Genomic DNA, 57,059 nt, shown 5'->3' with positions numbered 1-57,059 from the left:
GGGCGCGGAACGACGCTTCTGGCAGCGCGAAGGCGTGGTCAGCACCGTGGTTGGTTACGCCGGCGGCTTCACGCCGAATCCGACGTACGAAGAAGTCTGCTCGGGCCTGACCGGCCACGCCGAAGTGGTCTTGGTGGTGTATGACAAGGCCCAAGTCAGTTACGAAGAACTGCTGGCGATGTTCTGGGAACTGCACAACCCGACTCAGGGCATGCGTCAGGGCAACGACATCGGCACTCAGTACCGCTCAGTGATCTACGCCACCACCCCGGAGCAACTGGATGCGGCACTGAAAAGCAAAGACGTGTATCAGGCGGAACTGGCCAAGGCCGGTTTGGGTGAAATCAGCACCGAGATCGACCAGGCCCCGACCGTGTACTTTGCCGAGGCTTATCACCAGCAGTATCTGGCGAAAAACCCGGAAGGCTACTGCGGGATTGGCGGCACCGGTGTGTGCATGCCTGCGAGCCTGGCGGGCAACTAACCCCGCCTGATCGTTCCCACGCTCTGCGTGGGAATGCAGCCTGGGACGCTCCGCGTCCTGACAGCGGACGCAGAGCGTCCATTGAGGCATTCCCACGCGGAGCGTGGGAACGATCGCTCGGCGATCAGCTCTCGGCAATCAACCAATCCATCTGCCAGCCACCCTGGGTCTGCCCCAGCTTCTTCGACAACCACGGCAGCAACTCACGCAATTCTTCTTCCAGCCCCCACGGCGGATTGGCGATCGCCAGCCCGGAACCGTTCAGGCTGTTCGGCGTGTCCAGCGGATGCACCAGCAGCTCCACACGCAGCAACTTCGGTGCACCCGTGCCTGCCAGGTCCTGATAGAAACGCCGCAGTGCACGCTGATCCTTCACCGGATACCAGATCGCAGCCACAGTCTGGCGCATGCGGCCGATGGCTTCTTTCATCGACGCCGCGCAACGCTGCATCTCGTCCAGTTGCTCGAACGGCGGATCGATCAGCATCACCGCGCGCTTCTCCTGCACCGGCAACATCGCCCGCGCCACGTGCCAGCCCTCGCCCAAATGGACCTTCACCCGACGATCGCCAGCCATATTGTCCTTGAGCAGCACGCCATCTTCCGGGTGCTTCTCATTGAGCATCACCCGATCCTGCGGCCGCGTCAGGCGCCGCGCCAGCTCGGGCGAACCCGGGTAATAGCGCAACTGGCCATCCGGGTTCATCTCGTGCAGCACCTTCATGTAATCAGCGGTCAGCGCCGGCAGGTCCGGTTGATCCCACAACCGCGCGATGCCTTCCAGGTACTCCCCGGTACGGTTGGCCTGATCGCCCTGCAAGTCATACAGACCAATGCCGGCGTGCGTGTCGAGATAGGCAAACGGCTGCTCCTTGCGCGACATCAGGGCGATGAGGCGGGTCAAGGTCAGGTGTTTGAACACATCGGCGTGATTGCCGGCATGGAAGGCGTGACGATAATTCATGGCTGCTCCTGCGAGGGCCGCAAAGTTTACCTTTTACCGGGCGGCAAGTCAGGGGTTCGCAGCCGAGCGGCTTTCCTGCGAGCGGATCGTTCCCACACTCTGCGCGGGAATGCCTCTCGGGACGCTGCGCGTTCCAGACTTGGCGCAACAAGCGGCTCCACCGCAACGCTATGCACAACATAAAGAAACATCTTGTCGTGGGATAGGCGTCGTCTCACGCATGAAGAGAATGCGAACATCCAGAGCACTCAACCAGTAAAGAGGGAAATTTACATGGGACGAAAGGTGATCGGAATCGGTGCCCCTACATCAACTGGCGGCGCGGTCCTCGAAGGAAACACTGGAATAAACATTGATTACGCGGCAAGCACTTCCTCTATCGGTCATATGGCTAGCTGTCCTGTATGTCCTCCAGGAAGAGGGCCCATCGTCGCTGTCGGCCCGCGAACAATCATTCTGCCTGCTGGCCCCGTTGCGCTTGAAGGAGATTATGTAGCGTGTGGCTGTCCCCCAAAATCCAACACAGTGCTCTCTACACAATCTTCCGTATACGGCGGTGGCGAACATAGTGCGGCGATCTTCTCCCCCATACCCCCCTTGGCTTCGCAACCGAAGAGCATCCAGCGCATCACGTTCTCTTATGGAGAACACCATACGCCAGTCGATACAGTATCGCGCTTCTATACCGATCTGAATATTCACGTAAAAACTTCCGGATATTAGCTTGGGGAAACCGTCACTGTGACTATCAGCGGCGCCACAGAAAAAACACTGTCGGGCACCGTAGGCGCGAAAGGCATTGCAACCATTCCAAACGCTTTAAATGCCGAGGTCTTTCAAATGGAGGGAGAAGTCTAATGGCTCAGCTTAATATCAGCGCGGGCGGCGTCACCTCCAACATAGTCGTGAAAAGGCCAAGATTCAGCACCATATGGACTGCTTATGCAGAGGTTGGGCTCAAAAGCTCGATTGACGTGTATGCGCTTGTGGGAGGTAATGTCGAAGCTGCCAGAGCAGAAAAACCCGACGCTTACGCGAACGCTTGCGCTTTAAGAATAAGCAGAGGGTTTAACTACGGCGGATATAAAATTCCGAAAGGAACGATTATCCCAAGCAAATCTATCTATCGCTTGGCCGGTGCGGATCAACTTCCCTACATCATGAAAGTCGCAGATTTCCTGGTCTTCCTGAAACACAATTGGGGCGCCCCGGATCATGAATTGAAAATGGGCGAGGCAAACTTCATCAATGGCAAAAAGGGTGTAATCATCATGGAGATTACCGGCTGGAGCGATGCCACAGGCCATGCGACTTTATGGAACGGTAGCGAAACAGGTGATAACAGTGACTACCATCGCTCAGACAGCCACACTTACGACAAACCAGAGGTAAAACTGGAAAAAATCAACTTTTGGGAGTTAAAGGGATGAAATTCCGGCTGTTCGTCGCAATCAGTATCCTCGGCACATCTGCAACTGCGCTCTCAAGCGAAGCAGAGGTAAACGCAGCGAGAACTTCGCTGAAAAATTACGGACTCGCCAATTGCATTTCCAATCAATTCAAGAGCGATTCAGACATCAAGTCGGATCTCGGACTCGCGATCGGTGCTTACTCCGCGATGGGTAAAGGTCAGCACGCGATTTCGCAAAATGAGGATACGCTCGAGGTCATTCATGATCCCTACGCTGAAACCGAAAAATATGTGACAGAGGCGTATACGAAGGCATCCTCAACGAGCAAACAGTCAGGGAGAAATATAGTGTTTTATTCTTGTCTCGAAATTTACAACTCTCCAGCATTCGATGCGTTTATCAAATCGCAGGATCAGTACCTACAGAATTGAGCTTTTAAGAGTTTACTGATCCTTCCAAAGAGCGAGGCTGGAAGGATCTATGTCCAACGCTGTCGCTAAGGCATCGCGCTCAAGCGCTTGCCGATAACGTCCAGCACATCACAGCCATCGCGCAGTGGAATGGCGCATAGCAATGCAAAGTCGCTGAGGATGAAAGAGTCGCATTCGATCGAGCCGCGCATGCACATGTTTTCCAGGACCTGGACCACGGCGCGGATGCGGTGGTTGGCAGCGTCCATGAGGATATCGAGAGGCACATGGGTGTCGACGAACAGGCTGGGCATGTCGCTGCAATTGCCGGTGAGGGCCATGAAGCGGTTGTCGGGGTGAGGCGTGATTTTTTCGTAGGGTGGATCAGTATGCATATTGGTCATTTTCCGGGTCCCATGATTGATAAACGTGAGCCGCCATCACACCTTCCTACGGGTTAGGGTGGCAGCTGTGCGCAGGAGTAGGAACCGAGCAATCATGGACCTCGGCCACGCCGAAGCGTGCCCCACGCACAGCCGCCGCGAACGATCTTACGGACTTGAACCAAGTGCCGCAAAAAGCCAACGAACTGTAACGTCATGAATGCGGGGATCCTTCACCCTGCCACCGCTCTCGCGGCGACAACGAAAAGACTATCCCTGCAACTCACCACGCACCAGTTCATGAAAACCGCCGTGATTCGAAGGAAACGTCCGAAGCGTTTGCCCCGAAATTTCACTCTGCCTCTGCCAGCAAAAACTCCAGAAGCGCCGATCGTGACGAATCTTCCGACATCGATAATTTGAAAAACTGCCCGACCTTGCAGCGCAGGACCGCCTCGGGAAACGCCTCGAACACCGCCGGTTGCTCCTCGCTCAGCCATTGCAAAGCATTGGCGATGCGTACGCTTGCATCAGTCTGCGCCAACAACGATTGCGGCACGCTCCACCACGGAAAGACTCGCCCCGAAACCAGGGCGCGCCCCCCGATTTCAATGGCTTGGCCATTGATCAAGGCTCGTGAAACGACTGGCAGCCATTGCGCGGGAATGACCTCGTCAGACTGCAAAAGAGGCAGCAGAAACCGACCATCCCAAAAGCGGAAAAACACCGCTTTACCGTCCGGCATCAGCACTTGAGTCAGGCTGCAGAAATGTTCGAGCAGCACTTCCAGATCCGCCGAAGACACCGCCAACCATCCCCAATCCCGGGATTCTGTTTCCGCCACCCAACGTAAAAACTCACTGTCTGCAGCGACAATTCCCACATAGGGCATCACCGCGTCCCACTCGGCATAAATGGTCTCGGCCCAGACCGGTTTCGCCGTGCCCTGCCAGGCTTTGAAGGCATCGGCGTCGCTGGCACGGCTGAAAATGGCGAACAGTTGTTCCGACGCATGCAGCGGCTGCCGCGCCAGCCATTGTTCGGGCGTCAACTGTTCAGGCTGCACAGACACCGTCCTTGCACCGCTCACACTCTTCGCAGAAAGGCGCATCACCTTTGAGACTCATGATCTGTGCAGCGGTGAGAATCGCCGCCGGCGCAGCGGCCAGTTTCTCCGGCAATCCCGGCACCACCGGCGCAGCGCTGGTCGCCGCCATCGGCGCGCCGCCCACAACAATTGGCACGCTGCTGAAAATTCCGCCGGGACCAATGTTGATCCACTGTCCCCCGGCCTGAATCGTCGCGCTCGCGCCGCCATCAATGACCACTTGCTGGCCTGCGCTGATATGGATCTGCGCCGAGGCGCTGGTGGCCTGGCTGTTCACCCGAACCTGCTGATCGCCGAGCACGGACAAATGATCATCCTGCCTGACTTCGGTCTGGCGCTGGCCGTGGGTGATGCGTTGCTCGTCGGCCTTCAGTTCATGGCGGGCAGTCCCTGTGACCACCACACTGCGCTGATTATCGACCTGCAACTGCTGGTCGTTGAGCACATGCTGTGTCCAGTTGCGCTGGGCACGCAGGTAGATTTCCTCGGCACCTTTTTTGTCCTCGATGCGCAGTTCGTTATAACCGCCACCGCCTGGGCTGCTCTGGCTGCGGAAGATACTACGGGTCTTGTCTGCCGGCAGATCCAGCGGCACCGGGGTCGCCGCATTCGGCAGACAACCCATGACCAGCGGCTTGTCGGCATCGCCATCAATGAAGCCGACGAGCACTTCCATACCGACGCGCGGAATCAACACGCTGCCGTAGTGATCGTGAGCCCAACCGGTCGCGACGCGCAGCCAGCAACTGGAGTGCTCGTTGAGTTCGCCATCACGATCCCAGGCCAGTTGCACTTTGACCCGGCCGTATTCATCGCAATGGATTTCCAGGTCTTTCGGGCCGGTGACCACGGCAGGTTGGTAGCCCGACATGCGCGGTTTTTCCGGGCACAGCGCGGGACGAAAGACCACGTCCCACGGCGTGGCCACGAAAGTATTGCGGTAGCCCTGGAAGGATTCGCCATCGCTGGTCACCGACTCTTCCAGCACTTGCGGCTGGCGGCCGCGATGCTCGACACAGGTGAGCAACCACAGATCATTCCAGTCGCTGCGCGGATGCTCGGTGAGTTGCAGGAAATGGCCGCAGACCAATGAAGACTCGTCGCTGCTGCCCTCGGCCTGACGGTAATCGGCAACGTGCCGTTCCAGCGCGCGGCGCGTCAGGTGTCTGCCGGTTTCGCGATCGTTGAATTGGCCGGGGAAGTGGTAGTCCTCCAGCACCGGACGCTGCTCGCCGTCACTGCGACTTTCCAGCGACAGGCGTGGTTTTTCGAAGTTGTAGTCGCGCCGGGTGACGACGCTGGTGCGGGTTTCCACGCGCACATTGAAACGCTGAATCGCCGGCGCGCCCGCCGACATGCCGCTGCCCGGCAGATACAGCGTCGACTCGGACAGCTTGGGGAATACGGTCTGGTCGTCGCCGAACACCAGCAAATGGCCTTCGGGGCTGTGTTGAAAGTGGTAATGAATGCCGACTTCGGCACACAGGCGCTGGATGAAGGCCAGATCGCTTTCGGCGTATTGCACGCAGTATTCGCGCTCCGGGTATTCGCTGCCCAGGCGAAATTCAAAGGCATCGCGCAGGATCGAATGGTCCTTGAGGATCTGCGTGACTATCTGCGGCACGCTCTGATGCTGAAAAATCCGCTGGTTGATGCGATGCCCCAGATACGTCAGACGCGGGACAAGGCTGAGGTGATAGCGTGTCAGACGTTTCCCGGAATCGCCCTGCCCGACCTGATAGATCTGACCATGAATACCGCAACCCTGAGCATCGAAACTCAGAAACGCCTGACCATGCAGCAGGCTTTCCAGATCCAGATCCGGCCGCTCGCTGACCAGTTCCAGCTCGAAGCGAAAGGGTTGGCTGATGGCTTCCCTGCCCGTGAACTCAAGGACTTTGAGGTCATGCCGGGCGCCTTCGAGGGTCAACGTGAAACGCGGTTGATTGGCAGGCGCGAACATCCGATGTCTCTCTGCAGTGTGAGGGCGGGCGATTCTGCATGAGGGGCAAGGGGTGCTGAGCAGGTGACGGCAAATTCAGATTTGCCCTACGTGGTTTGCTGAAAGGACCTTTAGAAATTAGCACTTTGACTACAGACATTCCTTCAAGCCGGTCAGTGTCCCTGTGGGAGCTGGCTTGCCAGCGATGAGGTCGGCACATTCAACTTATCGCTGACTGACACACCGTCATCGCTGGCAAGCCAGCTCCCACAGGGTTCTCCAGTGTTGTTGAAGAATCACAGGAACAAAAAAACGGCCCGCTTCCTCTAGAAAGCGGGCCGTTTTCATGTGAGCCGAAGCTCAGTCCATCACTTGTTCAGATGGAAGTCTTTTTCCGCTGCCTCGAAACGCTCAACCATGCCGCGAGTCGGTTCACCCGCCTTGCTGACAAAGTAGATGGCCAGGCTGGCGAAGATGAAGCCAGGAATGATTTCGTACAGACCCAACAGTTCGAAGTGCTTCCAGACCACCACGGTGATCGCGCCGACCAGAATGCCGGCCAGTGCGCCGTTGCGGGTCATGTCTTTCCAGACCACCGAAATCAGCACCACCGGACCGAACGCAGCACCGAAACCGGCCCAGGCGTAGGATACCAGACCCAGTACGCGGTTTTCCGGGTTGGCAGCCATCGCGATAGCAATCAAGGCTACCAGCAGCACCATGGCACGACCGACCCAGACCAGCTCAAGCTGGGAGGCGGACTTGCGCAGGAAGGTCTTGTAGAAGTCTTCGGTCAGGGCGCTCGAGCACACCAGCAACTGGCAGCTCAGGGTGCTCATTACCGCAGCCAGAATGGCCGACAGCAGCACACCGGCAACCCATGGGTTGAAGAGGATTTTCGCCAGTTCAATGAACACGCGCTCCGGGTTCTCGGTGACCGGACCGGCTACTTCAGGGTGCGCCGAGAAGTAAGCGATACCGAAGAAGCCCACCGCTACGGTGCCGCCCAGGCAGAGGATCATCCAGGCCATGGAAATGCGACGCGCCTTGGCGATCGACTTCACCGAATCCGCCGCCATGAAACGCGCGAGGATGTGCGGCTGGCCGAAGTAGCCCAGACCCCAACCCATCAGCGAGATGATGCCGATGAAGGTGGTGCCTTTGAGCATGTCGAAGTTGCTCGGATCTTGCGCTTCGATGGCCAGGAACGTGGTGTCGACGCCGCCAGTGGCCAGCAGGACGATGATCGGCGTGAGGATCAGCGCGAAGATCATCAGGGTCGCTTGCACAGTGTCGGTCCAGCTCACCGCGAGGAAACCGCCGATGAAGGTGTAGGCAATCGTTGCCGCCGCACCGGCCCACAGCGCCGTTTCGTAGGTCATGCCGAACGTGCTTTCGAACAGGCGGGCACCGGCGACGATGCCGGAAGCGCAGTAGATGGTGAAGAACACCAGAATCACCACCGCCGAGATAATCCGCAGCAAGCCGCTTTTATCTTCGAAACGGCTGGAGAAGTAGTCCGGCAGAGTCAGGGCATCGCCGTTGTGCTCGGTCTGCACACGCAGACGGCCGGCGACAAACAGCCAGTTCAGGTAGGCACCGACGATCAGGCCGATGGCGATCCAGCTTTCGGACAGACCGGACATGTAGATGGCGCCCGGCAGGCCCATTAGCAACCAGCCGCTCATGTCGGAGGCACCGGCAGACAGCGCGGTGACGACGCTGCCGAGGCTGCGACCACCGAGAATATAGTCGGAAAGGTTGTTGGTGGAGCGATAGGCCATCAAGCCGATCAGCACCATTGCTGCGATGTAGATCACGAACGTGATCAGGGTTGGATTGCTTACGCTCATTGAGTTACGCCCTGGCTTTGTTTTTATGTAGCGGCGGTGGTGAACCGCTCGCAAACGACGACGTTTGGCAGACGATCCGGGATCCCGCGCATTTAAGACTGATGTTTCCCCAGGAAAGCCATCAGCCGATGCACCGGGTTATTCCCGGTTGCACCTTGGCGGCGAATGCTATGCAACAAAGCAAATAAGGTGCAACCAGTTTCGCGAGAATTAGTTGCACCCAGTCGGATTAATCGACGATCGCCCCGTTTTTGCTCCCTTTTGTGGCAGTCATGGCCCTTCGCTAGAAGCAAAAGCACCAAGCAGGAGCAGCACTTTCGTACCAGAAATTATTTCCTGACGAGCTGCGTATTATTCCGGCAAAAAAAGGGTTGCACCCGGTTGCACCTCACTCAGCGCACGGCTAATCTTGCGGCCAGCTGATGCCACGCAACTGTGGCAACCATGAGGACAAAAATATGGCTACCACCACCCTTGGGGTCAAACTCGATGACCCGACCCGCGAGTGCCTGAAGGCTGCCGCAACTTCGATTGATCGCACGCCGCACTGGCTGATCAAGCAGGCAATTTTCAATTACCTGGAAAAACTCGAGGGTGGTGCAACCCTGACCGAGTTGAACGGTTTGACCGCCAAAGACGCCGATGACGCAGGCGAAGTGCAGACCGATCACGCTCACCAATGCTTCCTCGAATTCGCTGAAAGCATCCTGCCGCAGTCGGTGCTACGCGCTTCGATCACCGCTGCTTACCGCCGCCCTGAGCCGGAAGTAGTGCCGATGCTGATCGAGCAGGCGCGCCTGCCGGCCCCGATGGCTGAGGCCACCAACAAGCTCGCGGCGACCATCGCAGAAAAACTGCGTAACCAGAAAAGTGCCGGCGGTCGTGCCGGTATTGTTCAGGGCCTGCTGCAGGAATTTTCCCTTTCGTCCCAGGAAGGCGTGGCGCTGATGTGCCTGGCCGAAGCGCTGCTGCGCATCCCGGACAAAGGCACCCGCGATGCGCTGATCCGCGACAAGATCAGCACCGGCAACTGGCATCCGCACCTGGGCAACAGCCCTTCGCTGTTCGTCAACGCTGCGACCTGGGGTCTGCTGCTGACTGGCAAACTGGTCTCCACCCACAACGAAGCCGGCCTGACCTCGTCGCTGAGCCGCATCATCGGCAAGAGCGGCGAGCCGATGATCCGCAAGGGCGTCGACATGGCCATGCGCCTGATGGGCGAGCAGTTCGTGACCGGCGAAACCATCGCCGAAGCACTGGCCAATGCGAGCAAGTTCGAAGCCAAGGGCTTCCGTTACTCCTACGATATGCTCGGTGAAGCGGCACTCACCGAAGTCGACGCGCAGAAATACCTGGCGTCGTACGAACAAGCGATCCACTCGATCGGCAAAGCATCCCACGGCCGTGGGATTTATGAAGGCCCGGGCATTTCCATCAAGCTCTCGGCACTGCACCCGCGTTACAGCCGTGCGCAGTACGAGCGGGTGATGGACGAGCTGTACCCGCGCCTGCTGTCGCTGACCCTGCTGGCCAAGCAATACGACATCGGCCTGAACATCGACGCCGAAGAAGCCGACCGCCTCGAGCTGTCGCTGGATCTGCTCGAACGTCTGTGCTTCGAGCCGCAACTGACCGGCTGGAACGGCATCGGTTTCGTCATCCAGGCTTACCAGAAGCGTTGCCCGTACGTGATCGACTACGTGATCGATCTGGCCCGCCGCAGCCGTCATCGCCTGATGATCCGTCTGGTAAAAGGCGCGTACTGGGACAGCGAAATCAAGCGCGCCCAGGTCGAAGGTCTGGAAGGCTATCCGGTCTACACCCGCAAGGTTTACACCGACGTTTCCTACATTGCGTGCGCACGCAAACTGCTGTCGGTACCGGAAGTCATCTACCCGCAGTTCGCCACGCACAACGCCCACACCCTGTCGGCCATTTACCACATCGCCGGTCAGAACTATTACCCGGGCCAGTACGAATTCCAGTGCCTGCACGGCATGGGCGAACCGCTGTACGAACAAGTTGTAGGCAAGGTTTCCGAGGGCAAGCTGAACCGTCCATGCCGCGTGTACGCACCGGTCGGCACCCACGAAACCCTGCTGGCGTACCTCGTGCGTCGTCTGCTGGAAAACGGTGCCAACACTTCGTTCGTCAACCGTATCGCCGACCAGTCGATTTCGATTCAGGAACTGGTGGCCGATCCGGTGGCGCAGATCGAGCAGATGGCCACCGTGGAAGGCGGTTTCGGCCTGCCGCACCCGCGCATTCCGCTGCCGCGTGACCTGTACGGTGCCGAGCGCGCCAACTCGAGCGGCATCGACATGGCCAACGAACATCGTCTGGCCTCGCTGTCCTGCGCCCTGCTCGCCACCGCGCACAACGACTGGAAAGCCGCGCCGATGCTCGGTTGCGCCTCCAGCAACGAAACGCCGGTCGCGGTGCTGAACCCGTCCGATCACCGCGATGTGGTCGGTCACGTTCAAGAAGCTACGGTCGAAGACGTCGACAACGCCATTCAATGCGCGCTGAACGCCGCGCCGATCTGGCAGGCCACGCCGCCGGCCGAACGTGCGGCGATCTTGGAACGTGCCGCTGACCTGATGGAAGGCGAGATCCAGCCACTGATGGGCCTGTTGGCTCGCGAAGCCGGCAAGACTTTCGCCAACGCCATCGCCGAAGTGCGCGAAGCCGTCGACTTCCTGCGTTATTACGCAGTGCAGGCGCGCAACGATTTCAGCAACGACGCCCACCGCCCACTCGGTCCGGTGGTGTGCATCAGCCCGTGGAACTTCCCGCTGGCAATCTTCAGCGGCCAGGTCGCTGCGGCATTGGCTGCCGGTAACCCGGTACTGGCCAAACCGGCTGAGCAGACTCCGCTGGTCGCCGCTCAAGCCGTGCGCCTGATGCTCGAAGCCGGCATTCCGGAAGGCGTGCTGCAACTGCTGCCGGGTCGCGGTGAAACCGTCGGCGCTGGCCTGGTCGGTGACGAGCGCGTCAAAGGCGTGATGTTCACCGGTTCCACCGAAGTCGCGCGCTTGCTGCAACGCAACATCGCTGGCCGTCTCGACAGCCAGGGCCGTCCGATTCCGCTGATCGCCGAAACCGGTGGCCAGAACGCGATGATCGTCGATTCCTCGGCACTGACTGAACAAGTCGTGATCGACGTGGTGTCGTCGGCCTTCGACAGCGCCGGCCAGCGTTGCTCGGCACTGCGCGTGCTGTGCCTGCAGGAAGATTCCGCCGATCGCGTCATCGAAATGCTCAAAGGTGCCATGGCCGAAAGCCGTCTCGGCAACCCCGAGCGTCTGTCCGTGGACATCGGCCCGGTGATCGACGCCGAAGCCAAGGCGGGCATCGACAAGCACATCCAGGGCATGCGCGATAAAGGTCGCAATGTTTACCAGGTGGCGATTGCCGACAGCGAAGAGATCAAGCGCGGCACCTTCGTCATGCCGACCCTGATCGAGCTGGAAAGCTTCGACGAACTGCAACGCGAAATCTTCGGCCCGGTACTGCACGTGGTGCGCTACAAGCGCAAAGAGCTGGATCAACTGATCGGCCAGATCAACGCCTCCGGTTACGGCCTGACGCTGGGCGTGCACACGCGCATCGACGAGACCATCGCCAAGGTGATCGACAACGTCAACGCCGGTAACGTCTACGTCAACCGCAACATCGTCGGTGCCGTGGTCGGCGTGCAGCCATTCGGCGGCGAAGGCCTGTCGGGTACTGGCCCGAAAGCCGGCGGCCCGCTGTATCTGTACCGTTTGCTGTCGACGCGTCCTAGCGACGCCATCGAGCAATCCTTCGCTCGCGGTGACGCCATCGTCGCCCCGGACGTGCGCTTGCGCGATGCCATGAGCCAATCGTTGAACGCGCTGAAAGCCTGGGCCGACAACAACAAGTTTGCCGATCTGAGCACCCTGTGCGGGCAATACGCAGCGCAATCGCAGAGCGGCATCACCCGCGTGCTGGCTGGCCCGACCGGCGAGAAAAACAGCTACGCGATCCTGCCGCGCGAACACGTGCTGTGCCTGGCAGAAGTTGAAGGTGATCTGCTGACGCAACTGGCGGCGGTGCTGGCAGTGGGCGGTTCGGCGGTGTGGCCGGAAACCGAGCTGAGCAAGGCCTTGCTCGCCCGTCTGCCGAAGGAAGTCCAGGCGCGGATCAAGCGCGTTGCCGACTGGAACAAGGACGAAGTGGTGTTCGATGCCGTGCTGCATCACGGCCACTCCGACCAGTTGCGCGGCGTCTGCCAGCAGATCGCCCAGCGTGGCGGTGCAATCGTTGGCGTTCAGGGCCTGTCCCAGGGCGAGACCAACATTGCCCTGGAGCGTCTGGTGATCGAACGGGCATTGAGCGTCAACACCGCTGCGGCGGGGGGTAATGCCAGCTTGATGACGATCGGTTAAACCCGATAAACCGGGCACCTGCATAGGTGCCCGGCATAGCAACAATCCCTGTGGGAGCTGGCTTGCCAGCGATAGCGATTTTTCAGTCAACCATCAATGTTGACTGAACTGCCGCCATCGCTGGCAAGCCAGCTCCCACAGTGTTTTGGGGTGTTTGTTAAGTCCGCGCGCGGCTTCAACATCACGCTTATCAATCATCCTGTTCAGTCTTTATCAGCACGCCTAGACTCGGCCCAACCCAATTTCCAGGTAAGCCGCCATGTCCGAGACGCTGCTCAGTTCCCGCAATCTGGCTTTCGAGCTGTACGAAGTCCTCGATGCCGAGGGTCTGACCCGGCGCGAGCGCTTTGCCGAGCACAATCGCGAGACCTTCGACGCCGCCATCGGCACCGCGCGCAATATCGCCGAAAAGTTTTTCGCCCCGCACAACCGTAAGGGTGATGAAAACGAGCCGCGCTATGAAGATGGCCAGGCCATTCTGATTCCCGAAGTGAAACCGGCGGTGGATGCCTTTCTCGAAGCCGGATTTCTTAACGCCGCACGCAGTTTTGAAGCGGGCGGCATGCAATTACCGACCCTGCTGTCGCAGGCCTGCTTCGCGCACTTTCAGTCCGCCAACGCAGCGTCGACCTCGTACCCGTTCCTGACCATGGGCGCGGCCAATCTGATCGAGAGCTTTGGCAGCGAAGAGCAGAAACAGCGCTTCCTGCAACCGATGATCGACGGACGTTTCTTCGGCACCATGGCCCTGACCGAACCCCATGCCGGTTCATCGCTGTCGGACATTCGTACCCGCGCCGAGCCTGCATCCGACGGCACCTATCGCCTGAAGGGCAACAAGATTTTCATTTCCGGCGGCGATCACCCGCTGTCGGAAAACATCGTGCACATGGTGCTTGCCAAGCTGCCGGACGCCCCACCGGGGGTCAAAGGTATTTCGCTGTTTATCGTGCCGAAGTTTCTGGTCAACGACGACGGCAGCCTCGGCCAGCGCAACGACGTGCTGCTCGCCGGCTTGTTCCACAAGATGGGCTGGCGCGGCACCACATCGACGGCGCTGAACTTCGGCGATAACGGCGAGTGCGTCGGCTATCTGGTGGGCAAACCGCACCATGGTTTGAGCTACATGTTCCAGATGATGAACGAAGCGCGAATCGGCGTCGGCATGGGCGCGGTGATGCTCGGCTATGCCGGTTACCTGTATTCGCTGGAATATGCGCGTGAGCGCCCGCAGGGCCGGGTGCCGGACAGCAAGGATCCGACCACTGCGCCGGTGGCGATCATTCAGCACGCGGACGTCAGACGCATGCTGCTGACGCAGAAATCCTACGTCGAAGGTGCGTTTGACCTCGGCCTGTACGCCGCGCGGTTGTTCGATGACACCACCACGCTGGAAACCGAAGCCGAACGCAAACAGGCTCATGAGCTGCTGGATCTGCTGACGCCGATCGTCAAATCCTGGCCTTCGGAGTTCTGCCTCAAAGCCAACGAACTGGCGATCCAGATTCTTGGCGGCCACGGCTACACCCGTGAGTACCCGGTGGAACAGTACTACCGCGACAACCGCTTGAATCCGATCCACGAAGGCACCCACGGCATCCAGTCGCTGGATTTGCTCGGGCGCAAACTGGCGCAGAACGGTGGCGCCGGTCTCAAGCAGTTGATTCGATTGATCGCCAACACGGCCGAACGTGCCACTGCATACGATTCGTTGACCACCCTGCGCGAACCGCTGGAAAAACTCGTTGCCCGCCTGCAAACCGTTACCATCGGCCTGCTCACCGATCTGGCCCAAGGCAAGGTCAACAGCAGCCTGGCGAACTCGGCGCTGTACCTGAAAGTGTTCGGCCACGCAGTGATCGGCTGGCGCTGGCTGGAGCAGGCGATCCGCGCCGAGGAAGGCCTGGCCAAAGGCAATTCGGCGGATGTCGACTTCTATAAGGGCAAGTTGCAGGCGGCACGGTATTTCCTGACATGGGAAGTGCCAGGTTGCCAGCATGAGCTGGACTTGCTGGAGGCGCGGGATGATACGTGTCTGGGGATGCGGGAGGAGTGGTTCTGATCTGCAAGTTGTTTTGCGACTGAAACCATTCGCGAGCAGGCTCGCTCCCACAGGACAGGTGGTGTTCACAGGATGCGTGAACACGCCGAATCCAATGTGGGAGCGAGCCTGCTCGCGAAGGCGTCAGCTCAGGCGATACAGCTTCAACTCAACTTGAACCCACCCATCTGCCGCGCCAGATCATCCGCCATCTTCTGCAACATCTGGCAGTCTTCGCGACAAGCCCTGACCTCCCCCGCCGTCGCGTGCGCCAGATCGGAAATCCCCTGCACGTTGCGGTTGATCTCTTCAGTCACCGCCGACTGCTCTTCGGTTGCCGTCGCCACCTGATGGTTCATATCGCTGATGCGCTCAACTTGGCCGGTGATTGCCGTCAGCGATGCACCGGTGCGCTGGCTTGACTCAACCCCGGTACCCGTCGCGGCCTGGCCGGTGCGCATCGATGACACGGCGTTTTCCGCGCCTTGCTTGAGGCTGCCGATCATCAGTTGAATTTCGTCGGTCGAGGCCTGGGTCCTGCGCGCGAGGGTGCGCACTTCATCGGCGACCACCGCGAAGCCACGGCCCATATCGCCGGCGCGGGCGGCTTCGATGGCGGCGTTGAGTGCGAGCAGATTGGTCTGTTCGGAAACGCCACGAATCACCGCCAGCACCGAATCGATCGACGCCACTTGCTGCGCCAGCTCACCCACTGCGCCCGCCGCTAAGCCGATCTCATCGGACATGCTTTCGATATGACGGATCGAGCCACCGACCACTTCCCGTGCCTGCAACGCCTCATCGCGCGCGGTTTGCGAGGCAAGCGCGGCGTTGCCAGCATTCTGCGCGATTTCCTGCACGGTCAGGCCCATTTCGTGGACGGCGGTGGCTACCATGTCGGTCATTTCCTGCTGCCGGCCCGAACGCTCGGCGGTGTTGTCCACCACCGTCGCCACTTGCCCTACGGCCGTGCGCAGGCGCTCGCTGGTGGTCAGCACTTCGCCGATCATCGCGCGCTGGCTGTCGAGGAAACGGTTGAAGCCGCGCGCGAGGTCACCCAGCTCATCGGCACGGCTGGAATCTAACCGGTGAGTCAAATCTCCACCACCGCTACCGATGGCCACCAGCGCCCGTGTTACTTGTCGAATCGGTCGCACCAGCCCCTGCGCCAGCCACACCACCAACGCCAGGCAAACCAACGCCACCACCAGACCGATGCCGCCACTCATCCACATCGCTTTCCGTGCTTCGGCGTAGATCTGCGACTGCGGCACTTCGGCCACCAGCGTCCAGCCGAGATCGCGCAGCGGCAGGCTGAAGGCGAGGAAGTCTTCACCGTCGCGCTGGAAGCTGCTGTTGACCGCATCCTTGTGCCCCATCAGCGCTTGTGCCGCATTGGCACCGATCTGCTCGGTCAAGGTGCGTTTGCCGCTGAACTGCGCCTCAGGATGGACCTGAATCAAACCGTCGGAGCGCACGAGATAGACCTTGCCGCGCTCGCCGAAACTGAAGTTGTGGATCAGCTCCGACAGCTCTTTCATGCTCAGCCCGAGCCCGGCGACACCGACAACTTTACCGGCCTGCTCGACCTTCAGATCGATGAACAGGGCCAGCTCGCCAGTGGCGCCGTCGTTGTCGATATTGAGGGTGCGCGGCTGAGTGCTGTCGAGAAAGGAATAGAACCAGGCGTCGGCCGGTTTCGCGCGACTGAGGGTGCGATCGAGGCCTTTTTCGGTGATGTAATGATTGGATTCGGTGCCGATGATCAACGCGGTAAAGGCTTTGTGTTCAGCGCGGATGCCTTCCAGATACTGCGCGAAGAGCGCAGTTTTGCTGCTGTCCTCGCCTGTCGCCAGCCAGTCACGCACCATGGTGTTGCTGGCGATGTCCTTGGCGGCGGTGAGCGGTTGCACGAGGATGCGTTCGATATCGTTGCGCGTCGCTTCAATGCTCGACGGCAGCGCTTGTTCGACCAGATAGCTCTGGGCGAGGCGGTTGACCACCAGGGTATAAATGCCAACCACAATCACGATGCTGATCAGCAGGGCCGCGCCCATGCCGAGAATCAACTGCCACTGAATACTGCGTCGCCACCACTGCATGGAGCACCCCCAAGGAATAAGTGGCCGAAACACTGCAACAGCCGTGCCGATTGTATACATCCCAACCGACAATCTATTCCTTGGTTGTGCGCAACTTCATCAACCCTGACTGATGGTCTTGGCAATCGTCTCGACCGTGGCGCTGACTTGCTCTTGATAACGCTCGAGTTCTTCTTTGTGCTGCTTCTTCATTTCGATCTGCTGCGAGCACAGATTCATTGCCGCCAGCACCAGCAAACGGTCACCGATCAGCGTCGGGTATTTGCGCTTGGTGTCTTCCAGCGCGGCCTTGAGCATCATCGCCGCGTCCAGCAGGGTCTGTTCTTCCCCGGCCGGTGCCTTGATCGAATAGTCCTCGCCGAGAATGGAGATGACTTTTACCCCTGCTGTGCCGTGGTTCATGCGCTGACAGGACCGGCGTTGACGCGATCAACCAGCGCCTGGATGCGCGCGGCGGTGGCGCCGTGTTTTTCTTCCTGCTCCATCAGGTTCAGTTGCAGGTTTTCGTTTTCATCCTTGGCCTGGGCCAGTTCCGTGGACAGGGTCTGGTTGGTCTGCAGCAAGGTCTGGTTCTGTTGCACCAGGTCGCTGACGAGCTGTTCCAATTGGCTGAGGGATGCTTCCAACATTTTGATCTTCCAAGCGTTTTTCAAAGGGCGCGTACGATAAAGAAAAGTCATCACGGATGCCAGGGTTAAACCGGCGCAAGGCCTTGATTTTCCTGGGTGGCGAAGCTTCTCGCGAGTTTAAAAGACTGTGATTGGTCGATCTGGTTCCTGCACTTCGTCGCTCAAGCCTGTCTGCGACAAATACGCACACCACCTCAAGACTTTAGTCGTATGACCGATAAGTCACCCATACAGCAGCTTCTGCCCGCATGGATGCGGCCCTTTTCGGTATCCGCCCATGTCCCTTCGCAATATGAATATCGCCCCACGGGCGTTCACCGGTTTCGCCCTGATCGGCGGCCTGATGTTGATCCTCGGCGTGTTTGCGCTGAACCAGATGAGTAAGATCCGCGCGGCCGGCGAAGACATCGCTACCGCCAGCGTGCCGTCGATCAAGGCTCTGGACGAATTCACCCAACTGACCCTGCGCCTGCGCGTGCTCTCTTACCGCCTGCTGATCAACCGCGAACCCGACGTGCAGCAGAAAACCATCGAACTGTTCGACATGCGCAACCGCCAGATCGCGGATGCGCAACGCGCGTATGAGCCACTGATCGAAGGCCCGCAGGAACGTGCGGCGTACGATCAATACGTGCAATTGCTGGCGCAGTACCGTCAGCTTGAAGAGCGCATGAAAACCCTGTCGCGCAACAATCAGATCGACGAGTTGCGGCAGATGCTCAACAGCGATTTGCTGAGCAATTCGGAAGCGGTGAACACCGCGCTGGCGCGCTTGCTGGAGATCAACACCCAGCAGATCGCCGAAACCGACCAGGGCGCGAAGGATCAGTATTCGCTGTCGTTCAATCTGGTGGTGACCCTGCTGGTGATCGCCAGCGGCCTGACCCTACTGTTCGCCTGGTTGCTGACCGTGAGCATTACCAAGCCGATTTCCAAGGCACTCGAGGCGGCGGAAACCATCGCCGAAGGCAACCTGACCCAGCCGATCCATGTCGATGGCGAAGATGAAGCCGGGCGCTTGCTGGCGGCGATGGCGAAGATGCAATCGAAGCTGCGCGACACCCTGCAGCGCATCTCCGGTTCGGCCACACAGCTTGCGTCTGCTGCGGAAGAGCTGAACAGCGTCACCGATGAAAGTGCTCGCGGCCTGACCCAGCAGAACAACGAAATCGAGCAGGCGGCTACTGCCGTGAACGAGATGACCAGCGCCGTCGAAGAAGTCGCGCGCAACGCGGTCAGCACTTCGGAAGCCTCGAAAAACGCCACCACTTCGGCGGGCGACGGTCGTGATCTGGTTCAGGAAACCGTCAGCGCCATCGAACGCATGAGCGCCGATGTGCAGAGCACCGCTTCGCTGATCGGCGACCTGGCCAATGAATCCCGCGACATCGGCAAGGTGCTCGACGTGATCCGTGGCCTCGCCGACCAGACCAACCTGCTGGCATTGAACGCAGCCATCGAAGCGGCCCGTGCCGGTGAGGCCGGTCGTGGTTTCGCCGTAGTGGCCGACGAAGTGCGCGCCCTGGCCCATCGCACCCAGCAGTCGACCAGCGAAATCGAACGCATGATCGGCAGCATCCAGAGCGGCACCGAACACGCCGTGGATTCGATGCGCAACAGCACCGAGCGCGCCGAGTCGACGCTGAACATCGCCCGTGGCGCCGGGATGTCGCTGGACACCATCAACAGCGCCATCGTCGAAATCAACGAGCGCAACCTGGTTATCGCCAGCGCTGCCGAAGAGCAGGCGCAGGTAGCGCGGGAAGTCGATCGCAATCTGGTCAACATCCGCGATCTGTCGGTGCAGTCGGCGACCGGCGCCAATCAGACCAGCGCGGCGAGCAATGAGCTGTCGCGGTTGGCGCTGGATCTGAACAACATGGTTGGGCGGTTCAGCCTGTAACACACCTCGCTGGAGCTTCCCCTGTGGCGAGGGGATTTATCCCCGTTGGGTGGCGAAGCCGCCCCAAAAGCAGCGTATGCGGTTCCCTCTAAGGATCCGCGTACAGCGGTTTTACGACGGCTGCGCCGCCGAACGGGGATGAATCCCCTCGCCACAGTCATCACTCGCCGCATCTGCAAGGCGATTCTGCACAAAAGCTTTTTGACAGCATCACATTTCAACAGGTTAGAATCGCTGGCACGCAGACTGCATGGTCAGTTTGTGCCTCGTCTTTACGCTTCTGGAGTACTGCCTTTGAATGCGACGACCATCAACAGCCTGTTCTTGATCGGCGCGTTGCTGGTAGGCGCAAGCATTCTTGTCAGTTCTCTTTCTTCACGTCTCGGCATTCCGATTCTGGTCATCATTCTCGCGGTCGGCATGGCTGCCGGGGTCGATGGTGGCGGGATCATCTTCGATAACTACCCGACGGCCTATCTGGTCGGCAACCTCGCCCTTGCAGTGATCCTGCTCGACGGCGGCTTGCGTACGCGGGTGTCGAGTTTCCGCGTGGCGTTATGGCCGGCGCTGTCGCTGGCCACGGTCGGGGTGTTGATCACCACCGGGCTGACCGGCATGGCCGCTGCGTGGCTGTTCGACCTCAATCTGATTCAGGGCCTGCTGATCGGCGCCATCGTCGGTTCGACCGACGCCGCTGCGGTGTTCTCGCTGCTCGGCGGTAAAGGCCTCAACGAACGGGTCAGCGCCAGTCTGGAAATCGAATCCGGCAGCAACGACCCGATGGCGGTGTTCCTCACCGTGACCCTGATCGACATGCTCGCCAGCGGCGAAACCGGCCTGCACTGGAGTCTGCTGACCCACCTGATCCGCGAGTTCGGCATCGGTGGTGTGATCGGTCTGGGCGGCGGCTGGGTGATGCTGCAACTGGTCAACCGCATCAATCTCGCGGCCGGGCTCTATCCGATTCTGATCATCGCTGGCGGTCTGGTGGTGTTCGCGCTGACCAACGCCTTGCACGGCAGTGGTTTCCTCGCCGTGTACCTGTGCGGCCTGGTGATCGGCAACCGCCCGGTGCGTAGCCGCCACGGCATTCTGCACATGCTCGACGGCATGGCCTGGCTGGCGCAGATCGGCATGTTCCTGGTGCTGGGCCTGCTGGTCACGCCCCACGATCTGCTGCCGATCGCCCTGCCCGCCCTCGGTCTGGCATTGTGGATGATCCTGTTCGCGCGGCCGCTGTCGGTGATGGTCGGTCTGCTGCCGTTCAAGGCCTTCCACGGTCGCGAAAAAGCCTTTATTTCCTGGGTCGGCCTGCGCGGCGCGGTGCCGATCATTCTCGCGGTGTTCCCGCTGATGGCCGGGCTGCCGCAAGCGCAGCTCTACTTCAATCTGGCGTTCTTCATCGTGTTGGTTTCGTTGCTGGTGCAGGGCACGAGCCTGCCGTGGGTGGCCAAATTGCTCAAGGTGACCGTTCCGCCAGAACCCGCGCCGATATCCCGAGCGGCACTGGAAGTGCACGTCACCAGCGAGTGGGAACTGTTCGTTTACAAGCTCGGCGCGGAGAAATGGTGCATCGGCTCGCCGCTGCGCGAGCTGAAAATGCCCGAAGGCACACGCATCGCGGCGCTGTTTCGTGGTCAGCAACTGCTCCATCCGTCGGGTAGTACGGTGCTGGAAGTCGATGATTTGCTGTGTGTTATTGGCCATGAACACAACTTGTCGGCCCTCGGCAAACTGTTCAGCCAGGCGCCGCAACGTGGCCTCGATTTGCGCTTCTTCGGCGACTTCGTACTCGAAGGAGACGCCCAGCTTAAAGCGGTTGCAGCGCTGTATGGCTTGCCGGCCGAAGGCATCGATCCGGACATGACCCTGGGCGCGTTCATTGCGCAAAAAGTGGGGGGTGCTCCCATCGTCGGCGACCAGGTGGAGTGGAACAACACCCACTGGACGGTGGCGGTCATGGACGGGAACAAGATCGGCAAAGTGGGCGTCAGATTCCCCGAAGGAAGTCGCCCGGGCCCCGGACTCTTCCTCTAAACTGCTTCCACTCTCACTTGCTTGACCGGTCTCTATGCCTACCCTGCGCTCCTTTTTCGCCGCGGCCCTGCTGGGCCTCAGTCTCGTTGTCGGCCCGCTGCATGCTGCCGAACCACCGTCCAGCGATGCCGTGCAGGCCAGCCTCGACAAGCTGGCCGACAGCAAACTGCCGGACGCCGACAAGAAGACCCTGCAGACCGTCCTGCAGAACACCCTCAATCAGCTGAACAACCAGCGTGATTACGAGCAGAAACTGATCGATCTCAAGCGTCAGCTGGCCAACGCGCCGAAGCAGACGATTGAAAACACCCGCGAACTCAGCCGCCTCAAGGCCACCGCGCCAGTGCCGGTCGCGCAGCGTTTTCCGAAGGAGTCGATCCAGCAACTGGAGCAGATCCTTACCGACCGCTCGACCCAGCAAAGCGATCTGCAAAAAGCCCTGGCCGAAGCCAACAGTCTGATCATCACCGCGCAGACTCGCCCCGAACGCGCGCAGGCGGAGATTTCCGCCAGCCAGACGCGCATCCAGCAGATCAACACCATCCTCAAATCCGGCAAGGACACGGGCAAAACGGTCACCGCCGAACAGCGCGACCAGTTGAACGCCGAACTGGCCGCACTCAATGCGCTGATTCCGCTGCGCCGCCAGGAACTGGCCGGCAACACCCAGTTGCAGGATCTCGGCAATGCTCAGCACGACTTGCTTTCGGAGAAATCCGACCGCCTCGACCGCGAGATCCAGGAACTGCAAACCCTGATCAACCAGAAGCGTCTGGCGCAGTCGCAGGAAACCGTTACCCAGCAATCGATCGAGGCGCAGAAGGCCGGCGGCAGCAGCCTGCTGGCGAGTGAGAGCGCAACCAACCTCAAGCTTTCCGACTATTTGCTCAAGAGCACCGACCGTCTCAACGAAGTCACGCAGCAGAACCTGCAGACCAAACAGCAACTCGACACCCTGACCCAGAGCGATTCGGCACTGGACGAGCAAATCAACGTGCTCAAGGGCAGCCTGCTGCTGTCGAAAATCCTCTACAAACAGAAGCAGGCGCTGCCGCACTTGAAGGTCGACCGCGACCTCGCCGATCAGATTGCCGATATTCGTCTGTATCAGTTCGATGTCAGCCAACAGCGGGAGCTACTGAGCAATCCGGCGACCTACGTCGACAATTTGCTGGCCACCCAGCCGCCGGAGCAGGTTACCCCGCAGTTGCGCAAGAGCCTGCTCGATCTGGCCAACACCCGCGCTGATCTGCTCGAGCGGCTGAACCGCGAGTTGAGCGCGATGCTCAACGAATCGATCACCCTCCAGCTCAACCAGAAGCAATTGCTGAGCACCGCGCAAAGCCTGCGCGCGACCCTCGACGAACAGATGTTCTGGATCCCCAGCAACAAGCCGCTGGACGTGGAATGGATGCGCGGTGTGCCCGAGCGCCTGGAGCGGCAGGTCAATACCTTGCCATGGGCATCGAGCCTGAGCGAACTGGCTGACGGCCTGACCCAGCGGCCATTGCTGTTCTTGCCTCTGGCGCTGCTGATCGGCGCCCTGTTGTGGCGCCGCAAGGCGCTGTACGGACGACTCAACAAGGTTCACCAGGACATCGGCCACTTCAAGCGCGACAGCCAGTGGCACACGCCGCAGGCGATTCTGATCAACATCCTGTTGGCGATGCCGGTGGCGCTGGGTCTGGCGCTGTGCGGTCTGGCCTTGCAGATCGACGCGCGCGGGCAGAACGCCAACATGGGCGCGGCGCTGTTGCAGATGGGCCAGGCCTGGCTGGTGTTCTACACCGCGTACCGGATCCTCGCGCCGGGTGGCGTGGCGGAATTGCACTTCCGCTGGGAAAAACCGCAGGTCGAGTTCCTTCAGGGCTGGGTACGTCGATTGGGCCTTGTGGTCATGGCGCTGGTGGCCGTGGTGGCCGTCGCCGAATTGCAACCAGCGGCGCTGGCCGATGACGTGCTCGGCATGCCGGTGGTGCTGACTTGCTATGCGTTGATGGCATGGCTGCTCAGTCGCCTGCTGATCAGCAGCCCGACGCACCAGAATGCCTCGCTGTTCCGCAAAGCCGTCGGGGTGATGTTCACCCTGCTGCCGATCGCCCTGTTTGTCGCGGTGTGCTTCGGCTACTACTACACCGCACTGAAACTCAGCGACCGCTTGATCAACACCCTGTACCTGCTGATGTTCTGGCTGGTGATCGAGGCCACTTTCGTACGGGGCCTGAGCGTTGCCGCGCGGCGCCTGGCTTACCAGCGCGCGCTGGCCAAACGGCAGGCGGCAAAAGAGGCCGGCGACGGCGAAGCGGTGATCGAAGAGCCGACGCTGGACATCGAAAAGGTCAACGAGCAGTCCCTGCGCCTGATCCGTCTGGCCCTGCTCGGCGGTTTCATCGCGGCGCTGTACTGGGTCTGGTCGGACCTGATTTCGGTGTTCTCGTATCTGGACAACATCACCCTCTACGAATACACCAGCGGCACTGGCGCCAACATGAGCATGGTGCCGATCAGCATCGGCGACATGCTCGGCGCGCTGATCATCATCGGCATCACCTTCGCGCTGGCGCGCAACTTGCCCGGTCTGCTCGAAGTGTTCGTGCTGTCCAAGCTCAACCTGGCGCAGGGCAGCGCTTATGCGACAACCACGCTGCTGTCCTACGTAATTGCCGGCGTCGGTTTCGTCACCACCCTGTCGACCCTCGGCGTCAGTTGGGACAAGTTGCAGTGGCTGGTGGCGGCGCTGTCGGTGGGCCTCGGTTTCGGTATGCAGGAGATCTTCGCCAACTTCATCTCCGGCATCATGATCCTCTTCGAACGCCCGGTGCGGATCGGCGACACCATCACCATCGGCAACCTCTCGGGCACGGTGAGCAAGATCCGCATCCGCGCCACAACCATCACCGACTTCGACCGCAAGGACATCATTGTCCCGAACAAGACGTTCATCACCGGGCAACTGATCAACTGGTCGCTGACCGACACCATCACCCGCGTCACGCTGAAACTGGGCGTCGATTACGGCTCGGATCTGGACCTGGTCAAGGAACTGCTGCTCAAAGCGGCCCGGGAGAACCCGCGTGTGCTCAAAGAACCGGAGCCACATGTGTACTTCCTCAACTTCGGCGAAAGCACCCTCGACCACGAACTGCGCATGCATGTGCGCGATCTCGGTGACCGCAACCCGGTGCTGGATGAGGTCAACCGCTTCATCAATCGCGAGTTCAAGAAGCAGCACATCAACATCTCGTTCCGGCAGATGGAGGTTTACCTGAAGAACCTGCACGGCCAGGAATACAAGATGGTGCCTGTGGAACCCGAGAACAAAACCATCGTGCCGATCGTCGACGGGCAGAAACCGTTGCCGGAACCGCCACCGAGCAAACTCGACTAACCGACATGGTCCCAGCAGAATGCTCGGACATTCTGCTGGAGCCGGCCCGTGAAAGCCCTCGACGAACTGACTTTCGACAACCGCTTTGCCCGCCTGGGCGACGCGTTCTCCGCGCACGTGCTGCCCGAACCGATCGACAATCCGCGTCTGGTGGTCGCCAGCCCGGCCGCTCTGGCCTTGCTCGATCTCGATGCGGCCAGCGCCGAAACCGAAGAATTCGCGCAGCTGTTCGGCGGCCACAAGCTGTGGGCCGACGCCGAGCCACGGGCGATGGTGTATTCCGGCCATCAGTTCGGCGGTTATACCCCGCAACTGGGTGACGGGCGCGGCCTGCTGCTGGGCGAGGTGTACAACAACGCTGGCGAGCATTGGGACTTGCACCTCAAAGGCGCCGGGCAGACGCCGTTTTCACGCATGGGCGATGGCCGCGCGGTGCTGCGCTCATCGATTCGCGAGTTTCTCGCCTCCGAAGCGCTGTACGCGCTGAACATCCCGTCTTCGCGGGCCGCCTGCGTGATTGGCTCCGACACGCCCGTCTGGCGGGAAAAGCAGGAACGCGCGGCGATGGTGCTGCGTCTGGCGCCGAGCCATATCCGCTTCGGCCATTTCGAATACTTCTACTACACCAAGCGCCCCGAGCAGCAGAAACAGCTCGGCGAGCACGTGCTGGCGATGCACTTCCCCGAATGCCTGGAGCAACCGGAACCGTATCTGGCGATGTTCCGCGAGATCGTCGAGCGCAACGCCGAACTGATCGCCAAGTGGCAGGCCTACGGCTTCTGCCACGGCGTGATGAACACCGACAACATGTCGATCCTCGGCATTACCTTCGACTTCGGCCCGTTCGCCTTCCTTGATGACTTCGACGCGCATTTCATCTGCAATCACTCCGATGATCAGGGTCGCTACTCGTTCAGCAATCAGGTGCCGGTGGGCCAGTGGAACCTCAGCGCGCTCGCCCAGGCGCTGACGCCGTTCATCAGCGTCGAGGCCCTGCGTGAAACCCTCGGCTTGTACCTGCCGCTGTTCCAGGCGCACTACCTCGACCTGATGCGCCGCCGCTTCGGCTTCACCACCGCCGAGGACGACGATCAGCAACTGCTGGAAAACCTGCTGCAACTGATGCAGAACAGCGGCGTCGACTACACGCTGTTCTTCCGCCGCCTCGGTGAAGAGTCAGCCGAACAGGCCATCGCCCGCCTGCGCGACGATTTTGTCGATATCAAAGGTTTCGATGCCTGGGGCGAACGCTACGTTGCCCGGGTCGGCCGCGACGGCAATGCCGATCAGGAACAACGCCGCGCACGGATGCATGCGGTCAATCCGCTGTACATCCTGCGCAATTACCTTGCGCAAAAAGCCATCGATGCGGCCGAGCAAGGCGATTATTCCGAGGTGCGCCGATTGCATGCGGTGTTGAGCAAACCGTTCGATGAGCAGCCGGGGATGGAACGTTACGCCGAGCGACCGCCGGAGTGGGGCAAGCATTTGGAGATCAGTTGTTCTTCGTAGGCGCTTCAGCTTAGCGGGTCGATTGCACTGATTACACGGTCGACGATGTCAGACATTGTCACGTCATCCAGTCGCTCGATGAATTTGGCCGTGCCGTCTCGTACCCGTTGTTCTATGTCAAAACTGCGAACCTGATTACACACCGCTACACCATTGGTTTCGTGGCCAGTAATGGCGACCGCCAAACCCATATTCCGGCTGAAATTCCCACCGCTAGTAACAGGCACCGTCATGCTCACGCCCAATGCGTTGATCTCTCTGGGCGTGATCACCACAAAGCGATGTCTGTTCATCATCTCCCGCCCCGCCACTGGGTTTGGATCAATCCAGTAAACGTCACCCCGCTGAGGGGGCTGTCGGCGCACCATCAACCCAGCTCCCGGCCGACAGAATCACCTTCAAGGGTCTCGCTAGTCTGGGCGTTAAGTTTCTGCAATTCTTCTGCGCCTTCGAGTAGCTCTGACAAACTATAACGCTTACGCGTAGCGGCTACGGCTGGACGAGCAATCAGTTCGCCATCGACCACATTCAGCTCTAGCTGTGCGCCAACCTCCAGATGCAACAACTTTAAAAGCGTGGGCGGAATCGTAATGACGGCAGCGCCGCCTTGGCGGCGTATCTTGGAAGTTACGGACATCATGTCGCTCCGATTTGATGCATAGGAATCATCGATTCCTGGATTAGTGCAACAAAAGTAGCACGCAGATAAAAACAAAGCGATCTCCTCACGACAAGCGTAAAACGCCGAATTGGTCTTCAGACTAGCCATCGATCCCGGAACTGTTTTGAGAAAAATGTGAGCAGTTGCGACATTGATAAGTTGGCAGATCGACTCCAAATCAGTTCTATAGACTGCCTATCAGAGAACCAATCATGACCACCCCACTCCTCATCCCCTGCCCCTCCTGCAACGGCGTCAACCGCATTCCAGCCGAGCGTCTCGCCGATCAACCCAAGTGCGGACGCTGCAAATCTGCGGTACTGCTGAGCAAGCCTTTCGAACTCAAGCAAGGCGATTACGCCAGTCAGATCAAGGGCGATCTGCCGTTACTGGTGGATGTCTGGGCGGACTGGTGCGGGCCGTGCAAGTCGTTTGCGCCGGTGTTCGAACAGGCTGCGGCGCAGCTGGCGGGCAAGTGCCGGCTGGCCAAGCTCGACAGCGAAGCGAACCAGCAGTTGTCGGCGCAGTTGGGGATTCGCTCGATTCCGAGTCTGATTCTGTTTAAAAACGGCAGGGAAGTGGCGCGGCAGAGCGGTGGGTTGCCATTGCCGCAGTTGATGGCGTGGCTGCGTAGCCAAGGCATCTGACCCAACACAGACCACCCTGTGGGAGCGAGCCTGCTCGCGAAGGCGGTCGATCATTCAGCGCCGATGTTGAATGTGCCGGCCTCTTCGCGGGCAGGCTCGCTCCCACAGGATTTGCGTGTGAGTCGGGGAATCAGTGGTCTTCCAGCAGATTGTGCAGTTCCACAAACTGCTGCGTCAGCTTGTGCCGTGGGTCGAGGTGGATCAGCGGCATGCTGGCCTGGTGCGACTCGCGCATGCGCACCGAACTGCTCAGGTACACCGGCAGTACCGGCAAGCCTTCGGCGATCAACTCATCGAGCATCTGCTGCGGCAGGCTGGCCCGCGCCTGAAACTGATTGACCACGATGCCTTCGACTTCCAACCCTTCGTTGTGGTCATCCTTCAACTCTTCGATCTCGGCGATCAGGCCGTACAGGGCCTGACGTGAAAAGCTGTCGCAGTCAAAGGGGATCAACACGCGATCCGCGGCAATCAGCGCCGATACCGCGTAGAAATTCAGTGCTGGCGGGGTATCCAGATAGATCCGGTCGTAGTCCTCGGACAATTCGTCCAGCAACTTGCGCAGCTTGTTGATCTTGTGTTTCGCCTCGAGCTTGGGCTGCAGGTCGGCCAACTCGGCGGTGGCGGTAATGATGTGCAGGTTGTCGAACGGCGTTTCATAGATGTCCGCCTGATTCTTTTTCGAGAACGGCCCGGAGGACAGGGTCTGTTTGAAGAAATCGGCGATGCCCATCGGAATGTCATCGCCGGTGAGCCCGGTCAGATACTGAGTGGAATTGGCCTGGGCATCGAGGTCGACCAACAACGTGCGATAACCCTCGCTGGCGCTGACCGCCGCCAGATTGCAGGCGATGCTGGATTTGCCCACGCCACCTTTCTGATTGAACACCACGCGCCGCATGACCAAACCTCCGTGTATCAAAGAATGACCGAGTGTAGTTGGCGGTGACCGCGCTTCGCTACCTTCACGGACATGGACTACGTCGTCCGGTGTAAAAATCGACGCCCAGGCATGGAAAAAACCGCCAGCCATCGCAGAGACACCTGACAGACACGCCGCGTCAAATCTGGATAATGGCCAAGTGATAGCCATGCAGCGAACCGCTCGGTACATTTTGTTGGGTAAAATGTAACCAACATTTGCTACACACCCGTCGCACCGGGATAATGCGCGCCACCCGGCGCCCTGCGCCAAGCCAAGCCTGCTGCGGCGCTGGCGACTCAACGCGTCAACGAAAGCCCGCAGGGGCGGGATGAATGTCCGTGATCAACTTCAACATCGCCCAATGGCGCGCGTGGGCCCCGGGGCTCGACAGCGTGGACGCTTGGCAGGCCTGGAGCCGACAACCGGTCGTGCTGCAGAGCAGTGATGCCGCGCCCGATGTGTCGTTTCTGCCGGCCATGCAACGCCGCCGCCTCAGCCGCCTGGCGCGGATGGCCTTCAGCGTTGGCTGGCCGCTGGCCGACGGCCGGGACAACCTGCCGCTGGTGTTCGTCTCGCGGCACGGCGAAACCCCACGCACGTTTGAAATCCTCCGCGATCTAGCCACCGAACAGCCATTGTCGCCGACCCAATTCAGCCTCTCGGTGCACAACGCGATCATCGGTCTGTGGTCGATCATGCGCGGTGAAACCAGCGAAATGACCGCTCTCGCCGCTGCTGGCGACGGCCTCGAACACGGCATGCTCGAAGCGGCCGCATTGCTTGATGAAGGCGCCCCGGCCGTGCTGCTGGTGATCACCGAAGAGCAACCGCCCGAGGCCTACTCGCAGTGGGTCGATGACGTGCCGTTCCCTTACGCGCTGGGTTTATTGCTCACGCCCGGTACCGACTGGCGGCTGACCCTGAACAGCAGCACCGAAACCCGGTCAAAGGCGCACTGGCCGCACGCACTCAACCTGCTGCGAACCCTGCTCGGCCAGCAACCTGACTGCCAACATGCGTGGAAAAATCGTGTATGGACCTGGCATCGCAACCCGTGACCGCCAAACACCGCGACGCCTACTACTGGCGCCTGCTGGCCACTGCTGCGAGCTTCGCCTTGTTCGGGCTCGGCGGGCTGTGTCTGCGCCTTCTGGTATTTCCGCTGCTCGGCTGCCTGCCCGGTGACGCGCGGGTCCATCGCCTGCGCGCGCGGCGTACGGTCAGTCGCTTGTTCTGGTTTTTCGTGCGTTTCATGGCCCGCACCGGCGTGCTCACTTACGACATCGAGGGTGCCGAACGCCTCGGTCGCCCGGGGCAGATGATCATCGCCAACCACCCGTCGCTGATCGATGTGGTGTTTCTCATCGGTCTGGTGCGCCACGCCAATTGCGTGGTGAAAAAAACCCTCTGGGAAAACCCGTTCACCCGTGGCCCGCTGCGCCGCACCGAGTACATCAGCAACGACGGCAGCATGGACATGCTCGACGCCGCCGCGCAGTCATTGCAGGACGGCCAGACCCTGATCATTTTCCCCGAAGGTACGCGCACCCAGCCGGGGCAGGCGCCGGCCTTTCATCGGGGGGCGGCGGCAATTGCCCTGCGCGGTGCGAAAATCGTTACCCCGGTGATCATCAAGGTCAGCCCGACCACCCTGACCAAAGCCGAGCCGTGGTATCGCATCCCCCATCGCCGCGTGCACTTCAGTTTTCGCGTGGGGGCCGATATAGACCCACAGACCTTCGCCGCGCAAGGCCCCGCACCGCAGGCCTCGCGCAAGCTCAACGATTATTTGCATGACTATTTCATTAAGGAGCTCGCCGCAGATGAGCGAACTGAACACCGCTAGCCTGGTGCGTGACATCAAACTGCTGATCATCGATGCCCTCGGCCTCGAAGACGTCAGCCCCGAGGACATCGGCGACGAGCAGACATTGTTCGGCGAAGGCCTCGGCCTGGATTCCGTGGACGCGCTGGAACTGGGCCTGGCGATCCAGAAAAAATACGGCATCAAGATCGACGCCGATGCCAAGGATACCCGCAACCATTTCACCAACGTGGCCAGCCTTGCGGCATTCGTCACGGCAAAACAGGCAGCTTGAGACCGGACCATGCAAACTCGTGACGATATCTTCAACACCCTGCGCGATGCCCTGGTCGAGCTGTTCGAGCTGGATCCGGCCCGCGTAAGCATGGACGCCAATCTGTATCAGGATCTGGAAATCGACAGCATCGATGCGGTCGACCTGATCGATCACATCAAACGCCAGACCGGCAAGAAAATCGCCGCCGAAGAGTTCAAATCGGTGCGCACCGTCGGTGACGTGGTCGAGGCGGTGTTCCGTCTGGTTCAACCGGCCGCATGAGCCGACTGATCGGCCTAGGCCTGCTGCTGGCCGGTCTGCTGTACCCCTTTGCGGTGTATTTCGGCATGGAGCATTTCGCCCCGTGGCAATTTGCACTGCTGCTGGGCAGCCTGTGGCTGGCGCGCGCCCTGACCGGCGAACGCAAGCCCGGCAGCCTGTGGATGGCATGCGTGGCGATGGTGTTCTGCCTGCTGCTGGCGGTGTTCGACAGCCCGCAGCTGCTGCGCTGGTATCCGGTGCTGATCAGCGCATTCATGCTGGTGCTGTTCGGCGCCAGCCTGAAATACGGCCCGCCAATGGTCGAGCGTCTGGCGCGCTTGCGCGAGCCGGAGCTGCCGCAGGTTGCCATTCGCTACACGCGCAAGGTCACGCTGGCCTGGAGCGTGTTTTTCTTCTGCAACGGTTTGTGCGCCGCCCTCCTCACCCTGTGGGCGCCGCTGGATTGGTGGATGTTGTACACCGGCCTGATCTCCTACGGATTGATCGGCCTGATGTTTGCCATTGAATGGCTGATACGACAACGGGTAAGAGGCCGTACATGAATTGGATAAAACTTGAGCAGCTGTTGCTCAAGGCACTGCCGGCAAGGGCGATCTGCCAAGCGCCGGCACTCGATCACGCGCAACTGCGAGCGCAGGCCTTGAGCGTCGCCGCTGGTCTGCAAAGCCGAGGCGTGAAAAGGCTGGCCGTGCATCTGGAAGATGCTGCCGACCTCGCCATTGCCCTGCTCGGTGCCTGGCGTGCCGGCGTCAGCGTGTTGCTGCCGGCGGATCTGCAAGCGCAGACGCGTCAGCGCTGGTCGCAGGAAGTCGATCTATGGCTGACCGATCAACCCGGCGACGCCCAGTTGAACGACTTCACTCAGCCCGAACTGCCCGGTGCACAACTGGATCTCGATCAATGCCGCCTGAGCCTGTGCACTTCCGGTTCCAGCGGCGAACCCAAGCGCATCGACAAGACCCTGCGCCAATTGGCCAACGAGGTCGAAGCGCTGGAGCTGTTGTGGGGCGCAGACCTCGGTCAAGCCTGCATCATCGGCAGTGTCGCCACGCAACACATCTATGGCCTGCTGTTTCGCGTGTTGTGGCCATTGTGCGCCGGCCGCCCGTTCGTGCGCCGGCAACTGGCGTTCTCCGAAGACTTGCAGCGCGCCAGCCGCGAATACCCGGCCTTCGCCTGGGTCGCCAGCCCGGCGCTGCTCAAGCGCATGGGCGACAACCTCGACTGGCCGGCCCTGAGCGCGGTGCGCCGGGTGTTTTCCTCCGGTGGTGCGTTGCCGCCAGAAGCGGCGCAAAGCCTGCACCAGCGCTTGCAGCAATGGCCGACGGAAATCCTCGGCAGCTCGGAAACCGGCGGCATCGCCTGGCGTCAGGGCGAGTCGTTGTGGCAGCCGTTCGCTGGCGTCGAACTGAACCAGGACAGCGACGGCGCCCTGCTTATTTCTTCGCCTTATCTGCCTGCCGGCCATGTTGAACACAGCGCCGATGCCGCGCGCATTGCCGCTGATGGTCGCTTCGAACTGCTGGGGCGACTGGACCGCATCGTCAAACTGGAAGAAAAACGCATCTCGCTGCCGATGCTCGAGCAGGCCTTGGCAGCCCATGACTGGGTCGCCGAAGCGCGCCTCGGTGTCGTGCAGGAAAACCGCGCCTCGCTTGGTGCGCTGCTGGTGCTCAGCGAATCGGGTCTGTTCGCCCTGCGCGAGCACGGCCGCCGTGAACTGACCGAAACCCTGCGCAAACATCTGAGCCAACATTGCGAAGCCCTCGCCCTGCCCCGGCGCTGGCGCCTGCTGCGGCAAATGCCGTTGAACAGCCAGGGCAAACTGGCGCAAGCCGACGTCGAAGCGCTGCTGCTGGCCGCACGGCCGAAAGCCCCCGAAGTGCTGGAGCAGAGCGCAAGCGACGGCGAATGGAGCCTGCAACTCAGCGTGCCGCCGGATCTGGCCTACTTCAGCGGACACTTTCCCAAGGCACCGGTGTTGCCCGGTGTGGTGCAGGTGGAGTGGGCGCTGAATCTGGGTCGGCAGTTGCTGAAGCTGGACGGCGCGTTTGCCGGAATGGAGGTGCTGAAATTCCAGCAACTGGTGCGTCCGGGTGATGAAATCCAGCTGCATCTGCGTTTCGATGCCGAGCGCGGCAAGTTGTACTTCGCCTATCGCAATGACACGGCGACGTGTTCCAGCGGACGCATTCTCCTGGGGCCTGCCCATGCATAACCCCTGCGCCGTAATCCCGGTGTACAACCACGAAACCGCGATCACCACGGTGGTCGATGCCCTGCTCGCACAAGGTCTGCCGTGCATTCTGGTGGACGATGCCAGCGAGCCGTCCTGCGCGCGGGTGCTCGACGCCCTGGCCGAGCGCGACAGGGTTTTCCTGGTGCGCCTGACGGCCAATCAGGGCAAGGGTGGCGCGGTGATGACCGGTCTGCGTGAGGCCTCGCGTCTGGGCTACAGCCATGCTTTGCAGGTCGATGCCGACGGCCAGCACGATTTGCACGACGTCGCGCGCTTCGTCGGCGAATCCCGCGCCCATCCCGAGGCGATGATCTGCGGCTATCCGCTGTTCGACGAGAGCGTGCCGAAAGGGCGTTTGTACGCGCGCTACCTGACCCACGTGATGGTCTGGATCAACACCCTGTCGTTGCAGATTCGCGATTCGATGTGCGGCTTTCGTGTTTATCCGCTGGCGCCGACTCTGGCCGTGATCGACTCGGCCAAAGTCGGCAAACGCATGGATTTCGACTCGGACATTCTTGTGCGTCTGGCCTGGCGCAATCAGCCGATGCGCTGGCTGCAGACCAGCGTGCATTACCCGTTGGACGGCGTGTCGCACTTCCGCCTGTTCCACGACAACGCGCTGATTTCCAGCATGCACACGCGGCTGTTCTTCGGCATGTTGCTGCGTTGGCCGGTGATCCTCTGGCGGCGGTGGAAACCATGAGCGAAGAAGTCGACAAGAAGCACTGGGCCGACCGCGAAGAGCGCGGCAGTTTCCTGCTGATGAAATTCACCGCGTTCGCCGCCAAAGTCCTCGGCCGGCGCCTGCTCAGTCCGTTGCTGTACGGCATCGTCCTGTATTTCTTTTTGTTCGGCCGGATCGCCCGGCGCAGTGCCTGGCAGTACCAGCAGCGGCTGGCCGAGTGGAGCCGGCGCGACGATCTGCGCCCGAGTCACTGGCGGGTGTTTGGCCAGTTCATGACCTTTGCCGATTCGCTGCTCGACAAGCTCGACGTGTGGAACGGCAAGCTGAGCATCGAGCAGATCGAAATCATCGACCCGGCGCTGCTGCGCAAGCAGTTGCGCGGCAGTCGCGGGCAACTGCTGGTCGGCGCGCATCTGGGCAATCTCGAAGTCTGCCGCGCGCTGGCGGAGATCGGCGAAAAGGTCACCATGAATGTGTTGGTGCACACCAAGCACGCCGAACAATTCAACCGCTTGCTTGGCGAGGCCGGGGCGACCAATCTGCGCCTGATCCAGGTCAGCGAACTCGACCCGGTGATCATGCTGCAACTGCACGAACGACTGGAGCGCGGCGAGTGGCTGGCGATTGCCGGTGACCGCGTGCCGCTGCATGGCGGGCGCAGCGTGACGGTGGATTTTCTCGGCCATCCGGCGCCATTTCCGCAAGGCCCGTGGTTACTGGCCGGCCTGCTCAAGTGCCCGGTCAACCTGCTGATGTGTCTCAAGCAAGCCGACGGCCACTACCGCCTGACCCTCGAACCGTTCGCCGACGCGGTGGTGTGGACACGCCGCGAGCGCGAGCAGGTCATTCATCAGTGGGCCACTCGCTACGCGCAGCGCCTGAGTCACTATTGCCTCGAGGCCCCGCAGCAATGGTTCAACTTTTACCCTTTCTGGAAGACCGATGACGACGCCAACCCATGAGCCGGTAACCTTCGGCGAACGCCCTTTGCGCATCGAAGACGTGCTGGCCCTGGCCAACCGTCAGGCGCCCGTGCAGTTGCAGGCTGACGCCGACTATCGCGAGCGCATCGCCAAGGGCGCGCGGTTTCTCGATTCGCTGCTGGACAAGGAAGGCGTGATCTACGGCGTCACCACCGGCTACGGCGATTCCTGCGTGGTCGCGGTGCCGCTGCATCACGTCGAGGCGCTGCCGCGTCATCTCTACACCTTTCATGGTTGCGGCCTGGGCAAACTGCTCGACGCGCAGGCGACCCGCGCGGTGCTGGCGGCGCGCTTGCAGTCGTTGTGCCACGGCGTTTCCGGGGTGCGCGTCGAACTGCTCGAGCGTCTGCATGCGTTTCTCGAATACGACATCCTGCCGCTGATTCCCGAAGAGGGTTCGGTGGGTGCCAGCGGCGATCTGACGCCGTTGTCCTATGTCGCCGCAACCCTGTCCGGCGAGCGTGAAGTGATGTTCCGTGGCGAACGTCGTCAGGCTGCCGACGTGCATCGCGAGCTCGGCTGGATACCGCTGGTGCTGCGCCCGAAAGAGGCGCTGGCGCTGATGAACGGCACAGCGGTGATGACCGGCCTCGCCTGCCTGGCTTTCGCCCGCGCCGATTATCTGCTGCAACTGGCCACGCGCATCACCGCGCTCAACGTCGTCGCGCTGCAAGGCAATCCGGAGCACTTCGACGAACGCCTGTTCGCCGCCAAGCCGCATCCGGGACAGATGCAGGTCGCCGCGTGGCTGCGCAAGGATCTGGCGATCGACGCGCCGACCGCGCCACTGCATCGTCTGCAAGATCGTTACTCGCTGCGTTGCGCGCCGCATGTTCTCGGCGTGTTGGCCGACAGCCTGAACTGGCTGCGCGGCTTTATCGAAACCGAGCTGAACAGCGCCAACGACAACCCGATCATCGATGCCGAAGCCGAGCGTGTTCTGCATGGCGGGCACTTCTACGGCGGGCACATTGCCTTTGCCATGGACAGCCTGAAAAACCTCGTGGCCAACGTCGCCGATCTGCTCGATCGGCAATTGGCGTTGCTGGTCGACGAGCGCTACAACCACGGCTTGCCGAGCAACCTATCCGGCGCACCCGCCGATCGGGCCATGATCAACCATGGCTTCAAAGCCGTGCAGATCGGCACCAGCGCCTGGACCGCCGAAGCGCTGAAAAACACCATGCCGGCCAGCGTGTTCTCGCGCTCCACCGAGTGCCACAACCAGGACAAGGTGAGCATGGGCACCATCGCCGCCCGTGATGCGATTCGCGTGCTGGAGCTGACCGAACAGGTCGCCGCCGCCACCCTGCTCGCCGCCAATCAGGGCGTTTGGCTGCGCGCTCAAGCCGCCGATGCGCGTCCGCTGCCGCCAGCACTGGCAGCGATGCACGAAGAACTCGGCAAAGACTTCCCGCCGGTCATCGAAGACCGGGCGCTGGAAGGCGAATTGCGCCTGTGCCTGCAACGCATCGCCGCGCAACACTGGAGGCTGCATGCGTAGTGCCGGAGTGCTTCACGCCGATACCGAAATTCTCGTGCCGTTTTTCGACGTCGACACCATGCACGTGGTCTGGCACGGCCATTACGTCAAATACCTCGAAGTGGCGCGCTGCGCGCTGCTGGACAAGATCGGCCACAACTACACGCACATGGTCGAGTCGGGTTACGCCTGGCCGATCATCGACCTGCAACTGCGCTACGTGCGCGGCGCGGTGTTCGGCCAACGGCTGAACGTGCGCGCCAGTCTGGTCGAGTGGGAAAACCGTCTGAAGATCAACTATCTGATCACCGACCTGCAGACCGGCGAACGTCTGACCCGCGCAAGCTCTGTGCAAGTCGCTGTGGAAGTCAGCAGCCGCGAGATGCAACTGGCTTCACCCAAAGTCTTCACCGATGCCGTGGAAAGGATGCTGCGATGAATGTGTTGTTCAAAAGCCTTGGCGCGTTGGCGCTGCTGGCCGTGTCGTCATGGGCCAATGCCTTCGACCTGCAACAACTCAGTGAACAACTGGCGAAACCGGATGTTATCCACGGCCAGTTCATCCAGGAAAAACACCTGCGCGCCCTGCCGCAGCCGCTGATCAGCAAGGGCAGCTTCGTCCTCGCGAAAAATCATGGCCTGCTGTGGCTGTTGAAAACCCCGCTGCAACAGGATTACCGCATCACCGCCGATGGCATCGCCCGCCGTGACACCAACGGCTGGCAACTCCTGCCGAACAAGAGCGCCGGTGCCGAGCAGAACCGTTTGTTTCTCGCTGTGCTGCAAGGTGACAGCAGCGGTTTGCAGCGGGATTTCGAACTGGCCCTGAGCGGCACGGCGCAGCAGTGGCAACTGACCCTGACGCCGCGTTCGGTGCTGCTCAAGCAAGTGTTCAAGCAGATCAATATCGATGGCGGCGCCCTTGTGCAAACCATCGAGCTGCTGGAAACCCAGGGCGACAGCACCCTGCTGCGCATGCACGACAGTACGGCCGAGCAACCCTTGAGCGAAGCGGAGCAACATGACTTTGCCGAGTGAACGCAAGCTGCCCTGGCTGTTTCTGAGCCTGCTGCTGGCCGTCGTCGCGCTGGCTGCCTGGCAGTGGCGCGACGGTGCGCCGCTGTCGGCCAATCTCATGGAGCTGGTACCCGGGACCAGTCCCGATGCGCTGGAGTCGCGCGCCGAACAGCGCATGCAAGAACCGCTCAATCGCGAAATGCTGGTGCTGGTCGGTCACGCCGATCGCCAGCAAGCACTGAACATGGCTCAGCAACTGGGCGAACAATGGCAGGCCAGCGGTCTGTTCGAAACCGTGCAATGGAATCTGCAAGCCGACTTGCCGGCGCTGCGCAAGCAATTGCTGCAAGGGCGTTTGGCGATGCTCTCGGCGGATGATCGGCAGCTACTCAGCGAGCACCCCGACGCGTTCATCCAGCAGCGGGTGCAGGCGCTGTTCGACCCGTTCAACGGCTTTACTCTGGTGCCGAGCCAGGACGATTGGCTGGGCCTGACCGGACGCATCCAGAACAGCCAGCCGAAACACGGCGCGGTGCAACTGGACATCGGCAGCGGCGCACTGGTCGCCGATGCCGACGGCAAGAGCTTGGTGATGCTGCGTGCGCGCACCACCGGCAATGCCTTCGACATGAACCTGCCGCTACAAGTGGCAGAGCTGCTCCAGCACAGCCGCGAGCAAGCGGCGCAAAGCGGCGTGCAGTTGCTCGCCGCCAGTGGCCTGCTCTACGCCGCCAACGGCCAGCAACAAGCCACCCGCGAAATGACCTGGGTCGGTGGTGGTGCGACGGTTGGCATTCTGCTGTTGCTGCTGTTGGCGTTTCGCCGTTGGGGCGTGTTGCTGGCGTTCGTCCCGGTGCTGGTCGGCATGCTGTTCGGCGCGGTGGCCTGCGTGGCGCTGTTCGGTCACATGCATGTGATGACGCTGGTGCTCGGCTCGAGTCTGATCGGCGTTGCCGTCGATTACCCACTGCACTATCTATCCAAGAGCTGGAGCCTCAAGCCCTGGCGCAGCTGGCCGGCCCTGCGCCTGACCTTGCCGGGGCTGACCCTGAGCCTGATCACCAGCGTTATCGGCTATCTGGCGCTGGCCTGGACACCGTTCCCGGCGCTGACGCAGATCGCGGTGTTCTCCGCCGCCGGCTTGCTCGGTGCCTATCTGTCGGCGGTCTGCCTGCTGCCGGCGCTGCTGAAAAATGTCCAACTGCGCCCGGCGCAATGGCCGCTGCGCCTGGCCGAACGCCTGATTCATCTGCGTGAGGCGCTGCTCGGTTGCATTCGCACGCCCGCGTTGCTGGCGCTGCTGATCGCCTTCTGCGTCGGCGGTCTGATGCAGTTGCAGAGCAAAAACGATATCCGCCAATGGGTCGGCGCGCCGCAGCATCTGACCGACGAAGCGCAGACCATCGCGCGCATCACCGGGTATCAACCGACCAGCCAGTTCTTCCTGATCCGTGCGGCCAATCAGGAGCAATTGCTCGAGCGCCAGGCAGCGCTGAGCGAGCGCCTGCAGCAACTGGTCAACCTCGACAAACTGCAAGGCTATCTGGCTCTCGATCAACTGGTCAGCGCGCCGAGCCAGCAACAGCAAGTGCGCGAATCACTGAACAGGCTGCCGTCGGTCTGGCAACCGCTGCTCGATCTCGGCGTGCCAGTGACGGCGTTGCAAAACGAATTGCGGCAATTGCAGACCCTGCCCGCCGAAGACATTGACGCCGCGCTGGCCGGCCCGCTCGGCGAGCCGTATCGGACACTGTGGCTTGGACCGACTGAAGACGGCGTCGCAGCAATCACCAGCCTGCAGGGCTTGAACAATCCGTCGTTGTTGCGCGTGCAGGCGCTCGATTTGCCGGGAGTGGTGCTGGTCGATCGCCTCGGTGATCTGAACAAGGTGTTCGCCGCGACGCAGATCAGCGCCGCCGAGTTGAAACTGGCCTCCTGCGTGTTGATCGTGCTGGTGCTGATGCTGCCGTTCGGCCTGACCGGCGCCCTGCGTATCGTCGCCCTGCCGCTGCTGGCGGCGCTGTGCAGTCTGGCCAGCCTTGGCTGGCTCGGTCAGCCACTGACCTTGTTCAGCCTGTTCGGCCTGCTGTTGGTGACGGCGATCAGCGTCGATTACGCGATCCTCATGCGTGAACAGGTCGGCGGCGCGGCGGTGAGCCTGCTCGGCACCTTGCTCGCAGCGGTGACGACGTGGCTGTCGTTCGGCCTGCTGGCGGTCTCCAGTACGCCGGCGGTGAGTAATTTCGGCCTGTCGGTGAGCCTCGGCCTGGCGTTCAGCTTCATGCTCGCGCCGTGGGCCGGGCGCCATGAACCGGTTGCGGAGCCAGCGGCATGATGATCTTCGGCTTCTGGTTGCTAACCATGGCGCTGTTTGCCCTGGCGACCCGGGTCGGCCGCCATTTCGGTCTGATACCGATCGTCAGCCAGTTGCTGCTGGCGAGCTTCGGCTTGCCGTTGCTGATGTACTTCTGGATCGAGCCGGGCTGGCAGCTCAGCGGCGCACAACTGATCGCCCCTGACTGGCTGAAAAACCTCTACAGCCTGAGCTTCGCCTTGCTGCTCGGGCACATTCTCAGCGATGTCATCGATCTACGTCTGGATCGCCAGAGCGTAAAAATCGCTGTGCCGAGTTTCGCTGTGCCGTTCGCTTGCGGGTTGGCGGTCGCGTATTGGTTGCTGCCGGCGCAGCCGTGGCTCAACGCACTGGCCATCGGACTGGTCTTCGCGATTACCGCGATCCCGGTGTTGTACCTGTATCTGCGTCACATCGATTACCCGCCCGCTGCCACGCGGCGGCTGGTGCAGACCGCGATCCTGATCGATCTGACCTGCTGGACGCTGTTCGGCCTCGCCCAAGGCAGCCTGCACTTGAGCAGCCTGTTGCTGCCCGTGGCCATGGCCGGCGTGCCGCTGCTTTTGCACCTGCTGCGCGTGCGTCGCCCGCTGACTTACAGCCTCGGCTTCTTCGCGTTGCTGGTCATGGCCGAGCATTACAAACTCAACGCGCTGATTTTCGGCATCGGCTATCTGCTGTGCATGGCGCTGCTGAAAGTGCCGTTGGTGCTGCCGTTGCCGGCACGCTGGATGAGCCGCTTGCAGACGTGGATCGCGATCCCGCTGATCCTCACGTTCGGCATCGTCCAGATCGACGTCCACAGCGCCCTCGCCAGCCTCGACGCCGGGCAGTGGGCGGCGCTGCTGCTGTTGCCGATTGCCAGTAAACTGCTCGGCAACTGGCTCGGCCTCGGTTGGGCGGGCGCCTCGTTCGCTGGCGCCAGCCGCTGGCGCGAAAGCGTGCTGCTGAACATTCGCGGCCTGAGCGAAATCGTCTTTCTCAATCTGCTATTGCAACAACAGCTCATCACTCCGGCGCTGTATTTCGCGCTGATGCTGATGGGCCTGATCGCGACGCTGCTGCCGGCCCTGATCGGCCTGCATCGCGCGCCCCTGAATCTGAACAGTCCTCTGCCCCGGAGCTCACGTGCCAATCGTTGAAATGGAATCCCGTCAGGTCGTGATCATCGGTGCCGGCCCGTCCGGTGCTATCGCCGCTGCCCTGCTCAAGCGCAAGGGCCACGATGTGCTGGTGCTCGAGCGCCAGCACTTCCCACGCTTCTCCATAGGCGAAAGCCTGCTCAGCCATTGCCTGGATTTCGTCGAAGAAGCCGGCATGCTCGACGCCGTCAACGCCGCCGGGTTCCAGCGCAAGACCGGCGCGGCGTTTGCCTGGGGCGAGCGCTACAGCGCCTTCGATTTTGGCGACACCTTCACCGCCGGCAAGCCGACCACGTTCCAGGTGCAGCGCGCCGATTTCGACAAGTTGCTGGCCGATCAAGCGGCATTGCAAGGCGCGGAAATCCGTTATGGCGATGCGATTGTCAGCGTCGATTTCGATCAGGCGAAACCACAACTCGATGTGCGTCGCGAAGACGGCAGCGAGTACCGCGTAGAAGCCGATTTCGTCCTGGACGCCAGCGGCTATGGCCGCGTGTTGTCGCGTCTGCTCGACCTCGAAGCGCCTTCGAATTTCCCGGTGCGCCAGGCGGTGTTTACCCACGTTGAAGATCACATCGACAATCCGGCGTTCGACCGCGAAAAAATCCTCGTCACCACCCATCCCGAGCATCGCGATGTGTGGTTCTGGACCATCCCGTTCAGCAACGGCCGCTGCTCGGTGGGCGTGGTGGCGGCTGAGGAGCATTTTCAGGACCGCGACAGCGACCTCGATGCCTGCCTGCGCAGTTTTATCGCCGAGACGCCAAGCCTCGCCGGGGTTCTGAACAACGCGGTCTGGGACACCCCGGCGCGCACCCTCGGCGGCTACGCGGCCAATGTGAAAACCCTGCATGGCCCGGGCTTCGCGCTGCTGGGCAACGCCGCAGAATTCCTCGATCCGGTGTTCTCCTCCGGCGTGACCATCGCCATGCGTTCGGCGAGCATGGCCGCTGGCGTGCTGCACCGTCAGTTGCAGGGTGAAACGGTGGACTGGCAAAGCGAATTTGCCGAACCGTTGAAACGCGGCGTCGATACCTTCCGCTGCTACGTCGAAGGCTGGTACGCCGGCACCTTCCAGGACGTGATTTTCTACGAGGACAGTCAGGCGGACATTCGCCGGATGATCTGCTCGATCCTCGCCGGTTACGCCTGGGACGAGCGCAACCCGTTTGTCAGCGAAGCGCGGCGCCGGCTGAAGATGATTTCCCAACTCTGCGCGCAGGACGCCTCATGAATTACCTGAGCGACAGCTACGTCGAGGAAACCCGCTTCGGTCTCTGGTTCCTGCGCAGCCACACCTGGCAGCACCACGTGCTGCGCGTGGCGATCAACGATCTGCGTGGCTTGTTCAGTGAGCCGCTGCCGGAACACCCGGTGCTGCTGGACGCCGGTTGCGGTCAGGGCAAGTCCTTCGGCCACCTGCGCCAGACCTTTGCCCCGCAGCGCCTGATCGGCGTCGACGCCGACCCGCACAGCCTGCAACTCAGCGCCGAAGAGGCCACCCGCCTGGGCATGCCAGTCGAGTTGATCGGCAGCGATTGCGCCACGCTCAACGTCGCCGATGCCAGCGTCGACCTGCTGTTCTGCCACCAGACTTTCCATCATCTGGTCGAGCAGGAAAAAGCCTTGGCCGAGTTCTATCGCGTGCTCAAGCCGGGCGGCTATCTGCTGTTCGCCGAATCCACCGAGGCTTACATTGATACCTGGGTGATTCGCTGGCTGTTCCGCCATCCGATGCATGTGCAGAAGAGCGCCGCCGGCTACCTGCAGATGATCCGCGAGCAGGGCTTCGAGTTTGCCGAGCGCAATGTTTCCTACCCGTATCTGTGGTGGAGCCGGTCGAAGGATTTTGGTTTGCTGGAGCGGCTGGGGTTGAGCAAACCCAAGCCATTCGGTGAGCGTGAAGAGACGCTGGTGAATGTCGTCGCGCGCAAGCCGCTTGCAGGGGCTATCTGATGCGCCACTTTCGGCCTGAATACATTGGTCCCTGTGGGAGCTGGCTTGCCAGCGATGGCGGTGTGTCAGTCAAAAAAAATGCAGGATATGCCGACGCCATCGCTGGCAAGCCAGCTCCCACAAGGTTTGTGGTGTGGCTAGTATTGCTGCTATTTGCCTTGCTCAGTGCCTGCGCCAGCCAGCCACCGCTACCAGCGGCCAACCCGACGCTGCCTCTGCCGCTGCAACTGCACATCGAGCGCGAGCAGGCCGGGCAGCGTCAGGACTGGCTGCTGGTGATCCAGCGCGAAGGCGCCGGCACGCGTTGGTCGATGATGGATCCACTGGGCATTCCCCAGGCCCGCCAGCAACTGATCGACGGGCACTGGCAGGCCGACGGTCTGCTGCCGCCGAATCCGGAAGCGCGGGAGTTGTTCGCCGCATTGCTGTTCGCCCTGACGCCTCCTGCCGAACTGCTGCGCAACTATCCCGACGCCCGGCAACAGGCCGATCAGCGTTCACTGCCGGCGCGCTGGAACATCCGCTATTCACAACCGTTGAGCTTCCAATTGAATCTGCCTCAAGGCCCGCACTATCGCGTTTCCCAGTTAGGTGAATCGACGCCATGACCGCTTACCTGAATGCCCTCGGCGTGATCTGCGCCCTGGGCCGCGACAAGTCTGAAGTCGCGCGCAATCTGTTTGCCGGCGACTGTTCGGGCATGCGCCGCGAGTCCGGTTGGGTCGCCGAACGTGAACTGCCTGTGGCCGGCGTACACGGTGAATTGGCAGCGATCCCTGCGGACCTGGTCGAGCACAGCAGTCGCAACAATCAGCTGCTGCTGGAAGCCGCGCTGCAGATTCGAGACGACATCGATCGTGCGATCCAGACTTTCGGCCGCGAGCGCATAGGCGTGGTGCTCGGCACCAGCACCTCGGGCATCGACGAGGCCAGCCGAGGTCTGGCGCATTACATCCGCGAACAGCAATTTCCTCCCGAGTACGACTATCGCCAGCAGGAACTCGGCGCCCCGGCGAATTTCCTCGCCGAATGGCTGCAACTGAGCGGCCCGGCCTACGTGATTTCCACCGCCTGTACCTCCAGCGCCCGCGCGCTGATGAGCGCTCAGCGTCTGCTCGATCTGGGTCTGTGCGATGCGGTGCTGTGCGGCGGCGTCGACAGTCTGTGCAAGCTCACGCTGAACGGTTTCTCTTCGCTGGAAGCCGTTTCAGATGAACGCTGCAATCCGTTTTCCGCCAACCGCAACGGCATCAATATCGGCGAGGCAGCGGTACTGTTCGTGATGAGCAAACAGCGCGGCGAAGGCCCGGGCATCGCCTTGCTCGGCGCCGGTGCCAGCTCGGATGCGCACCATATTTCCGCGCCGGAGCCGAGCGGTCGCGGCGCTCTGCAAGCGATGCACAAAGCCCTTGGCCGCGCGCATCTGCAAGCCACGCAAATCAACTACCTGAACCTGCACGGCACCGCGACCCAGCACAACGACGCGATGGAAAGTCTGGCGGTCGCGGCGCTGTTTCCCGAAGGCGTCGCCTGCTCGTCGACCAAACCGCTGACCGGCCATACCCTCGGCGCCGCCGGCGCGCTGGAAGCGGCGTTCTGCTGGTTGAGCCTGAGTGCCGAAAACCCTGAACAGGCGTTGCCGCCACACATCTGGGACGGCCAGGCCGATCCCGCGCTGCCGCCACTCAAGTGGGTGACCGCGAGCGAACGCCTGACGTCCATTGCACCGCGCTACCTGATGAGCAACTCGTTTGCCTTCGGCGGCAACAACGTCAGCCTGATTATCGGAGACGCACCATGAGCCACTGGCCGCTCGCCGAACTGCTGCCGCATGCCGGCGACATGATCCTGATCGACGCCATCGAGCGCTTCGATGACGAGCAGATTTTCACTCGCCTGACGGTCAAGCCCGATGGCCTGTTCAACCTGCCCGACGGCAGCCTGCCGGCGTGGGTCGGCGTCGAGCTGATGGCGCAGAGCGTCGCCGCTTTCGCCGGTTGCCACGCCCGGCAAAAAGGCAATCCGCCGGAGCTCGGCTTTCTCCTCGGCACGCGCAAATTCGAGTGCAACGTCGAAGCCTTTGCGCCCGGCAGCGAGCTGACCATCCATGGCCTGCGCTCACTGGAAGACGACAACGGCATGGGCGTATTCGAATGTCACATCCACGGTGACGGCATTCATGCCAGCGCCCGGCTGAACGTGTTCCGTCCGCCGCAAGCCAACCAATATCTGCAACAGACAAAGGAGTCGCACGATGACTGAATCCGTACTGGTCACCGGCTCCAGCCGGGGCATCGGCCGCGCCATTGCCTTGCGTCTGGCGCAGGCCGGGCATGACATCGTCCTGCATTGCCGCAGCGGCATGACCGAAGCCCAAGCGGTGCAGGCCGAAATCGAAGCTCTGGGCCGCCGCGCACGCATCCTGCAATTCGACGTCGCCGACCGTGAAACCTGCAAAAGAATTCTCGAAGCCGATGTCGAAAATCACGGTGCCTATTACGGCGTGGTGCTCAACGCCGGGCTGACCCGCGACGGCGCGTTTCCGGCGCTGAGCGATGACGATTGGGACGTGGTCCTGCGCACCAACCTCGACGGTTTCTACAACGTCCTGCACCCGGTGATGATGCCGATGATTCGTCGTCGCGCCGCCGGGCGCATCGTCTGCATCACCTCGGTGTCGGGCCTGATCGGCAACCGTGGGCAAGTCAATTACAGCGCCTCGAAGGCCGGCGTGATCGGTGCGGCAAAGGCGTTGGCGATCGAGCTGGGCAAGCGCAAAATTACGGTTAACTGCGTCGCCCCTGGCCTGATCGACACGGCCATGCTCGACGAAAACGTGCCGGTGGAGGAGCTGATGAAAATGATCCCCGCGCAACGCATGGGCACCCCGGAAGAAGTGGCCTCTGCGGTAAATTTCCTGATGTCGGCGGAAGCCTCGTACATCACCCGTCAGGTCCTGGCGGTCAACGGAGGCCTGTGCTGATGAAGCGCGTCGTCGTCACCGGCATGGCCGGCATCACATCGCTGGGCAGCGACTGGCCGACCATTGCCGGCAATTTCGCGGCCAATCGCAGCGGCATTCGCCGCATGGACGAGTGGGATCGCTTCACTGAGCTGAATACGCGTCTGGCCGGGCCTATCGATGATTTTCTCGTACCGTCGCACTGGACCCGCAAGCAGTTGCGCAGCATGGGCCGGGTTTCGCGACTGGCGGTCGGCGCAGCAGAAAAGGCTCTGGCCGATGCTGGCCTGCTCGGTGACGAATCGATCAAGGACGGGCGCATGGGCGTCGCCTGTGGTTCGTCCACGGGCAGCACTGACGAGATCAAAGCCTTCGGCAACATGCTGCTCAACTCGGTGGCCGAGGGGCTCAACGCCAACTCCTATGTGCGGATGATGCCGCACACCACCGCCGCCAATATCAGCATCTTCTTCGGCCTCACCGGGCGCCTGATCCCGACCTCCAGCGCCTGCACCAGCGGCAGCCAGGGCATCGGCTACGCCTACGAGGCAATCAAGTTCGGCCGCTTGCCATTGATGCTCGCTGGCGGCGCCGAAGAGCTGTGCCCGACTGAAGCCATGGTGTTCGACGCGCTCTACGCCACCAGCCTGAAAAACGATGCACCCCAGACCAGCCCACGCCCGTACGACAAGGGCCGCGACGGTCTGGTGATCGGCGAAGGCGGCGGCATGCTCGTGCTTGAGGAGCTGGAACACGCCCTCGCCCGTGGCGCGCACATTCACGCGGAAATCGTCGGTTTCGGCAGCAACGCCGACGGCCAGCACACGACCCGCCCGGAACAGATCACGATGCGCCGCGCCATGGAGCTGGCCCTGGAAGATGCCGGCCTCCGCCCCGACGCCATCGGCTATGTGAACGGCCACGGCACCGCGACCGAACAGGGCGACATCGCCGAAACGCTGGCCACCAGCAGCCTGTTTGGCGAACACATGCCGATCAGCTCGCAGAAGAGTTTTCTCGGCCACACCCTCGGTGCCTGCGGTGCGCTGGAGTCATGGTTCAGCATCGAGATGCTCAACAGCGACCGTTACGTGCACACCTTCAACCTCGACGAGGTCGACCCGCACTGCGGCAAGCTCGATTACCTGCGCGGCGAATTCCGTCAGATGCATCACGACTACGTGATGAACAACAATTTCGCTTTCGGCGGCGTCAACACCTCGTTGATCTTCCGCCGCTGGGCATAACCGAATCAATCCAGGTCAAGGAGACCTACATGCACTTCACCAAACTCGCCGCTGTCACCCTGCTGCTCTGCGCCCTGCCAGCGATCAGCCAGGCCCGCGACACGGCGGTCTACCTGCCATTCGACAAAGCCGTCGCCGAAGCCACCCGCTCCGGCAAGATCGATGGCAGCGTGAAATTCTATCTGGCCGGCAACACCCCGGCGGGCAAAGTCACCGTGGTAAGCCCCGACGCCGTGACCAACAAGAAAACCAACGCCTTCAACAAGTCCGACGAAGTCGCCTGCGAATGGGTTGCCCAATCGGCAATCATCAGCCTGCACCAGGCCGCGAAAAACGCCGGCGCCAACGCCGTGACCAACATCGTCAGCTTCTACAAGCGCAACGAGCGCAAGGACGCGCAAACCTACGAATGCCACGCCGGCGCGATCATGGCGGGCGTGGCGCTGAAGGGTGATCTGGCGAAGGTTCAGTAAACGCCAGAAATGACAAAGGGCGCCGTTTGGCGCCCTTTCACAGACAGGTTGGCTTGTCATCGCCGATTACCTGCCTGGCTCTGCGATGGCTGGTTGCCCAGGATCCTCAGAGTCTCACAAGCCCCTTTCGGGAACGTAGGCAGTATTGCTTGAAATGCATCGGCAGACAACGGCTGGCGTTTCGCCTCTCGGCGCCATCACAATCCCAGGGCCTGTCTCACTGCGGCTTTGATGGCGCTAAATTCTTCTATTGCGAGATGTGAAATCAGATAGACGCGCCTCCCTCTACGATCTCGACTTTTAATTCGGTCGAGCCGTGAAAGGTTGACCGTCGCCACCATGTCACATTTGGCCCAGCATTTCGGACTGGCGCCTTGTAGATGACTCGCCAGCTCAAGATGGTGATCAAGCAGACGATCAGGCGCTGTAGTACTCAAAGGCACCACAGTTACCAACAGACTATTGCTGCGGTGTTTACGCAGAACGACAACGGGCCTGACTTTCACCATCTCAGGCACTTCATAGCCTCTGAAATCGCAAATCAGCACGCTGCCCTCCTTGGGCTGGTATCGAAGAGGCATCCGTGGCACTCACTGAAAAAGAGGCGATTTTGCGCAAAAATCGAGCGTTCCCCTAAGGCAGATCCGTAACGGGAAATGTAGCTCTTTGCAATCCCCTTGCTCCCTTGCACCATCTACACTCGCTTAAGCAGGTCCCGGCTCAGTACCTGCCCTCGCAGTTCTCTTTCACCGTCAAAGGAGATGACCATGCAAGTGAAAGCCCTGATGGCCGCTGCGCTTATCGCCCTGCTGCCAAGTGCCAGCCATGCCACCAACCTCATGTACATGCCTTTCGAAACCGTGCTGTCGGACGCGATTCGCGCCGGTCGGCTGGATGGCAGTGTGAAGTTCTACCTGATCGGCAACGGGCCGCAGGGCACTCAGCAGTTGCTGCGCCGAGGGGTGGTCAGTGATTTGAAAACCAACGGCTTCAACAAGAGTGATCAGGCTTCGTGTGAATGGGTATTGCAGTCGAATCTGATCAAATTGCAGGCTGATGCCAAGCGGGTCGGGGCGAATGCGGTGGTCAATATCGTCAGTTACTACGACCAGCGTGTACGCAAGGATTTGAATACCTACGAGTGCCGGGCAGGAGTTTTTGTTACCCGGGTGGCTTTGAAGGGGGATCTGGTGCGGTTGCCCTGAAATCTGTGATGTTTGGGCCGACGCCTTCGCGAGCAGGCTCGCTCCCACCTTGCAATGCGTTTCCCTGTGGGAGCGAGCCTGCTCGCGAAAGCGCCAGCCGCCTTCACACCGTCAAAGGCTCAACCTTGCGCGTAAGCAGTTCGACAAACGCCTTGGCCATCGGTGATTTCTGGTCTTTGCGCTGCACCAGCCATACTGCTGAAATTGCCTCCGGATCGAGCAGCGGACGGTAGACCACGCCGTCGATGCGCATGCGTTGGTAGGACGCCGGCAGCACCGATACACCGAGGCCCGCTGCGACCAGACCGATGATGGTCATCGCCTCGCCAGCCTCTTGGGCAAAGTGCGGGCTGAAGCCGGCGTCACGGGCCAGGCTCAGCAGTTGTGCGTAGAGCCCGCTGCCATAGCTGCGCGGGAAAAACACGAATGGCTCCAGCGCCAGCGCCGATAGAAACAGACCTTCATCGCTACTTTGGGCCAGTGGATGCTTGGAACTGAGCACCGCCACCAATGGCTCGCGCATCAACTCCACAACACTCAGTGAATCTGGCAATCCCAGCGGGCGCATGATGCCGACTTCGATCGACTCGTCCACCAGAGCGTCGGCGACCATGGTGCTGCTCATTTCGCGCAGGTTCAGATGCACTGCCGGGAAGCGCTGACGAAAGGAAAAAATCGCCTGCGGAATCGTCGAGTTGAACGGCGCCGACGAGGTGAAGCCAATCTTCAACTCACCCAGCTCGCCAAGTTGCGCACGCCGGGCAACATCCGCCGCCTTGTCGACCTGCGCCAGCACCAGCCGCGCCTCCTGCAGAAACAACCTGCCCGCCTCGCTCAACTCGACCCGACGATTGGTGCGTTCGAACAATCGCGCGCCGAGCTGTTGCTCCAGCGCCTGAATCTGCTGGCTCAGCGGTGGCTGGGAGATGCCCAGCACCTGTGCGGCGCGGCCAAAATGCAGTTCTTCGGCGACGGCGATGAAGTAACGCAGATGACGCAATTCCATAGAATTTCCATTGGGTCGCAAAAGCTATCAAACAGGTCGAACAATATATTGGATAGAAACATTAGCCAGCTATATGATTTTTTCATTGCCTGCCCGGCTGTGCTTTCCGAGGTCTGAAGTGAAAACTGCTGTCGCGCCCCTTGCCCACGAAGTGCCGCCCGCTGCCGGCGACGATACCCTCGCAGAGCTGCAAGAGATCTACATCGAAAAAGGCACGCCGGCGTTCATGCGCACGGTGCTGGCGCTTTTCTGTGGCGGCTTTGCGACGTTTGCCCTGCTCTACTGCGTACAACCGATGATGCCGCTGCTGTCCCACGAATACGGGATCAATGCCGCGCAGAGCAGCCTGATCCTCTCGGTGGCGACCGGCATGTTGGCCTTCGGTCTGCTGATCACCGGGCCGATTTCCGACCGCATCGGCCGTAAACCGGTGATGGTCGCGGCACTGTTCGCTGCCGCGTTGTGCACCATCGCCAGTTCGATGATGCCGAGCTGGCAAGGCGTGCTGATCATGCGCGCATTGATCGGCCTGTCATTGAGCGGCCTGGCAGCAGTGGCGATGACCTATCTGAGCGAAGAAATCCATCCACAGCACATCGGCCTGGCGATGGGTTTGTACATCGGCGGCAACGCGATCGGCGGGATGAGCGGGCGCTTGATAACCGGCGTGCTGATCGACTTCGTCAGCTGGCACACGGCGATGCTGGTGATAGGCGGCCTGGCGCTGGTCGCGGCGGCGGTGTTCTGGAAGATCCTCCCGGAGTCGCGCAACTTCCGCGCCCGCTCGCTGCACCCGCGCAGCCTGCTCGACGGCTTCACCATGCACTTTCGCGACGCCGGCCTGCCGCTGCTGTTTCTTGAAGCGTTTGTGCTGATGGGCGCGTTTGTCACGCTGTTCAACTACATCGGCTACCGCTTGCTGGCTGCGCCGTACAACCTCGATCAGGTATTTGTCGGATTGCTCTCGGTGGTCTACCTGTCGGGGATCTACAGCTCGGCGAAGATCGGTTCGCTGGCGGACAAACTGGGGCGGCGCAAAGTGCTCTGGGCGACCATTGCGCTGATGTTCGCCGGGCTCGCGCTGACCATGTTCACTTCGTTGTTGCTGGTGATCGTCGGCATGCTGGTGTTCACCTTCGGCTTCTTCGCCGCGCACTCGGTGGCGAGCAGCTGGATCGGCCGGCGCGCGTTGACGGCCAAGGGCCAGGCGTCGTCGTTGTATCTGTTCAGTTATTACGCCGGGTCGAGCATTGCCGGGACGGCGGGCGGGGTGTTCTGGCATCTGGGCGGATGGAACGGGATCGGGCTGTTTATTGGCGCGTTGTTGCTGATTGCCCTGCTGGTGGCGTTGAAGCTGGCGAAGTTGCCGCCGTTGCAGGGTGTCAAAGCCTGACATAAAACCCTGTGGGAGCGAGCCTGCTCGCGAATGCACTGTGTCAGGCAACATCAGTGTTGAATGACACACCGCTTTCGCGAGCAGGCTCGCTCCCACAGTTGATCTGTGTCCGACATTAGATTGTTCAAACAAAAACGCCCGGCATTAGCCGGGCGTTGTTTATTGGGCGCTGATCACTCGTGATACTGCGCCGACAGCTCATGCACCGCACGCAGGAACGCGCCGGCATGTTCTGGATCAACCTCAGGCGTGATGCCATGACCAAGGTTGAACACGTGGCCGCTGCCCTTGCCGTAGCTGGCCAGAATGCGCCCGACTTCAGTGCGGATCGCTTCCGGTTTGGCGTAGAGCACGGTCGGGTCCATGTTGCCTTGCAGCGCGACCTTGTCGCCGACGCGGGCACGGGCGTTGCCGATGTCGCAGGTCCAGTCCAGGCCGAGGGCGTCAGCGCCGGCTTCGGCGATGCTTTCCAGCCACAGGCCGCCGTTCTTGGTGAAGAGGATCACCGGCACTTTGCGGCCGTCGTTCTCGCGGATCAGGCCGCTGACGATTTTCTTCATGTAAGCCAGGGAGAATTCCTGATACGCGGCTGCCGACAGGTTGCCGCCCCAGGTATCGAAGATCTGCACCGCTTGTGCACCGGCCATGATCTGGCCGTTGAGGTACGAGGTCACCGACTGCGCCAGCTTGTCGAGCAGCAGGTGCATGGCTTGCGGGTTGTCGTAAAGCATCGCTTTGGTCTTGCGGAAGTCTTTCGACGAGCCGCCTTCAACCATGTAAGTGGCGAGGGTCCACGGACTGCCGGAGAAACCGATCAACGGCACGCGACCGTTGAGTTCGCGACGGATGGTGCTGACCGCATCCATCACGTAGCCGAGGTCTTTGTGCGGATCCGGGATCGGCAGGGCTTCGATATCGGCCAGGGTGCTGACGACTTTCTTGAAGCGCGGACCTTCACCGGTTTCGAAGTACAGGCCCTGGCCCATGGCATCGGGAATGGTGAGGATGTCGGAAAACAGGATCGCCGCGTCCAGTTGCGGATAGCGGTCGAGCGGTTGCAGGGTGACTTCGCAGGCGAATTGCGGATTCATGCACAGGCTCATGAAGTCGCCGGCATGCGCGCGGCTGGCGCGGTACTCCGGCAGGTAGCGACCGGCCTGGCGCATCATCCACACAGGGGTGACGTCAACGGGTTGCTTGAGCAGGGCGCGGAGGAAACGGTCGTTCTTCAGGGCAGTCATGTCGGCATCCGGAAAAAAAGTGCGGGCATTTTCTCAGAGCGCGCGGCAAAAGGCACGGATGTGGGTCAGCCTTTTGTCTATCGGGTCAATTTATTGCGTTGGAATGCGCTATCAGCAACACCGAGAAACAACTGTGGGAGCGAGCCTGCTCGCGAAGAGGCTTCACATTCAACATCTCTGTTGACTGATCCACCGCTTTCGCGAGCAGGCTCGCTCCCACAATTAATCCCATTCCAATTTTGGAAAGTGATCAGACGCCCAGGTAATCGAGGATCCCTTCGGCGGCATTGCGCCCCTCGAAAATCGCCGTTACCACCAGGTCGGAACCGCGCACCATGTCGCCACCGGCGAAGATTTTCGGGTTGCTGGTCTGGTGCTTGTACTGACCTTGCTCAGGCGCAACAACGCGGCCCTGGCTGTCGGTCTGGATCTCGAACTGTTCGAACCACGGCGCCGGGCTCGGGCGGAAGCCGAAGGCGATGACCACGGCATCGGCCGGGATGATCTCTTCGGAACCCGGGATCGGCTCGGGGCTGCGACGGCCACGGGCATCCGGTTCGCCGAGACGGGTCTCGACGACCTTCACGCCTTCGACCTTGTCTTCACCGACGATGGCGATCGGCTGGCGGTTGTAGAGGAATTTCACGCCTTCTTCCTTGGCGTTCTTCACCTCTTTGCGCGAGCCGGGCATGTTCGCTTCGTCGCGACGATAGGCACAGGTCACCGACTTGGCGCCCTGACGGATCGAGGTGCGGTTGCAGTCCATCGCCGTGTCGCCGCCGCCGAGTACCACGACCTTCTTGCCTTTCATGTCGACGAAATCTTCCGGCGACTTTTCAAAGCCCAGGTTGCGGTTGACGTTGGCGATAAGAAAATCCAGCGCGTCGTAAACGCCCGGCAGGTCCTCACCGGCAAAGCCGCCCTTCATGTAGGTGTAGGTGCCCATGCCCATGAACACCGCGTCGTATTCGGCGAGCAGTTGTTCCATGGTCACGTCTTTGCCGACTTCGGTGTTGAGACGGAACTCGATGCCCATGCCGGTGAAGACTTCGCGACGATTGCTCAGCACGGTCTTTTCCAGCTTGAACTCGGGGATGCCGAAAGTCAGCAGGCCACCGATTTCCGGGTTCTTGTCGAACACCACCGGGGTTACGCCGCCACGCACCAGCACGTCGGCACAACCCAGACCCGCCGGGCCTGCGCCGATGATCGCGACACGTTTGCCGGTCGGCTTGACCTTGGACATGTCCGGGCGCCAGCCCATGGCGAACGCGGTGTCGGTGATGTACTTCTCGACCGAACCGATGGTCACCGCACCGAAGCCGTCGTTGAGGGTGCAGGCACCCTCGCACAGACGATCCTGGGGACAAACCCGGCCACAGACTTCCGGCAGGGTATTGGTCTGGTGCGACAACTCGGCGGCCTGGAGGATGTTGCCCTCGGCCACCAATTTGAGCCAGTTTGGAATGAAGTTGTGCACCGGGCACTTCCATTCGCAATACGGGTTGCCGCAACCCAGGCAGCGGTGGGCCTGATCGGCCGACTGCTGGGGTTTGAACGGTTCGTAGATTTCGACGAACTCTTTCTTGCGTTGACGCAACAGTTTCTTCTTCGGATCCTTGCGCCCGACATCGATGAACTGGAAGTCGTTATTCAGACGTTCAGCCATTACTAAAACCTCTTACACGACAGCTCCAAGCTACAAGCTTCAAGCTGCAAGAAAATCACATTAGTCCGGTACAACGCGTACTAGCTTCAGCTTGTCGCTTGAAGCTAGTGGCTTGCAGCTGCGTCGTTACTGCGGACTCGCACGAGTACTGGAGAGCAGAGATTCCAGACTCGCTGCCTTCGGTTTGACCAACCAGAAACGACGCACGTAATCGTCGAGGTTCTCGGCGAGTTCGCGACCCCACTCGCTGTCGGTTTCGGCGACGTACTCGTTCAGCACGTTCTGCAGGTGGCTGCGATAGGCTTCCATCGCCTCGCCGCTGATCCGCTGGATTTCCACCAGTTCGTGATTGACCCGGTCAACGAAGGTGTTGTCCTGATCGAGCACGTAGGCGAAACCACCGGTCATGCCAGAGCCGAAGTTGTAACCGGTCTTGCCCAGCACGCAGACGAAACCACCGGTCATGTACTCGCAGCAGTGATCGCCAGTGCCTTCCACAACCGTGTGGGCACCGGAGTTACGCACGGCGAAACGCTCGCCTGCGGTGCCGGCGGCGAACAGCTTGCCGCCAGTGGCACCGTACAGGCAGGTGTTGCCGATGATGGCGCTTTCCTGAGTTTTATAGACGCTGCCCTTCGGCGGTACGATGACCAGCTTGCCGCCGGTCATGCCTTTGCCGACGTAGTCGTTGGCGTCGCCTTCCAGGTACATGTTCAGACCGCCGGCGTTCCACACACCGAAGCTCTGCCCGGCCGTGCCTTTGAAACGGAACGTGATCGGCGCCTTGGCCATGCCCTGGTTGCCGTGCTTGCGCGCGATTTCGCCGGAGATCCGGGCGCCGATCGAACGGTCGCAGTTGCAGATGTCCAGCTCGAACTCGGCACCGCTGAGGTCGTTGATCGCCGACGCGGCCAGCTCGACCATCTTCTCCGCCAGCAGACCTTTATCGAACGGCGGGTTGCGCTCGACGCCGCAGAACTGCGGTTTGTCCGCCGGGATGTGATCGCTGCCCAGCAGCGGGGTCAGGTCCAGGTGATGCTGCTTGGCGGTCTGGCCTTCGAGGATTTCCAGCAAGTCGGTGCGACCGATCAGCTCTTCGAGGGAGCGCACACCAAGCTTGGCCAGCCACTCACGGGTTTCTTCGGCGACGTAGGTGAAGAAATTCACCACCATGTCGACGGTGCCGATGTAGTGATCCTTGCGCAGTTTCTCGTTCTGCGTCGCGACGCCAGTGGCGCAGTTGTTCAGGTGGCAGATGCGCAGGTATTTGCAGCCCAGTGCGATCATCGGCGCGGTACCGAAGCCGAAGCTTTCGGCGCCGAGGATTGCCGCTTTGATCACGTCGAGGCCGGTTTTCAGGCCGCCGTCGGTCTGCACCCGGACTTTGCCGCGCAGGTCGTTGCCGCGCAGGGTCTGGTGGGTTTCAGCGAGGCCGAGTTCCCAAGGTGCGCCGGCGTATTTGATCGAAGTCAGCGGCGAAGCACCGGTACCGCCGTCGTAGCCGGAAATGGTGATCAGGTCGGCATAGGCCTTGGCCACACCGGCGGCGATGGTGCCTACGCCCGCTTCTGCTACCAGCTTCACCGAAACCAGCGCCTGCGGGTTGACTTGCTTCAAGTCAAAGATCAACTGCGACAAGTCTTCGATCGAATAGATGTCGTGGTGCGGCGGTGGCGAAATCAGGGTCACGCCCGGCACTGCGTAACGCAGCTTGGCGATCAGCCCGTTGACCTTGCCGCCCGGCAGTTGCCCGCCCTCGCCCGGCTTGGCGCCTTGGGCGACCTTGATCTGCAGCACTTCGGCGTTGACCAGGTATTCCGGAGTTACACCAAAACGGCCAGTCGCAACCTGCTTGATTTTCGAGCTCTTGATGGTGCCGTAACGCGCCGGGTCTTCACCGCCTTCGCCGGAGTTGGAACGCGCGCCGAGGCGGTTCATGGCTTCGGCCAGGGCTTCGTGAGCTTCCGGCGACAGTGCGCCCAGCGAGATACCGGCGGAGTCGAAGCGCTTGAGCACCGACTCCAGCGGCTCGACTTCACTGATGTCCAGCGGCGTGTCGAGGGTCTTGACCTTGAACAGGTCGCGAATCATCGACACCGGACGGTTGTCCACCAGCGAGGTGTATTCCTTGAACTTGGCGTAGTCGCCCTGCTGCACAGCGGCTTGCAGAGTGTTGACCACGTCCGGGTTGTACGCGTGATATTCGCCACCGTGGACGAACTTCAGCAGACCGCCCTGCTGGATCGGCTTGCGCGGGCTCCAGGCTTCTGTGGCGAGTGCTTTCTGCTCGGCTTCGATGTCGACGAAACGTGCACCCTTGATCCGGCTCGGCACGCCACGGAAGCTCAGTTCGCAGACTTCTTCGGACAGGCCGATGGCCTCGAACAGCTGCGCACCACGGTACGAAGCGATGGTCGAGATACCCATCTTCGACAGGATCTTGAGCAGGCCTTTGGTGATGCCCTTGCGGTAGTTCTTGAACACCTCGTAGAGGTCGCCCAGGACTTCACCGGTACGAATCAGGTCGCCCAATACTTCGTAGGCCAGGAACGGATAGACAGCCGAGGCGCCGAAACCGATCAGCACGGCGAAGTGATGCGGGTCACGGGCGGTCGCGGTTTCAACAAGGATGTTGGAATCGCAACGCAAGCCTTTCTCGGTCAGACGGTGGTGCACGGCACCGGTCGCCAGCGAAGCGTGGATCGGCAGCTTGCCCGGGGCGATATGGCGGTCGCTGAGGACGATCTGGGTACGCCCGGCGCGCACGGCTTCTTCAGCCTGATCGGCAACGTTGCGGATGGCCGCTTCGAGGCCGAGGCTTTC

The 57,059-nt window shown here is 61.1% G+C and carries 50 protein-coding genes and 2 pseudogenes (2 of these 52 cut by a window edge); 35 read left to right on the top strand and 17 right to left on the bottom strand.

All coding sequences use genetic code 11. From position 1 onward, the window contains the following. Window positions 1-484 carry the 3' portion of a peptide-methionine (S)-S-oxide reductase MsrA gene (gene msrA / locus BXA01_RS18330; RefSeq protein ID WP_076565295.1) on the top strand. The gene continues 182 nt to the left of window position 1, outside the view, so 484 of the gene's 666 nt are visible here — the last part of the coding sequence; its start codon lies off the left edge, out of view; the stop codon is at window positions 482-484. A gap of 124 nt (window positions 485-608) precedes the next feature. Here msrA and BXA01_RS18325 read toward each other — a convergent pair whose 3' ends face one another. Then, a complete protein-coding gene (locus BXA01_RS18325) occupies window positions 609-1,448 on the bottom strand; it encodes a 23S rRNA (adenine(2030)-N(6))-methyltransferase RlmJ (RefSeq protein ID WP_016772007.1) in 840 nt (279 codons plus the stop codon). 273 nt (window positions 1,449-1,721) lie between these two features. Here BXA01_RS18325 and BXA01_RS18320 point away from each other — a divergent pair, with 273 nt between their 5' ends. From BXA01_RS18320 to BXA01_RS18310, 3 genes are all read left to right on the top strand, one after another. Then, a complete protein-coding gene (locus BXA01_RS18320; RefSeq protein ID WP_231990988.1) occupies window positions 1,722-2,171 on the top strand; it encodes a PAAR domain-containing protein in 450 nt (149 codons plus the stop codon). A 134-nt stretch (window positions 2,172-2,305) separates the two neighbouring features. Further along, a complete protein-coding gene (locus tag BXA01_RS18315) occupies window positions 2,306-2,878 on the top strand; it encodes a type VI secretion system amidase effector protein Tae4 (RefSeq protein ID WP_076565294.1) in 573 nt (190 codons plus the stop codon). Next, window positions 2,875-3,291, top strand: a complete 417-nt coding sequence (locus BXA01_RS18310; RefSeq protein ID WP_076565292.1) for a T6SS amidase immunity protein Tai4 family protein — start codon at window positions 2,875-2,877, stop codon at window positions 3,289-3,291. The genes BXA01_RS18315 and BXA01_RS18310 overlap by 4 nt, the downstream gene beginning before the upstream one ends. A 65-nt stretch (window positions 3,292-3,356) precedes the next feature. Here the strand turns inward: BXA01_RS18310 and BXA01_RS18305 are convergent, their stop codons facing one another. From BXA01_RS18305 to putP, 4 genes are all read right to left on the bottom strand, one after another. Then, window positions 3,357-3,674 carry a hypothetical protein gene (locus BXA01_RS18305; RefSeq protein WP_076565291.1) on the bottom strand — a complete coding sequence of 106 codons (318 nt, stop codon included), beginning with the start codon at window positions 3,672-3,674 and terminating at the stop codon, window positions 3,357-3,359. Window positions 3,675-4,005: 331 nt separating this feature from the next. Next, window positions 4,006-4,719 (bottom strand): DUF4123 domain-containing protein, encoded by a 714-nt coding sequence (locus BXA01_RS18300; RefSeq protein WP_076565289.1) that lies wholly within the window; start codon window positions 4,717-4,719, stop codon window positions 4,006-4,008. After that, complete coding sequence (tssI, locus tag BXA01_RS18295) at window positions 4,709-6,724, bottom strand: type VI secretion system Vgr family protein (protein ID WP_076565287.1); 2,016 nt, start codon at window positions 6,722-6,724, stop codon at window positions 4,709-4,711. The genes BXA01_RS18300 and tssI overlap by 11 nt, the downstream gene beginning before the upstream one ends. Window positions 6,725-7,071: 347 nt before the next feature. Beyond that, window positions 7,072-8,556, bottom strand: a complete 1,485-nt coding sequence (gene putP / locus BXA01_RS18290) for a sodium/proline symporter PutP (protein WP_076565286.1) — start codon at window positions 8,554-8,556, stop codon at window positions 7,072-7,074. Between the two features lie 458 nt (window positions 8,557-9,014). On the opposite strand from putP, the gene putA reads away from it, so the two are divergent. Then, window positions 9,015-12,968, top strand: coding sequence for a trifunctional transcriptional regulator/proline dehydrogenase/L-glutamate gamma-semialdehyde dehydrogenase (putA, locus tag BXA01_RS18285; protein ID WP_076565284.1), 3,954 nt, complete (start codon window positions 9,015-9,017; stop codon window positions 12,966-12,968). Between the two features lie 259 nt (window positions 12,969-13,227). Continuing rightward, on the top strand, window positions 13,228-15,030 hold the full coding sequence (locus BXA01_RS18280) for an acyl-CoA dehydrogenase (RefSeq protein ID WP_076565282.1): 1,803 nt from the start codon (window positions 13,228-13,230) through the stop codon (window positions 15,028-15,030). 143 nt (window positions 15,031-15,173) lie between these two features. Here BXA01_RS18280 and BXA01_RS27750 read toward each other — a convergent pair whose 3' ends face one another. The 4 genes and pseudogenes from BXA01_RS27750 to BXA01_RS18265 form a co-directional block, all read right to left on the bottom strand. Beyond that, window positions 15,174-15,881 carry a methyl-accepting chemotaxis protein gene (locus BXA01_RS27750; RefSeq protein ID WP_442961918.1) on the bottom strand — a complete coding sequence of 236 codons (708 nt, stop codon included), beginning with the start codon at window positions 15,879-15,881 and terminating at the stop codon, window positions 15,174-15,176. 207 nt (window positions 15,882-16,088) lie between these two features. Further along, a pseudogene (locus BXA01_RS27745) lies at window positions 16,089-17,066 on the bottom strand (cache domain-containing protein); the annotation flags it as partial. Between the two features lie 144 nt (window positions 17,067-17,210). Next, window positions 17,211-17,513, bottom strand: a complete 303-nt coding sequence (locus tag BXA01_RS18270) for a cell division protein ZapA (RefSeq protein WP_039756738.1) — start codon at window positions 17,511-17,513, stop codon at window positions 17,211-17,213. Beyond that, window positions 17,510-17,740 (bottom strand): hypothetical protein, encoded by a 231-nt coding sequence (locus BXA01_RS18265; RefSeq protein WP_016772015.1) that lies wholly within the window; start codon window positions 17,738-17,740, stop codon window positions 17,510-17,512. The genes BXA01_RS18270 and BXA01_RS18265 overlap by 4 nt, the downstream gene beginning before the upstream one ends. A gap of 277 nt (window positions 17,741-18,017) precedes the next feature. Between BXA01_RS18265 and BXA01_RS27740 the strand changes: the two are divergent. From BXA01_RS27740 to selO, 5 genes and pseudogenes are all read left to right on the top strand, one after another. After that, window positions 18,018-18,740: pseudogene (locus BXA01_RS27740) on the top strand (MCP four helix bundle domain-containing protein); the annotation flags it as partial. A 30-nt stretch (window positions 18,741-18,770) separates the two neighbouring features. Next, window positions 18,771-19,643 (top strand): methyl-accepting chemotaxis protein, encoded by an 873-nt coding sequence (locus tag BXA01_RS27735; protein WP_370695130.1) that lies wholly within the window; start codon window positions 18,771-18,773, stop codon window positions 19,641-19,643. Between the two features lie 294 nt (window positions 19,644-19,937). Further along, window positions 19,938-21,680 carry a potassium/proton antiporter gene (locus tag BXA01_RS18255; RefSeq protein ID WP_041477603.1) on the top strand — a complete coding sequence of 581 codons (1,743 nt, stop codon included), beginning with the start codon at window positions 19,938-19,940 and terminating at the stop codon, window positions 21,678-21,680. A 34-nt stretch (window positions 21,681-21,714) separates the two neighbouring features. After that, window positions 21,715-25,068 carry a mechanosensitive channel MscK gene (gene mscK, locus BXA01_RS18250; protein ID WP_076565278.1) on the top strand — a complete coding sequence of 1,118 codons (3,354 nt, stop codon included), beginning with the start codon at window positions 21,715-21,717 and terminating at the stop codon, window positions 25,066-25,068. 48 nt (window positions 25,069-25,116) lie between these two features. Continuing rightward, a complete protein-coding gene (gene selO, locus BXA01_RS18245; RefSeq protein ID WP_076565276.1) occupies window positions 25,117-26,580 on the top strand; it encodes a protein adenylyltransferase SelO in 1,464 nt (487 codons plus the stop codon). A 5-nt stretch (window positions 26,581-26,585) separates the two neighbouring features. On the opposite strand, the gene BXA01_RS18240 is transcribed toward selO, so the two are convergent. After that, window positions 26,586-26,948, bottom strand: coding sequence for a type II toxin-antitoxin system PemK/MazF family toxin (locus tag BXA01_RS18240; RefSeq protein WP_041477600.1), 363 nt, complete (start codon window positions 26,946-26,948; stop codon window positions 26,586-26,588). After that, entirely contained in the window at window positions 26,948-27,217 is a 270-nt protein-coding gene (locus BXA01_RS18235; RefSeq protein WP_008077592.1) for an AbrB/MazE/SpoVT family DNA-binding domain-containing protein, read from the bottom strand. The genes BXA01_RS18240 and BXA01_RS18235 overlap by 1 nt, the downstream gene beginning before the upstream one ends. A 236-nt stretch (window positions 27,218-27,453) precedes the next feature. Between BXA01_RS18235 and trxC the strand changes: the two genes are divergently transcribed. Next, window positions 27,454-27,888 carry a thioredoxin TrxC gene (trxC, locus tag BXA01_RS18230; protein ID WP_076565275.1) on the top strand — a complete coding sequence of 145 codons (435 nt, stop codon included), beginning with the start codon at window positions 27,454-27,456 and terminating at the stop codon, window positions 27,886-27,888. A 130-nt stretch (window positions 27,889-28,018) separates the two neighbouring features. On the opposite strand, the gene BXA01_RS18225 is transcribed toward trxC, so the two are convergent. Then, window positions 28,019-28,789, bottom strand: a complete 771-nt coding sequence (locus BXA01_RS18225; protein WP_024011296.1) for a ParA family protein — start codon at window positions 28,787-28,789, stop codon at window positions 28,019-28,021. Between the two features lie 356 nt (window positions 28,790-29,145). Between BXA01_RS18225 and BXA01_RS18220 the strand changes: the two genes are divergently transcribed. The 21 genes from BXA01_RS18220 to BXA01_RS18120 are packed head-to-tail and all read left to right on the top strand — an operon-like array spanning window position 29,146 to window position 47,719. Next, window positions 29,146-29,871: a beta-ketoacyl synthase chain length factor gene (locus BXA01_RS18220; RefSeq protein ID WP_041477598.1), complete on the top strand. Its 726-nt coding sequence runs from the start codon at window positions 29,146-29,148 to the stop codon at window positions 29,869-29,871. Continuing rightward, window positions 29,847-30,659, top strand: a complete 813-nt coding sequence (locus tag BXA01_RS18215; RefSeq protein ID WP_076565273.1) for a lysophospholipid acyltransferase family protein — start codon at window positions 29,847-29,849, stop codon at window positions 30,657-30,659. Before BXA01_RS18220 ends, BXA01_RS18215 begins: the two co-directional genes overlap by 25 nt. Continuing rightward, window positions 30,637-30,912, top strand: coding sequence for a phosphopantetheine-binding protein (locus BXA01_RS18210; RefSeq protein ID WP_076565272.1), 276 nt, complete (start codon window positions 30,637-30,639; stop codon window positions 30,910-30,912). Before BXA01_RS18215 ends, BXA01_RS18210 begins: the two co-directional genes overlap by 23 nt. 9 nt (window positions 30,913-30,921) lie before the next feature. Then, the gene (locus BXA01_RS18205; RefSeq protein WP_016772026.1) at window positions 30,922-31,176 is read left to right on the top strand and encodes an acyl carrier protein; all 255 of its coding nucleotides are present in this window, start codon (window positions 30,922-30,924) and stop codon (window positions 31,174-31,176) included. Beyond that, entirely contained in the window at window positions 31,173-31,718 is a 546-nt protein-coding gene (locus BXA01_RS18200; protein ID WP_076565270.1) for a hypothetical protein, read from the top strand. Before BXA01_RS18205 ends, BXA01_RS18200 begins: the two co-directional genes overlap by 4 nt. Further along, on the top strand, window positions 31,715-33,394 hold the full coding sequence (locus tag BXA01_RS18195) for an acyl-CoA synthetase family protein (protein ID WP_076565269.1): 1,680 nt from the start codon (window positions 31,715-31,717) through the stop codon (window positions 33,392-33,394). Before BXA01_RS18200 ends, BXA01_RS18195 begins: the two co-directional genes overlap by 4 nt. Next, window positions 33,387-34,121, top strand: a complete 735-nt coding sequence (locus tag BXA01_RS18190; RefSeq protein WP_076565267.1) for a glycosyltransferase family 2 protein — start codon at window positions 33,387-33,389, stop codon at window positions 34,119-34,121. Before BXA01_RS18195 ends, BXA01_RS18190 begins: the two co-directional genes overlap by 8 nt. Then, a complete protein-coding gene (locus BXA01_RS18185) occupies window positions 34,118-35,065 on the top strand; it encodes an LpxL/LpxP family acyltransferase (protein WP_076565266.1) in 948 nt (315 codons plus the stop codon). Before BXA01_RS18190 ends, BXA01_RS18185 begins: the two co-directional genes overlap by 4 nt. Continuing rightward, complete coding sequence (locus BXA01_RS18180; RefSeq protein WP_076565264.1) at window positions 35,046-36,590, top strand: HAL/PAL/TAL family ammonia-lyase; 1,545 nt, start codon at window positions 35,046-35,048, stop codon at window positions 36,588-36,590. The genes BXA01_RS18185 and BXA01_RS18180 overlap by 20 nt, the downstream gene beginning before the upstream one ends. Beyond that, the gene (locus BXA01_RS18175) at window positions 36,583-37,008 is read left to right on the top strand and encodes an acyl-CoA thioesterase (protein WP_039756713.1); all 426 of its coding nucleotides are present in this window, start codon (window positions 36,583-36,585) and stop codon (window positions 37,006-37,008) included. Before BXA01_RS18180 ends, BXA01_RS18175 begins: the two co-directional genes overlap by 8 nt. Then, window positions 37,005-37,607, top strand: a complete 603-nt coding sequence (locus tag BXA01_RS18170; protein WP_076565263.1) for an outer membrane lipoprotein carrier protein LolA — start codon at window positions 37,005-37,007, stop codon at window positions 37,605-37,607. The genes BXA01_RS18175 and BXA01_RS18170 overlap by 4 nt, the downstream gene beginning before the upstream one ends. Then, window positions 37,591-39,921 (top strand): MMPL family transporter, encoded by a 2,331-nt coding sequence (locus BXA01_RS18165; protein ID WP_076565261.1) that lies wholly within the window; start codon window positions 37,591-37,593, stop codon window positions 39,919-39,921. Before BXA01_RS18170 ends, BXA01_RS18165 begins: the two co-directional genes overlap by 17 nt. Next, entirely contained in the window at window positions 39,918-41,081 is a 1,164-nt protein-coding gene (locus BXA01_RS18160; protein ID WP_076565260.1) for a sodium:proton antiporter, read from the top strand. The genes BXA01_RS18165 and BXA01_RS18160 overlap by 4 nt, the downstream gene beginning before the upstream one ends. After that, complete coding sequence (locus BXA01_RS18155) at window positions 41,068-42,315, top strand: NAD(P)/FAD-dependent oxidoreductase (protein WP_076565258.1); 1,248 nt, start codon at window positions 41,068-41,070, stop codon at window positions 42,313-42,315. Before BXA01_RS18160 ends, BXA01_RS18155 begins: the two co-directional genes overlap by 14 nt. Continuing rightward, window positions 42,312-43,037, top strand: coding sequence for a class I SAM-dependent methyltransferase (locus tag BXA01_RS18150; protein WP_076565257.1), 726 nt, complete (start codon window positions 42,312-42,314; stop codon window positions 43,035-43,037). Before BXA01_RS18155 ends, BXA01_RS18150 begins: the two co-directional genes overlap by 4 nt. Continuing rightward, a complete protein-coding gene (locus BXA01_RS18145) occupies window positions 43,037-43,645 on the top strand; it encodes a hypothetical protein (RefSeq protein WP_231990987.1) in 609 nt (202 codons plus the stop codon). The genes BXA01_RS18150 and BXA01_RS18145 overlap by 1 nt, the downstream gene beginning before the upstream one ends. Further along, window positions 43,642-44,838, top strand: a complete 1,197-nt coding sequence (locus BXA01_RS18140; protein WP_076565253.1) for a beta-ketoacyl-[acyl-carrier-protein] synthase family protein — start codon at window positions 43,642-43,644, stop codon at window positions 44,836-44,838. The genes BXA01_RS18145 and BXA01_RS18140 overlap by 4 nt, the downstream gene beginning before the upstream one ends. Further along, entirely contained in the window at window positions 44,835-45,299 is a 465-nt protein-coding gene (locus BXA01_RS18135) for a hotdog family protein (RefSeq protein WP_073471610.1), read from the top strand. The genes BXA01_RS18140 and BXA01_RS18135 overlap by 4 nt, the downstream gene beginning before the upstream one ends. Further along, window positions 45,292-46,020, top strand: coding sequence for a 3-oxoacyl-ACP reductase FabG (gene fabG / locus BXA01_RS18130; RefSeq protein WP_076565252.1), 729 nt, complete (start codon window positions 45,292-45,294; stop codon window positions 46,018-46,020). Before BXA01_RS18135 ends, fabG begins: the two co-directional genes overlap by 8 nt. Continuing rightward, window positions 46,020-47,246 (top strand): beta-ketoacyl-ACP synthase, encoded by a 1,227-nt coding sequence (locus tag BXA01_RS18125; RefSeq protein WP_076565250.1) that lies wholly within the window; start codon window positions 46,020-46,022, stop codon window positions 47,244-47,246. The genes fabG and BXA01_RS18125 overlap by 1 nt, the downstream gene beginning before the upstream one ends. Before the next feature lie 29 nt (window positions 47,247-47,275). Continuing rightward, on the top strand, window positions 47,276-47,719 hold the full coding sequence (locus tag BXA01_RS18120; RefSeq protein ID WP_076565248.1) for an excinuclease: 444 nt from the start codon (window positions 47,276-47,278) through the stop codon (window positions 47,717-47,719). A gap of 197 nt (window positions 47,720-47,916) precedes the next feature. Here the strand turns inward: BXA01_RS18120 and BXA01_RS18115 are convergent, their stop codons facing one another. Further along, window positions 47,917-48,300 carry a type II toxin-antitoxin system PemK/MazF family toxin gene (locus BXA01_RS18115; protein ID WP_076565246.1) on the bottom strand — a complete coding sequence of 128 codons (384 nt, stop codon included), beginning with the start codon at window positions 48,298-48,300 and terminating at the stop codon, window positions 47,917-47,919. A 186-nt stretch (window positions 48,301-48,486) separates the two neighbouring features. Here BXA01_RS18115 and BXA01_RS18110 point away from each other — a divergent pair, with 186 nt between their 5' ends. Further along, window positions 48,487-48,924 (top strand): excinuclease, encoded by a 438-nt coding sequence (locus tag BXA01_RS18110; RefSeq protein WP_076565245.1) that lies wholly within the window; start codon window positions 48,487-48,489, stop codon window positions 48,922-48,924. A 103-nt stretch (window positions 48,925-49,027) separates the two neighbouring features. Here BXA01_RS18110 and BXA01_RS18105 read toward each other — a convergent pair whose 3' ends face one another. After that, window positions 49,028-49,930 carry a LysR family transcriptional regulator gene (locus tag BXA01_RS18105; protein WP_076565243.1) on the bottom strand — a complete coding sequence of 301 codons (903 nt, stop codon included), beginning with the start codon at window positions 49,928-49,930 and terminating at the stop codon, window positions 49,028-49,030. Window positions 49,931-50,081: 151 nt separating this feature from the next. On the opposite strand from BXA01_RS18105, the gene BXA01_RS18100 reads away from it, so the two are divergent. Continuing rightward, a complete protein-coding gene (locus BXA01_RS18100) occupies window positions 50,082-51,323 on the top strand; it encodes an MFS transporter (RefSeq protein WP_442961917.1) in 1,242 nt (413 codons plus the stop codon). A gap of 176 nt (window positions 51,324-51,499) precedes the next feature. Here BXA01_RS18100 and hemE read toward each other — a convergent pair whose 3' ends face one another. The 3 genes from hemE to gltB form a co-directional block, all read right to left on the bottom strand. After that, window positions 51,500-52,567 (bottom strand): uroporphyrinogen decarboxylase, encoded by a 1,068-nt coding sequence (gene hemE, locus BXA01_RS18095; protein ID WP_076565240.1) that lies wholly within the window; start codon window positions 52,565-52,567, stop codon window positions 51,500-51,502. A 250-nt stretch (window positions 52,568-52,817) separates the two neighbouring features. Then, window positions 52,818-54,236, bottom strand: coding sequence for an FAD-dependent oxidoreductase (locus tag BXA01_RS18090; RefSeq protein ID WP_007909438.1), 1,419 nt, complete (start codon window positions 54,234-54,236; stop codon window positions 52,818-52,820). A 126-nt stretch (window positions 54,237-54,362) separates the two neighbouring features. Further along, window positions 54,363-57,059 carry the 3' portion of a glutamate synthase large subunit gene (gltB, locus tag BXA01_RS18085; protein WP_076565238.1) on the bottom strand. It continues 1,749 nt past the right edge of the window, so 2,697 of the gene's 4,446 nt are visible here — the last part of the coding sequence; its start codon lies off the right edge, out of view; it ends in the stop codon at window positions 54,363-54,365.

Origin of the sequence: Pseudomonas sp. B10 (assembly GCF_900156235.1) — a bacterium.
GTDB classification, from domain to species: Bacteria; Pseudomonadota; Gammaproteobacteria; order Pseudomonadales; family Pseudomonadaceae; genus Aquipseudomonas; species Aquipseudomonas siliginis.
The sequence above is the reverse complement of the archived record's forward strand: the minus strand, read 5'-3'. Positions and strand labels throughout refer to the sequence as shown.

Bases quoted from the DNA above. Each gene is read 5' to 3' on its own strand.
- BXA01_RS18200 (WP_076565270.1), top strand. From the start codon at position 31,173: ATGAGCCGACTGATCGGCCTAGGCCTGCTGCTGGCCGGTCTGCTGTAC.
- BXA01_RS18325 (WP_016772007.1), bottom strand. From the start codon at position 1,448: ATGAATTATCGTCACGCCTTCCATGCCGGCAATCACGCCGATGTGTTC.
- mscK (WP_076565278.1), top strand. From the start codon at position 21,715: ATGCCTACCCTGCGCTCCTTTTTCGCCGCGGCCCTGCTGGGCCTCAGT.
- BXA01_RS18240 (WP_041477600.1), bottom strand. From the start codon at position 26,948: ATGGTGCGCCGACAGCCCCCTCAGCGGGGTGACGTTTACTGGATTGAT.
- BXA01_RS18170 (WP_076565263.1), top strand. From the start codon at position 37,005: ATGAATGTGTTGTTCAAAAGCCTTGGCGCGTTGGCGCTGCTGGCCGTG.
- BXA01_RS18215 (WP_076565273.1), top strand. From the start codon at position 29,847: ATGGACCTGGCATCGCAACCCGTGACCGCCAAACACCGCGACGCCTAC.
- BXA01_RS18305 (WP_076565291.1), bottom strand. From the start codon at position 3,674: ATGACCAATATGCATACTGATCCACCCTACGAAAAAATCACGCCTCAC.
- BXA01_RS18235 (WP_008077592.1), bottom strand. From the start codon at position 27,217: ATGTCCGTAACTTCCAAGATACGCCGCCAAGGCGGCGCTGCCGTCATT.
- BXA01_RS18210 (WP_076565272.1), top strand. From the start codon at position 30,637: ATGAGCGAACTGAACACCGCTAGCCTGGTGCGTGACATCAAACTGCTG.
- BXA01_RS18150 (WP_076565257.1), top strand. From the start codon at position 42,312: ATGAATTACCTGAGCGACAGCTACGTCGAGGAAACCCGCTTCGGTCTC.
- BXA01_RS27750 (WP_442961918.1), bottom strand. From the start codon at position 15,881: ATGGGCCTGACCGTGCAGGAAATCGCGCAGAATGCTGGCAACGCCGCG.
- BXA01_RS18175 (WP_039756713.1), top strand. From the start codon at position 36,583: ATGCGTAGTGCCGGAGTGCTTCACGCCGATACCGAAATTCTCGTGCCG.
- BXA01_RS18160 (WP_076565260.1), top strand. From the start codon at position 39,918: ATGATGATCTTCGGCTTCTGGTTGCTAACCATGGCGCTGTTTGCCCTG.
- trxC (WP_076565275.1), top strand. From the start codon at position 27,454: ATGACCACCCCACTCCTCATCCCCTGCCCCTCCTGCAACGGCGTCAAC.
- hemE (WP_076565240.1), bottom strand. From the start codon at position 52,567: ATGACTGCCCTGAAGAACGACCGTTTCCTCCGCGCCCTGCTCAAGCAA.
- BXA01_RS18195 (WP_076565269.1), top strand. From the start codon at position 31,715: ATGAATTGGATAAAACTTGAGCAGCTGTTGCTCAAGGCACTGCCGGCA.
- BXA01_RS18190 (WP_076565267.1), top strand. From the start codon at position 33,387: ATGCATAACCCCTGCGCCGTAATCCCGGTGTACAACCACGAAACCGCG.
- BXA01_RS18180 (WP_076565264.1), top strand. From the start codon at position 35,046: ATGACGACGCCAACCCATGAGCCGGTAACCTTCGGCGAACGCCCTTTG.
- BXA01_RS18315 (WP_076565294.1), top strand. From the start codon at position 2,306: ATGGCTCAGCTTAATATCAGCGCGGGCGGCGTCACCTCCAACATAGTC.
- BXA01_RS18090 (WP_007909438.1), bottom strand. From the start codon at position 54,236: ATGGCTGAACGTCTGAATAACGACTTCCAGTTCATCGATGTCGGGCGC.
- fabG (WP_076565252.1), top strand. From the start codon at position 45,292: ATGACTGAATCCGTACTGGTCACCGGCTCCAGCCGGGGCATCGGCCGC.
- BXA01_RS27735 (WP_370695130.1), top strand. From the start codon at position 18,771: ATGGCGAAGATGCAATCGAAGCTGCGCGACACCCTGCAGCGCATCTCC.
- BXA01_RS18185 (WP_076565266.1), top strand. From the start codon at position 34,118: ATGAGCGAAGAAGTCGACAAGAAGCACTGGGCCGACCGCGAAGAGCGC.
- BXA01_RS18270 (WP_039756738.1), bottom strand. From the start codon at position 17,513: ATGAACCACGGCACAGCAGGGGTAAAAGTCATCTCCATTCTCGGCGAG.
- BXA01_RS18110 (WP_076565245.1), top strand. From the start codon at position 48,487: ATGCAAGTGAAAGCCCTGATGGCCGCTGCGCTTATCGCCCTGCTGCCA.
- putA (WP_076565284.1), top strand. From the start codon at position 9,015: ATGGCTACCACCACCCTTGGGGTCAAACTCGATGACCCGACCCGCGAG.
- BXA01_RS18135 (WP_073471610.1), top strand. From the start codon at position 44,835: ATGAGCCACTGGCCGCTCGCCGAACTGCTGCCGCATGCCGGCGACATG.
- BXA01_RS18225 (WP_024011296.1), bottom strand. From the start codon at position 28,789: ATGCGGCGCGTGGTGTTCAATCAGAAAGGTGGCGTGGGCAAATCCAGC.
- BXA01_RS18220 (WP_041477598.1), top strand. From the start codon at position 29,146: ATGTCCGTGATCAACTTCAACATCGCCCAATGGCGCGCGTGGGCCCCG.
- BXA01_RS18105 (WP_076565243.1), bottom strand. From the start codon at position 49,930: ATGGAATTGCGTCATCTGCGTTACTTCATCGCCGTCGCCGAAGAACTG.
- BXA01_RS18310 (WP_076565292.1), top strand. From the start codon at position 2,875: ATGAAATTCCGGCTGTTCGTCGCAATCAGTATCCTCGGCACATCTGCA.
- tssI (WP_076565287.1), bottom strand. From the start codon at position 6,724: ATGTTCGCGCCTGCCAATCAACCGCGTTTCACGTTGACCCTCGAAGGC.
- BXA01_RS18265 (WP_016772015.1), bottom strand. From the start codon at position 17,740: ATGTTGGAAGCATCCCTCAGCCAATTGGAACAGCTCGTCAGCGACCTG.
- BXA01_RS18145 (WP_231990987.1), top strand. From the start codon at position 43,037: ATGCGCCACTTTCGGCCTGAATACATTGGTCCCTGTGGGAGCTGGCTT.
- BXA01_RS18120 (WP_076565248.1), top strand. From the start codon at position 47,276: ATGCACTTCACCAAACTCGCCGCTGTCACCCTGCTGCTCTGCGCCCTG.
- BXA01_RS18280 (WP_076565282.1), top strand. From the start codon at position 13,228: ATGTCCGAGACGCTGCTCAGTTCCCGCAATCTGGCTTTCGAGCTGTAC.
- BXA01_RS18205 (WP_016772026.1), top strand. From the start codon at position 30,922: ATGCAAACTCGTGACGATATCTTCAACACCCTGCGCGATGCCCTGGTC.
- BXA01_RS18320 (WP_231990988.1), top strand. From the start codon at position 1,722: ATGGGACGAAAGGTGATCGGAATCGGTGCCCCTACATCAACTGGCGGC.
- BXA01_RS18125 (WP_076565250.1), top strand. From the start codon at position 46,020: ATGAAGCGCGTCGTCGTCACCGGCATGGCCGGCATCACATCGCTGGGC.
- BXA01_RS18165 (WP_076565261.1), top strand. From the start codon at position 37,591: ATGACTTTGCCGAGTGAACGCAAGCTGCCCTGGCTGTTTCTGAGCCTG.
- BXA01_RS18140 (WP_076565253.1), top strand. From the start codon at position 43,642: ATGACCGCTTACCTGAATGCCCTCGGCGTGATCTGCGCCCTGGGCCGC.
- BXA01_RS18115 (WP_076565246.1), bottom strand. From the start codon at position 48,300: ATGCCTCTTCGATACCAGCCCAAGGAGGGCAGCGTGCTGATTTGCGAT.
- putP (WP_076565286.1), bottom strand. From the start codon at position 8,556: ATGAGCGTAAGCAATCCAACCCTGATCACGTTCGTGATCTACATCGCA.